The sequence below is a fragment of the uncultured Sphingomonas sp. genome (assembly GCF_964237335.1).
GTDB lineage: Bacteria > Pseudomonadota > Alphaproteobacteria > Sphingomonadales > Sphingomonadaceae > Sphingomonas.
In genome coordinates, this window is the sequence record NZ_CAXSHM010000004.1 from 114036 (window position 1) to 159716 (window position 45681).

At 69.0% G+C, this 45681-nt stretch carries 45 protein-coding genes and 1 pseudogene (1 of these 46 cut by a window edge); 13 read left to right on the top strand and 33 right to left on the bottom strand.

Annotation, left to right across the window (positions count from 1 at the left end):
• The 3 genes in view from ACFE65_RS03930 to petA are tightly spaced (at most 39 nt apart) and all read right to left on the bottom strand, a layout consistent with a single transcriptional unit that may run on beyond the window.
• A protein-coding gene (locus ACFE65_RS03930; RefSeq protein ID WP_375381035.1) for a cytochrome c1 crosses the window boundary here: on the bottom strand, positions 1 to 800 show its 5' portion. 70 nt of this gene lie to the left of the window's left edge; 800 of the gene's 870 nt are visible here — the first part of the coding sequence; it begins with the start codon at positions 798 to 800; its stop codon lies beyond the left edge, outside the window.
• Positions 801 to 839: 39 nt separating this feature from the next.
• Positions 840 to 2123 carry a cytochrome bc complex cytochrome b subunit gene (locus ACFE65_RS03935; protein WP_375381036.1) on the bottom strand — a complete coding sequence of 428 codons (1284 nt, stop codon included), beginning with the start codon at positions 2121 to 2123 and terminating at the stop codon, positions 840 to 842.
• Between the two features lie 5 nt (positions 2124 to 2128).
• Entirely contained in the window at positions 2129 to 2722 is a 594-nt protein-coding gene (petA, locus tag ACFE65_RS03940; protein ID WP_375381037.1) for a ubiquinol-cytochrome c reductase iron-sulfur subunit, read from the bottom strand.
• A 179-nt stretch (positions 2723 to 2901) separates the two neighbouring features.
• On the opposite strand from petA, the gene ACFE65_RS03945 reads away from it, so the two are divergent.
• The 3 genes from ACFE65_RS03945 to ACFE65_RS03955 all read left to right on the top strand — a co-directional run bounded on the left by ACFE65_RS03945 (position 2902) and on the right by ACFE65_RS03955 (position 4928).
• The gene (locus tag ACFE65_RS03945) at positions 2902 to 3357 is read left to right on the top strand and encodes a tRNA (cytidine(34)-2'-O)-methyltransferase (protein WP_375381081.1); all 456 of its coding nucleotides are present in this window, start codon (positions 2902 to 2904) and stop codon (positions 3355 to 3357) included.
• A 112-nt stretch (positions 3358 to 3469) separates the two neighbouring features.
• The gene (gene hemF, locus ACFE65_RS03950; protein ID WP_375381038.1) at positions 3470 to 4312 is read left to right on the top strand and encodes an oxygen-dependent coproporphyrinogen oxidase; all 843 of its coding nucleotides are present in this window, start codon (positions 3470 to 3472) and stop codon (positions 4310 to 4312) included.
• Positions 4313 to 4316: 4 nt separating this feature from the next.
• On the top strand, positions 4317 to 4928 hold the full coding sequence (locus ACFE65_RS03955; RefSeq protein ID WP_375381039.1) for a GNAT family N-acetyltransferase: 612 nt from the start codon (positions 4317 to 4319) through the stop codon (positions 4926 to 4928).
• Here the strand turns inward: ACFE65_RS03955 and ACFE65_RS03960 are convergent.
• Positions 4880 to 5614: a hypothetical protein gene (locus ACFE65_RS03960; protein WP_375381040.1), complete on the bottom strand. Its 735-nt coding sequence runs from the start codon at positions 5612 to 5614 to the stop codon at positions 4880 to 4882. The genes ACFE65_RS03955 and ACFE65_RS03960 overlap by 49 nt on opposite strands.
• A gap of 31 nt (positions 5615 to 5645) precedes the next feature.
• Positions 5646 to 6488, bottom strand: coding sequence for a glycerophosphoryl diester phosphodiesterase membrane domain-containing protein (locus ACFE65_RS03965; protein ID WP_375381041.1), 843 nt, complete (start codon positions 6486 to 6488; stop codon positions 5646 to 5648).
• Positions 6489 to 6601: 113 nt separating this feature from the next.
• On the opposite strand from ACFE65_RS03965, the gene lipB reads away from it, so the two are divergent.
• The 3 genes from lipB to ACFE65_RS03980 all read left to right on the top strand — a co-directional run bounded on the left by lipB (position 6602) and on the right by ACFE65_RS03980 (position 8590).
• Positions 6602 to 7258 carry a lipoyl(octanoyl) transferase LipB gene (lipB, locus tag ACFE65_RS03970; RefSeq protein WP_375381042.1) on the top strand — a complete coding sequence of 219 codons (657 nt, stop codon included), beginning with the start codon at positions 6602 to 6604 and terminating at the stop codon, positions 7256 to 7258.
• Between the two features lie 95 nt (positions 7259 to 7353).
• The gene (locus tag ACFE65_RS03975; protein WP_375381043.1) at positions 7354 to 7635 is read left to right on the top strand and encodes a hypothetical protein; all 282 of its coding nucleotides are present in this window, start codon (positions 7354 to 7356) and stop codon (positions 7633 to 7635) included.
• Positions 7636 to 7948: 313 nt separating this feature from the next.
• On the top strand, positions 7949 to 8590 hold the full coding sequence (locus ACFE65_RS03980) for a hypothetical protein (RefSeq protein WP_375381044.1): 642 nt from the start codon (positions 7949 to 7951) through the stop codon (positions 8588 to 8590).
• Positions 8591 to 8710: 120 nt separating this feature from the next.
• Here ACFE65_RS03980 and queE read toward each other — a convergent pair whose 3' ends face one another.
• From queE to ACFE65_RS04020, 8 genes are all read right to left on the bottom strand, one after another.
• A complete protein-coding gene (gene queE, locus ACFE65_RS03985) occupies positions 8711 to 9340 on the bottom strand; it encodes a 7-carboxy-7-deazaguanine synthase (protein WP_375381045.1) in 630 nt (209 codons plus the stop codon).
• A gap of 25 nt (positions 9341 to 9365) precedes the next feature.
• Positions 9366 to 10097: a 7-cyano-7-deazaguanine synthase QueC gene (gene queC, locus ACFE65_RS03990; RefSeq protein ID WP_375381046.1), complete on the bottom strand. Its 732-nt coding sequence runs from the start codon at positions 10095 to 10097 to the stop codon at positions 9366 to 9368.
• Between the two features lie 218 nt (positions 10098 to 10315).
• A complete protein-coding gene (locus ACFE65_RS03995) occupies positions 10316 to 11209 on the bottom strand; it encodes an Hsp33 family molecular chaperone HslO (RefSeq protein WP_375381047.1) in 894 nt (297 codons plus the stop codon).
• 172 nt (positions 11210 to 11381) lie between these two features.
• The gene (gene argF, locus ACFE65_RS04000; protein ID WP_375381048.1) at positions 11382 to 12302 is read right to left on the bottom strand and encodes an ornithine carbamoyltransferase; all 921 of its coding nucleotides are present in this window, start codon (positions 12300 to 12302) and stop codon (positions 11382 to 11384) included.
• Positions 12303 to 12323: 21 nt separating this feature from the next.
• The gene (locus ACFE65_RS04005; protein WP_375381049.1) at positions 12324 to 13514 is read right to left on the bottom strand and encodes an aspartate aminotransferase family protein; all 1191 of its coding nucleotides are present in this window, start codon (positions 13512 to 13514) and stop codon (positions 12324 to 12326) included.
• Between the two features lie 85 nt (positions 13515 to 13599).
• Positions 13600 to 14775 carry a hypothetical protein gene (locus ACFE65_RS04010; RefSeq protein WP_375381050.1) on the bottom strand — a complete coding sequence of 392 codons (1176 nt, stop codon included), beginning with the start codon at positions 14773 to 14775 and terminating at the stop codon, positions 13600 to 13602.
• A gap of 179 nt (positions 14776 to 14954) precedes the next feature.
• Positions 14955 to 16952: a DNA topoisomerase IV subunit B gene (parE, locus tag ACFE65_RS04015; protein ID WP_375381051.1), complete on the bottom strand. Its 1998-nt coding sequence runs from the start codon at positions 16950 to 16952 to the stop codon at positions 14955 to 14957.
• 172 nt (positions 16953 to 17124) lie between these two features.
• Positions 17125 to 17820, bottom strand: a complete 696-nt coding sequence (locus tag ACFE65_RS04020; RefSeq protein WP_375381052.1) for a GcrA family cell cycle regulator — start codon at positions 17818 to 17820, stop codon at positions 17125 to 17127.
• Between the two features lie 61 nt (positions 17821 to 17881).
• Here ACFE65_RS04020 and ACFE65_RS04025 point away from each other — a divergent pair, with 61 nt between their 5' ends.
• Both ACFE65_RS04025 and ACFE65_RS04030 read left to right on the top strand, forming a co-directional pair.
• Positions 17882 to 18730: an ABC transporter permease gene (locus ACFE65_RS04025; RefSeq protein ID WP_375381053.1), complete on the top strand. Its 849-nt coding sequence runs from the start codon at positions 17882 to 17884 to the stop codon at positions 18728 to 18730.
• A 7-nt stretch (positions 18731 to 18737) separates the two neighbouring features.
• Positions 18738 to 20054, top strand: coding sequence for a serine hydrolase (locus ACFE65_RS04030; RefSeq protein ID WP_375381054.1), 1317 nt, complete (start codon positions 18738 to 18740; stop codon positions 20052 to 20054).
• A gap of 155 nt (positions 20055 to 20209) precedes the next feature.
• Here the strand turns inward: ACFE65_RS04030 and ACFE65_RS04035 are convergent.
• From ACFE65_RS04035 to ACFE65_RS04045, 3 genes and pseudogenes are all read right to left on the bottom strand, one after another.
• Positions 20210 to 21071 (bottom strand): annotated as a pseudogene (locus ACFE65_RS04035) (LysR family transcriptional regulator).
• Between the two features lie 46 nt (positions 21072 to 21117).
• Positions 21118 to 21516 carry a Co2+/Mg2+ efflux protein ApaG gene (gene apaG / locus ACFE65_RS04040; protein ID WP_375381055.1) on the bottom strand — a complete coding sequence of 133 codons (399 nt, stop codon included), beginning with the start codon at positions 21514 to 21516 and terminating at the stop codon, positions 21118 to 21120.
• On the bottom strand, positions 21513 to 22718 hold the full coding sequence (locus ACFE65_RS04045) for a trans-sulfuration enzyme family protein (protein WP_375381056.1): 1206 nt from the start codon (positions 22716 to 22718) through the stop codon (positions 21513 to 21515). The genes apaG and ACFE65_RS04045 overlap by 4 nt, the downstream gene beginning before the upstream one ends.
• A gap of 82 nt (positions 22719 to 22800) precedes the next feature.
• Between ACFE65_RS04045 and ACFE65_RS04050 the strand changes: the two genes are divergently transcribed.
• On the top strand, positions 22801 to 24069 hold the full coding sequence (locus tag ACFE65_RS04050) for a phospholipid carrier-dependent glycosyltransferase (protein WP_375381057.1): 1269 nt from the start codon (positions 22801 to 22803) through the stop codon (positions 24067 to 24069).
• Positions 24070 to 24195: 126 nt separating this feature from the next.
• On the opposite strand, the gene ACFE65_RS04055 is transcribed toward ACFE65_RS04050, so the two are convergent.
• The 5 genes from ACFE65_RS04055 to uvrC form a co-directional block, all read right to left on the bottom strand.
• Entirely contained in the window at positions 24196 to 25296 is a 1101-nt protein-coding gene (locus tag ACFE65_RS04055; RefSeq protein ID WP_375381082.1) for a glycosyltransferase family 2 protein, read from the bottom strand.
• A 2-nt stretch (positions 25297 to 25298) separates the two neighbouring features.
• Positions 25299 to 26357, bottom strand: a complete 1059-nt coding sequence (leuB, locus tag ACFE65_RS04060; protein WP_375381058.1) for a 3-isopropylmalate dehydrogenase — start codon at positions 26355 to 26357, stop codon at positions 25299 to 25301.
• A gap of 67 nt (positions 26358 to 26424) precedes the next feature.
• Positions 26425 to 27156 carry a DNA repair protein RecO gene (gene recO / locus ACFE65_RS04065; protein WP_375381059.1) on the bottom strand — a complete coding sequence of 244 codons (732 nt, stop codon included), beginning with the start codon at positions 27154 to 27156 and terminating at the stop codon, positions 26425 to 26427.
• Between the two features lie 96 nt (positions 27157 to 27252).
• Entirely contained in the window at positions 27253 to 30048 is a 2796-nt protein-coding gene (locus ACFE65_RS04070; protein WP_375381060.1) for a DUF3857 domain-containing protein, read from the bottom strand.
• Positions 30049 to 30125: 77 nt separating this feature from the next.
• Positions 30126 to 32063 carry an excinuclease ABC subunit UvrC gene (gene uvrC, locus ACFE65_RS04075; RefSeq protein WP_375381061.1) on the bottom strand — a complete coding sequence of 646 codons (1938 nt, stop codon included), beginning with the start codon at positions 32061 to 32063 and terminating at the stop codon, positions 30126 to 30128.
• 358 nt (positions 32064 to 32421) lie between these two features.
• On the opposite strand from uvrC, the gene ACFE65_RS04080 reads away from it, so the two are divergent.
• Positions 32422 to 32892, top strand: a complete 471-nt coding sequence (locus ACFE65_RS04080; RefSeq protein WP_375381062.1) for a lysozyme inhibitor LprI family protein — start codon at positions 32422 to 32424, stop codon at positions 32890 to 32892.
• Positions 32893 to 32940: 48 nt separating this feature from the next.
• Here ACFE65_RS04080 and ACFE65_RS04085 read toward each other — a convergent pair whose 3' ends face one another.
• From ACFE65_RS04085 to ACFE65_RS04120, 8 genes are all read right to left on the bottom strand, one after another.
• Positions 32941 to 33276 carry a chorismate mutase gene (locus tag ACFE65_RS04085; protein ID WP_375381063.1) on the bottom strand — a complete coding sequence of 112 codons (336 nt, stop codon included), beginning with the start codon at positions 33274 to 33276 and terminating at the stop codon, positions 32941 to 32943.
• Between the two features lie 5 nt (positions 33277 to 33281).
• Positions 33282 to 33836, bottom strand: coding sequence for a hypothetical protein (locus ACFE65_RS04090; protein WP_375381064.1), 555 nt, complete (start codon positions 33834 to 33836; stop codon positions 33282 to 33284).
• Positions 33829 to 34323: an ATPase gene (locus ACFE65_RS04095; RefSeq protein ID WP_375381065.1), complete on the bottom strand. Its 495-nt coding sequence runs from the start codon at positions 34321 to 34323 to the stop codon at positions 33829 to 33831. Before ACFE65_RS04095 ends, ACFE65_RS04090 begins: the two co-directional genes overlap by 8 nt.
• Positions 34324 to 34358: 35 nt before the next feature.
• On the bottom strand, positions 34359 to 34571 hold the full coding sequence (locus ACFE65_RS04100; RefSeq protein ID WP_375381083.1) for a F0F1 ATP synthase subunit C: 213 nt from the start codon (positions 34569 to 34571) through the stop codon (positions 34359 to 34361).
• Between the two features lie 56 nt (positions 34572 to 34627).
• A complete protein-coding gene (locus tag ACFE65_RS04105) occupies positions 34628 to 35428 on the bottom strand; it encodes a F0F1 ATP synthase subunit A (protein ID WP_375381084.1) in 801 nt (266 codons plus the stop codon).
• A gap of 33 nt (positions 35429 to 35461) precedes the next feature.
• Complete coding sequence (locus ACFE65_RS04110) at positions 35462 to 35752, bottom strand: AtpZ/AtpI family protein (protein ID WP_375381066.1); 291 nt, start codon at positions 35750 to 35752, stop codon at positions 35462 to 35464.
• 176 nt (positions 35753 to 35928) lie between these two features.
• On the bottom strand, positions 35929 to 36300 hold the full coding sequence (locus ACFE65_RS04115) for a YdbL family protein (RefSeq protein WP_375381067.1): 372 nt from the start codon (positions 36298 to 36300) through the stop codon (positions 35929 to 35931).
• The gene (locus tag ACFE65_RS04120; RefSeq protein WP_375381068.1) at positions 36300 to 39737 is read right to left on the bottom strand and encodes a YnbE family lipoprotein; all 3438 of its coding nucleotides are present in this window, start codon (positions 39735 to 39737) and stop codon (positions 36300 to 36302) included. The genes ACFE65_RS04115 and ACFE65_RS04120 overlap by 1 nt, the downstream gene beginning before the upstream one ends.
• Before the next feature lie 13 nt (positions 39738 to 39750).
• Here ACFE65_RS04120 and ACFE65_RS04125 point away from each other — a divergent pair, with 13 nt between their 5' ends.
• From ACFE65_RS04125 to ACFE65_RS04135, 3 genes are all read left to right on the top strand, one after another.
• A complete protein-coding gene (locus ACFE65_RS04125) occupies positions 39751 to 40353 on the top strand; it encodes a RadC family protein (protein ID WP_375381069.1) in 603 nt (200 codons plus the stop codon).
• A 129-nt stretch (positions 40354 to 40482) separates the two neighbouring features.
• Positions 40483 to 41724: a tyrosine-type recombinase/integrase gene (locus tag ACFE65_RS04130; RefSeq protein WP_375381070.1), complete on the top strand. Its 1242-nt coding sequence runs from the start codon at positions 40483 to 40485 to the stop codon at positions 41722 to 41724.
• 342 nt (positions 41725 to 42066) lie between these two features.
• Entirely contained in the window at positions 42067 to 42882 is an 816-nt protein-coding gene (locus ACFE65_RS04135) for a hypothetical protein (protein ID WP_375381071.1), read from the top strand.
• A 12-nt stretch (positions 42883 to 42894) separates the two neighbouring features.
• Here the strand turns inward: ACFE65_RS04135 and ACFE65_RS04140 are convergent, their stop codons facing one another.
• From ACFE65_RS04140 to ACFE65_RS04155, 4 genes are all read right to left on the bottom strand, one after another.
• On the bottom strand, positions 42895 to 43476 hold the full coding sequence (locus ACFE65_RS04140) for a toll/interleukin-1 receptor domain-containing protein (protein WP_375381072.1): 582 nt from the start codon (positions 43474 to 43476) through the stop codon (positions 42895 to 42897).
• Complete coding sequence (locus ACFE65_RS04145; RefSeq protein ID WP_375381073.1) at positions 43476 to 44303, bottom strand: hypothetical protein; 828 nt, start codon at positions 44301 to 44303, stop codon at positions 43476 to 43478. The genes ACFE65_RS04140 and ACFE65_RS04145 overlap by 1 nt, the downstream gene beginning before the upstream one ends.
• Positions 44300 to 45490 (bottom strand): toll/interleukin-1 receptor domain-containing protein, encoded by a 1191-nt coding sequence (locus tag ACFE65_RS04150; protein WP_375381074.1) that lies wholly within the window; start codon positions 45488 to 45490, stop codon positions 44300 to 44302. The genes ACFE65_RS04145 and ACFE65_RS04150 overlap by 4 nt, the downstream gene beginning before the upstream one ends.
• A 3-nt stretch (positions 45491 to 45493) precedes the next feature.
• Positions 45494 to 45681, bottom strand: a 188-nt coding sequence (locus tag ACFE65_RS04155; protein WP_375381075.1) for a hypothetical protein, incomplete at its 5' end; no start/stop codon positions are given.

A 45681-nucleotide genomic window follows, 5' to 3' on the forward strand; every position in this document is an offset into this window, starting at 1 on the left:
ACCATCGCGGCTAAGCCCGCCGCGTGGCGGTTTTCCAGTTTGGGCTCGGCTGTCCAGGTCAGGAAGGCAGCGATGTCCTTTGCCATCTGGTCAACCGTCGGCTTGGTGCCGTCCGTATACTGGACCTGTCCGTCGCTCTTGAGTGGCGGCGGCATGCCGATGTTGAGCGATGCGAAATACTGGTTGTAGTACAACCCCTTGGGCGTCGCGATGTCGGGGAACTCCTTCAGGAGCTCGGCCGGCTGCTTCACATAGCCGTGACCGACCAGGGAGTAGACGTAGTTCGCCCCGCCGTGCCGCGCCTTGGTGATGTCCGACAGGTCGGGGGGTACCAGATTGTTGTTGGCTGCCTTCGCGGCGATGTCGTTGGCGAACACCAGCGGGAAATGGTCGGACGGCAGGTTCTTGCGCGTCGCCGCCTCGCCCGTGTCGGGATTGGGCGACGGCTGCTCGATCTGCCATTGGTTGGCGATCGCCTTCACCTCGGGCGGCTTGTAACCGAGGTCGGCGAGGTCGCGGAACGACACCAGCCGGATCGAGTGGCAGGCCGAGCAGACCTCCTTGTACACCTGGAACCCGCGCTGCAGCTGGCGCCGGTCGTATTTGCCGAGCACGCCAGCAGACGCGAGATCGGCGTTCAGCAGGTGGGTCCCGGTGGCCGCCTCGGTGCGGCCCTGCACCCACTCCGCCGCCGTTTCAGCCGGCGGCGTCTTGATGCGATCCGACACCGTGCCGAACAGCGCGAGCGCCAGCACGAAGACGAACGCGGCGCCCACCAGAGCTGCGATTGCACGAACCATTATCAATATGCCCCTTTTCGGCCCGTCTTCGTCTTTGTCTTACGCCAGCGCGGTCTGCACCGGGCTGGTGCCCGCATGGTTGTGGAGCACCGCCTCGGTGATCGAGTTGGGCAGCGGCCGTGGACGCTCCGACCGCGAGATGATCGGCAGGACGATCAGGAAGTGCGCGAAATAATAGGCCGCGGTGATCTGTCCCAGGATCGCATAGGTCGGCGTCGCCTCCGAACCACCGACCCAGCCGAGCACCAGCACGTCGGCGACGAGGATCCAAAAGGCGATCCGCGCCTTGGGACGGAAATTGTTCGAGCGCACCGGCGACGAGTCGAGCCACGGCAGGAAGAACAGCAGCAGGATCGAGCCGAACATCGCCAGCACGCCCCACAGCTTGGCCGGCAGGATGAAGTCCGCGGTGAACGAGCGCAGGATCGCGTAGAACGGCCAGAAATACCATTCAGGCACGATGTGCGCCGGCGTCGAGAGCGGGTTGGCCGGGATGTAGTTGTCCGGATGGCCAAGGTAATTGGGCGCGAAGAACAGCAGCCCCGCGAACACCAGCAGGAACACGCCGAGCCCGACCGCGTCCTTCGCGGTGTAATAGGGGTGGAACGGCACCGTGTCCTGCTCGCCCTTGACGTCGACGCCGGTCGGGTTGTTCGAGCCCGGGATGTGCAGCGCCCAGATGTGCAGCATGATGACCGCCGCGATCACGAACGGCAGCAGATAGTGGAGCGAGAAGAAGCGGTTGAGTGCCGCATCATCGGGCGCGAAGCCGCCCAGCAGCCACACGCGGATGCTCTCGCCGACCAGCGGGATCGCCGAGAAGAAACCGGTGATGACCTGCGCGCCCCAGAAGCTCATCTGGCCCCATGGCAGCACATAGCCCATGAAGGCAGTGGCCATCATCAGGAGGAAGATGACGACGCCGAGCAGCCACACCATCTCGCGCGGCGCCTTGTACGAGCCGTAGTACAGCCCGCGGAAGATGTGCGTGTAGACGACGATGAAGAACATCGACGCGCCGTTGGCATGGGCATAGCGCAGGAACCAGCCGGCGTTGACGTCGCGCATGATGTGCTCGACCGAGTCGAACGCGACGCCCGCGTTGGCGGCATAATGCATTGCCAGCACGATGCCGGTGATGATCTGGATGCCCAGCGCCGCGCCAGCGAGCACGCCGAAGTTCCAGAAATAATTGAGATTGCGCGGCACCGGATAGCCCGCGCCGACCGCGTTGTAGATCAGCCGCGGCACCGGCAGTTTCTCGTCCAGCCACCGCATCATCGGCTGCTGCGGCTGGTAATGCTTGGCCCAGGGAAAGCTCATGGCTGTTATCCTGCGACGCCGACGAGCACGGCCGTCGGTGAGGTGAAGTTATAGTCGGGAACGGCGAGGTTCTTGGGCGCGGGCCCCTGGCGGATGCGCGCGGCGGTGTCATATTGCGAGCCGTGGCACGGGCAGAAATAGCCGCCGTACTTGCCGCGGTTCTCACCCTCGTGAATGCCTAGCGGGATGCAGCCCAAATGGGTGCAGACACCCAGCGTGATGAGCCAGTTCTTGTGACCCGCCTTGGTCCGCTGCTCCAGCGTCTGCGGATCGCGCAGCTCGCTGATCTGCACTGCCTCCGCCTCGGTGATCTCCTTGGGCGTCAGGTTGCGCACGAACAGCGGCTGCTTGCGGAACGAGGTGACGATGCCCTGCCCCGCCTCGATCTTCGACAGGTCGATCGCCGTGGTGGACTGGGCGAGCACGTCGGCGGATGGCGCCATCTGGTTGATGAGCGGGAACACGATCGCGAGCGCGCCAACGCCGACGAAGGCAACCGCAGCGATGTTGAGGAAGTCGCGGCGGCGCGGATCGTTCACGTCCTCGTGGAACGGCTCCGGCGACTCACCGGGAGGAACAATGTCTTGGACAGTCGCCATCAACTCAGGCCCTCGGAATGCTGTTCTCGACCGGAGCGGCGATCCCGGCAGGCCGGTCGCGCGGCACCCCGCCGGACCGTCCGTCCCCACGGAAGGCCAGTTCCCTCCTAGCGGCCGGGGCAGCGCTTTGCCAACCTACATTTTGCGGAGCCGGCAGGCCGGGTTAACGCTCGCGCATGATCCGGCTCGCGCTCCACCAACCCGATATCGCCGGCAACGTCGGCACGCTGATCCGGCTGGGCGCCTGCCTGGGCGTGGGAGTCGACCTGATCGAGCCGATGGGCTTCCCGTTCGGCGACCGCTCGCTAGCGCGCGCCGGCATGGACTATCGCGATGCCGCCGACGTGGAGCGGCATGTTGACTGGAGCGCGTTCGTCGCGGCGGCATCCGGGCGGATCGTGCTGCTGACGACGCGGCCGGGCGCGACGCCGCTGCCGGACGCGCTGTTCCGGGCGGACGACACGCTGCTGCTCGGATCCGAAGGCGCGGGCGTGCCCGAACAGGTGCATGCGCAGGCGGACCTGGCGGTGCGAATCCCGATGCGGCCGGGCATGCGATCGCTCAACGTCGCGGTGGCGGGCGCGATCGCAGTGGCGGAGGCGCTGCGCCAGACCGGCGGCTGGCCGGGGGAATGACCCGTCACCCCAGCGAACGCTGGGGTCTCTTTGGAACGTGGTACGCCACTCGACGAGACCCCAGCGTTCGCTGGGGTGACGGGCACGGCTCGCCTGCGCTAGGGCCGCGCCCATGCCACCGCTCGACGCCGACCAAGCCGCCGCCCGTTCCTGGTTCGAGGAGCTGCGGACGCGGATTTGCGCCGCGTTCGAGGGACTCGAGGCGGAGGCCGGCTCCGACGCGCGGTTCGATTATATTACATGGGACCGCGTCGACCCGTCGGGCGAGCCCGGTGGCGGTGGTGTCCGGGGCGTCATGAAGGGCCGCGTGTTCGAGAAGGTGGGCGTCAACGTCTCGACGGTCGGCGGGACGTTCGAGGGCGAGTTCGCGCGATCGATCCGCGGGGCGGGCGAGGACCCGCGCTTCTTCGCCACCGGCATCAGCCTCGTCGCGCACATGGCCAACCCGCATGTGCCCGCCGTCCACATGAACACGCGTTTCCTCGTCACCACCAAGCGCTGGTTCGGCGGCGGCGCGGACCTCAACCCTCCGCTGCCGCGCGACGACGACACGGCCGCGTTCCACGCGGCGATGAAGGCCGCCTGCGACGCGCACGATCCGGGCTTCTACCCCCGCTACAAGGCGTGGGCGGACGAGTATTTCTACATCCCCCACCGCCAGGTCCACCGCGGCGTTGGCGGCATCTTCTACGATCACCTGGAGCGCGACTTCGCCGCCGATTTCGCCTTCACACAGGACGTCGGGCGCGCGTTCCTCGACGTCTATCCCGCCATCGTGCGGGCGCGGATGGACGAGCCGTTCACCCCCGCCGACATGGCGGCGCGCGACGCGTGGCGGGGCCGCTATGCCGAGTTCAACCTGGTCTACGACCGCGGCACCTCGTTCGGGCTCAAGACCGGCGGCAACGTCGATGCGATCCTGATGAGCCTGCCGCCGGTCGCGACATGGGGCTGACGCGGTGGGGCTGACCCCCGTCCCCGCCGATCAGCTCGCGACGGTGGTGACGACGCTGGAGATGCGCGAGCGGCCGCCGCCGCGCCCGATCCCGCCCTCGCGGTTCCGGCTCCAGCGCTGGCCGGCTCCCGCCCCGGACCGCTATCGCGGGCTGTTCCGCCGGGTGGGCGCGCCCTGGCTGTGGTATTCGCGGCTGGCGATGGCCGACGCCGCGCTGACGGCGATCGTCCACGATGCAGATGTGGAGGTGTATGCCGCCGTCGATCCGACCGGGAGCGAGATCGGGATGCTGGAGCTCGATCTGCGTCACACCGGCGCATGCGAGCTGTCCTATGTCGGACTGGTGCCGGCGCTCGCCGGGCACAGCCATGGCCGCTGGCTGATGGCGGAGGCGCTGGTCCGTGCCTGGCGGCCGGGGATCACGCGCGTCTGGGTCCACACCTGCACGCTCGACCATCCCCGCGCGCTCGGCTTCTACCGTGCGCAGGGGTTCGTCGCGGTGCGCCGCACGCTGGAGACGTTTCCCGATCCGCGCGTGGCAGGGCTGTTGCCCCCAACTTGCGCGCCTCACGTCCCGATGCTGGCGCCGCCCTCCTCGCTCGACAGCGCGCGGTAGAGCACCACCGCGATCAGCACGCCCGCAATGGTGACGAGCATCGTCACGCCGGCACCCGCGGCATCGACGATCGCCAACGCCACCGGGTTGGGGGCGTTGAGCGCGCGCAGCCAGCCGTCCATCCCCGCGAACGGCCACAGCAGCAGCAGGCGCGCCGCGATAAGCCCGGCGGCGAGTGCGCTGGTCGTCAACGTCTCCCCCGCCGTCAGCCGCAACGCGCGCCGCGCAGCGCCGATCGTGCCGCGTCGCGGGGCCGCGATCAGCGCCGCGCCAGCTGGCAGCAACCGCCCGGCAACGAAGAACAGGATGCCGCCCAGCGTCACGAACTCGATCACGATGCCCAGCAGCACGAACCGCGGCCAGGCGATCGCCGCCCGCCCGAGCAGGCCGCGCATGTCGGTCGCGCGCGGATCGACGTAGAAGGCGACAAGCGCCGCATGGCCATATTCGATCATCGCCGCGGCGAGCAGATAGGCGCCGGCATGCTCGCCGGCGAATTGCGACTGGAGCCGGAACGCGTCCGCCAGGCCGGTGCCGACCGGCACCGCGAGCGGCGGCGGCACGAGCAGCTGCAGCGCGAGCGACGGGAGCAGGATGAAGGGCAGCGCGATCCGGACCAGAAGATCGCGATCGCGTCGCCACAGTGCCCGGGCCTCGGCCAGGGTGCGCGAGACGGACAGCATCATGAAAGGGAGGAGGTCATTGAAAAGGAGGGGGTCATGCGAAGGCGTACGCCGCTTCCCGCCCGCTGACGACGCGATAGAGTTGCGCGACGAAGGTCGAGCTGACGACGGTCGCGCCTGCCGTCACCGCCGCGCCCGCCACCGCGCCGACGAACTGCGCGGTGGAGACGCCGCCCGCACCGAGCAGGAGCCGCGCGATGACGGTGAAGACGAACTGCGCCGCACTCAGCGCCACGAGCAGCAGGATCAGGGCCAGCAGGATGACGCCGATGATTCGCCACGTCAGCCTGCGGGTCAGCTCGAACGAGCGGGCGACGCTGCGGAGGCCCCGCCGCTCGTTCACGAGCACCGGCAAGGACAGCGCCAGGCGCGCGCCGAGCCAGAAGACGGCCAAGGCGAACAGGAACAGGTAAAGCGAACCTGCCAGGATCAGTCCCGGTGACGCGCCGGCGGCAAGCGTGGCCGCGCCATCCACCGTAAGCGTGGTCAGCCGCGATGCGCTCGGCCCCAGTCCGATGCCTAGCATGGCGAGCCCCGGTACCGCCGCCAGCATCACGACGAGGCCGACCAGCACCGTCAGTCCGATCGCGGGCCCCAATCGCCTTGCGGCGACGGCGAACGCGGCCTGACGGTCGATCGGCGGTTCGCCCGCCGCGGCGACCAGCGCCAGATTGCCCCAGATCGCCATCAGAACCACCACGATCCCGACCAGGCCGGCAAGGCCGAGCGCCGCCGGCGTGGTTCCGACATGGGCGGACACCGCATCCTGAACGACCGCGGGAAGGAACAGCAGCAGCGCCGCGATCCCCGCGAGCATCGACCCGCGCCCGCGCAGCACCTCGGCGGTGCGATCCCAGATCGCGCTCATCGTCACCATGCGCAGGCCTCCCGGTTCGTCCATCGGTTCCGCGCACCGACCGGGCGCCGGGCGACTGTAGCCGATCCCCGCCGGCTTGCCAGCCCGCACGCGAACCGCCACCTGACCTAGCGATGACAGGCGACACCTCTATCGAGTGGCGGGTGACGCCGGGCCTGACGTCCTATGCCGATGCGCTGGCGGCGATGGAGGCGCGCGCCGCCGCCGTCGCCACGGGCACGGAGCGCGAACTGGTGTGGCTGCTCGAGCATCCGCCGGTCTACACCGCGGGCACCAGTGCCGATCCCGCCGAGCTCATCGAGCCCCGGTTCCCGGTGATCGCGGCGGGTCGCGGCGGGCGCTACACCTATCATGGGCCCGGCCAGCGCGTCGGCTATCTGGTGCTCGACCTCAATCGACGCGGGCGCGACGTCCGCTGCTTCGTCCACGCGGTCGAGGGTTGGGTCATCGCCGCGCTTGCCGGGATCGGCATCGGCGCGCATCGCTCGCCGGGACGGGTCGGCATCTGGACGCTCCTGCCTGACGGGCGCGAGGCGAAGATCGGCGCGATCGGCGTGCGCGTGCGTCGCTGGGTGACGCTGCACGGCTTCGCGGTGAACCTCGCGCCCGACCTGTCGCACTTCGGCGGCATCGTGCCGTGCGGCCTGCCCGATCCCGTCACCAGCGCCGCCGCGCTGGGCCGGTCAGCCGACTTCGCAACTTTTGACGCGGCTCTCGCGTTGCGGAAGGTGGAGTTTCTTGAAACTCTTTCTTGTCCGGTCGAAAACTAGGCTTGAGAGCAGGGTGTTTAGCGTCTAATATCCAGTGAGATTTGGGTGATAGGGGCCGACGCACCGTCCAAATCCTTATCCAAGGGAGCTTATCAATGCGTGCACTCTTCACGAAGGCAGTCGCCGGCTCGATGATCGCCGGCGCGGCGCTGATGGTCTCGGCTTGCGGCAGCAAGACCACCGAGAACGCCACCGACAACACGACGGTCACGGACATGAACGCGACCGAGGGCATGGACACGATGACCGACAACATGACGACGACAGACGGCTCGACCGGCAACGGCGGCATGATGGCCAACGACTCGTCGATGTCCAACTCGGGCATGATGTCGAACTCGTCGATGATGACGAACAGCACCGGCAACGCGATGTAATCGCACCCGTTCGGGTTGTTATACGGCAAGGGGCCGTCCGGATCGCCGGACGGCCCCTTTTTCGTAGCATCGGCATCAGCGCCCGCCGGCCACGCTTCACGCAGCGCCGATCGTTTCGTTCCAGTCTCTGTCACGTTCCGGACTCGGTTCGGCGCAAATACCGGTAAGTCCGTCCAAACATGATGAATCATGCTTGGGCGAGCCGCGGCCATCGCGTACGGCCGATGCGCAGGGTCCGATGAGGGGTTTGACGATGCGAGTAGTGCGTGGGGCGGCTGGTCTGGTCGCTGCGGGAATGCTGGCAGGTGGGGCGATGCCCGCATCGGCGCAATTCTACGTGAAGTCGCGCGATCTTGCCGGAGCGCCCGTGCAAGGTGACGAACCCGGCATCACGCAGCCGCTGCCCGGCGCGACGCCGGCGGAAGTGCGCGCGGGCCTCGTCTGGACGATGCGCGCCGCGCTCAACCTGGCGGCGCTGCAGTGCGACTTTCAGCCGACGTTGACGACGGTGGCCAACTACAATGCGGTGTTGCGGGACCATAAAGCCGAGCTCGGCGCCTCCTGGGAGACGCTCGGCAAGTATTTCACGCGCGTCAACGGCAAGTCCAAGCGGGTGGGCGACGCAGCACTCGAACATTATCAGACTCAAACCTGGTCAAGCTTTTCCACCGTCGCGGCACAGTTTACTTTCTGCCAGACGGCGAGCTCAATCGGGCGCGACGCGCTGTTCACGCCGCGCGGAAAATTCGCTGCGTTGGCCGAGGAGCGGATGCGCGAGATCCGCAACAGCCTGACGCCGTGGGGCGAACAGGCGCTGCTCCGCTATGTCTATGCCGATCGGTCGGCGCTGCCGCGGTTCGACCCGATCTGCTGGAACAAGAAGGGCGAGTGGGTGACCAAGAAGTGCGGCGCGCAGAACTGGCCCCCCGCCGGCACCGGCATGGCTGCGCGCTGAGGTACGCTCGTGCGTCACACGACCTGACCCGTTCGCCCTGAGCCTGTCGAAGGGGCATGTCGCAGGTGCTTCGACGAGCTCAGCACGAACGGAACTAGTTGGATCAGCCCGTAAGCCGCTCTAGCGCAGGCCCAGCAGCTTGTGCGTCTGGAGCGACAGTCGCCAGCGCGGCCGCTCCATCGCGAGCGCGAGCGCAGCGGCCTGACCCGGCGCGGCGGGATCGTCGAGCGGTTGGACGAGGTGATGGGTGAACGCCCATGTCTCCAGCGCGGCGGGGTCGATCCCCGACTGCGGCCAGACGAGCTTTAGTTCGTCGCCCGTCCGCTGCACCACTATGCTGCCCGCCTTTGGGCTGACGCACACCCAGTCGAGATCGGGATGCGCGCGCAACGTGCCGTTGGTCTCGATCGCGACCCGGAAGCCGGCGGCATGCAGCGCCGCGACCAGCGCGCCGTCGACCTGGAGCATCGGCTCACCGCCGGTCAGCACGGCAAAGCGGCGCTCGACGCCTTCGCCCCAATGCTCAACCGCCGCCGCGACGAGCGCGCCGGCATCGGCGAAGCGGCCCCCGCCAATGCCGTCGGTGCCGACGAAATCCGTATCGCAGAAGCGGCAGACCGCAGTCGCCCGATCGGCTTCGCGCCCCGACCACAGGTTGCAGCCAGTAAAGCGCACGAACACGGCGCGCGCGCCCGCGTTCACCCCCTCGCCCTGGAGCGTCAGGAACATCTCCTTGACCGCATAACTCATGCGCCGGCGCTCACTCGGGCCACGCTCAAAGGGGCTCTGCGGCGTAGCGGGTCGGATCGGGCAGTGCCGCGTCCCGGAACCCGCGGTGCCGCAGTCGGCAACTGTCGCATTGCCCGCAATGCAGTCCGCCCGGTGCCGGATCGTAGCATGACCAGCTCAGCCCCGCGTCCAACCCGAGCCGCGCCGCCTCGCGCACGATATCGGCCTTGGTCATGTGCTGGAGCGGCGCCCGGATGCGGAAAGGCTCGCCCTCCACGCCCGCCTTGGTGGCGAGCGCCGCGAGATGCTCGAAGCCTGCGACGAACTCGGGCCGGCAATCGGGATAGCCCGAATAGTCGAGCGCATTGACGCCGATGTACAGGTCATGCGCGCCCGCCGCCTCCGCCCAGCCCAGCGCCAGCGACAGGAAGATCGTGTTGCGCGCCGGCACATAGGTGACGGGGATGCCGCCGCCTTCCTCGGCCGTCAGCGTCCCCGCGCCGTCCTTGGGCACCGCGATGTCCGCCGTCAGCGCGGAGCCGCCGAACGCCGAGAGGTCGAGATCGATCACCACATGCCGCTCGGCGCCCAGCGCGGCGGCGATGCGGCGCGCGGCCTCCAGCTCGATCGCATGGCGCTGGTGATAGTCGATCGACAGGGCCAGCAACCGGTGCCCGTCCTCCCGCGCACGCGCCGCCGACACCATCGAGTCGAGCCCACCCGACACGAGCACCACCGCGGCCGTTGCTGTTGCTTGCCCAAATGTCTGTGCCGTCATGATCGCCGGCGCGCTACGCGCATCGTCAGGCCGGGGCAATCGACGCCCCCGAAGGAACGGCCGCCCCCGCTGCGTCTAGCGGAAGGCGGCCGAAGGAAGCTCGCAAGAGCGATCGGGAGAAAGCGTGCCCGCAAAGGAACACGACGATCGCTGTAGCTGGAAGGACTTAAGAGCTCGTTAATGCAGATCACGCTGACTTGATTTTGAAACATTCCAGATCAATCCGCTACCGCGCTGACCGGAAACGGAAAGGACGTCGCGCAGAATGCGCAATCGACGCGGATCAGTCCGTCCGCTTCCGCCATCGCGCGCTGTTCCTCGACCGGGAACCTGGCGAGCACGCTGGCAATGTGCTCGGGCGTACAGCGGCAACCGCGCGCGATCGGCATCGAGGCGAGCAGGCGCACGTCCTCCTCCTCGTTGAACAGCCGCCATACGAGCGTCTCGAGCGGCAGGCCCTCGGCCGTCAGTTCGTCCGCGCCCATCGTCGCGCCGAGCGCGGCGACATGCTCCCATTCAGGGTGATCGAGCCGGGTATGCAGCCGCTCCCGCCCCTCCTCGCCCTCGGGCAGATGCTGGAGGAACAAGCCGCCGGCGACCGTGCGCCCTTCTGCCTTGCGGACGCCGATGCGGACGAGGCTGGGGATCTGTTCGGACTGGACGAAATAGCTCTGCGCCGCCTCGGCGAGCGAGTCGCCGTCGAGCGGCACGATCCCCTGGTAGCGCTCACGCGTCGAGGCGAGGTCGAAGGTGATCGCAAGATAACCGGCGCCGAACAGCGCGAACAGCGACGGCGTCTCCGGCCCCCCCGCCAGCCGATCGGCGTCATAGTCGACATAGCCGCGCACTTGCCCGCCGCGATAGTCGCACACCAGCAGCCGGACGATGCCGCCGTCGGTCTGCGCCTGCATCGTGAGCTGGCCGTCCGCGTCCTTAAGCGTCGAGCCGAGCAGCGCGGCCACCGTCAGCGCCTCCGCAAGCAGCGCCTCGATCGCGGGAGGGTAGGCATGCGCCGCCAGCACCGCGTCGAGCGCAGGGCCAAGCCGGACGACCCGTCCCCGCGCGCTGCGGGACGGAATCGCAAAGCCGAGCGCGCGGTCGAGGTCGGTCACCAGTTGTTCGTCCACACCATCACCGTTCAGGCCGCGCTTCCTACCACCGTTCAGGCTGAGCTTGTCGAAGCCCTGCCCTTCTTCTCCCGCGGCCGAGGAAGGCAGCCCTTCGACTGGCTCAGGGTAGACGGCTTCTAGCTGACGCCTTGAAATGGGAACCGCGAGCCTTTGTTCAACCAATCTGCCCGAAGCACCAGCGCAGGATCGACTTCTGTGCGTGCAGCCGGTTCGCCGCCTCCGGCCAGATCAGCGACTGCGGCCCGTCGATGACCGCAGCCGCCACCTCCTCGCCTCGGTGCGCGGGCAGGCAGTGGAGGAACACCGCATCGGCCTTGGCCGCCGCCATCAGCGCCGGAGTCACCTGATAAGGGGCGAGCGCGGCGAGCTTGGTCGCGGCCTCGTCCTGCCCCATACTGATCCACGTATCGGTCATGACCACGTCCGCGCCTGCCACCGCCTCCCGTGGATCGGCCACCACGCGCGCGCGGCCGGACGCGGCGACGATCGCCTGTTCCTCGGGCTGGAACCCCTGCGGGCAGGCGGCGACGACGTCGAACTTCATCAACCCCGCCGCCTCCACGATCGAGGCGAGCACGTTGTTGCCGTCCCCCAGCCACGCGACCTTCAGCCCCGGCAACGCCTTGCCCGCCTCCAGCAGCGTCAGCAGGTCCGCCATGATCTGGCAGGGGTGCGACCGGTCGGTGAGGCCGTTGACGACGGGCACGCTGGCATGGGCGGCCATCTCCAGCAGCTTGGTGTGATCGTCGGTGCGCAGCATGATCGCATCGCAATAGCCCGACAGGATGCGCGCGGTGTCCGCCACCGTCTCGCCGCGGCCGAGCTGCGTCGTCGCGGCGTCCAGCACCAGCGCCGACCCGCCGAGCTGGCGGATCGCCATGTCGAAGCTGACGCGCGTGCGGGTGGACGACTTCTCGAACACCATTGCCAGCGTGTGACCGGCGAGCGGCGCGTCGGCGTCGGGCGCGCCCTTGGGCAGGCCCGCGCGCGCGGCCTTACGGTCGAGCGCGTCGACCAAGATCGCGGCGACCCCGTCCGCACCGGCATCGGAGAGCGAGAGGAAGTGGCGGGTCATGCCAAGGTTTCCGCCGCGCCCTCAGTCATCCGCCGCATCGACATACACCCGCGCCGCCGCGCTCAGCGTCTCGACGAACTCGGCGATATGGTGTTCCTCCACCACCAGCGGCGGCAGGATGCGGACGACGTTCTCGCCCGCCGACACGGTCAGCACATGGTGCTCGTCGCGCAGGAAGGCGACGAAGCGGCGCGCATCGACTTTCATCTTCAGGCCGACCATCAGCCCGGCGCCGCGGACATGGTCGAACAGATGGTCGTGGTTGGGGATCATCTGTTCGAGCGAGGCGCGCAACCGGTCGCCCATCTTGGCGACGTGCGGCAGGAAACCGGGATCGCCCATCACGTCGAGCACCGCCGTGCCCGCCGCCATCGCCAGCGGGTTACCGCCATAGGTGGAGCCGTGCGTGCCCGCGACCATGCCCTTGGCCGCGCGTTCGGTGGCGAGGCACGCACCGAGCGGAAAGCCGGCGCCGATCCCCTTGGCCACCGCCATGACGTCCGGCGTGATGCCCACCTGCTCGTGATAGAACATCGTGCCTGTCCGGCCATAGCCGCACTGAACCTCGTCCAGCACTAGCAGGAGCCCGTGCTCGTCGCACGCGGCGCGCAGGCCGTGGAGGAACGCCGGCGTCCCGACCGACACGCCGCCCTCGCCCTGGATCGGCTCGACCAGGAAGCCGGCGGTGTGCTCGTCCACCAGCGCCAGCGCGGCGTCCAGGTCGTTGAACGGCGCCTGGACGAAGCCGGGCAGCAGCGGCTCGAACCCGTCGCGCATCTTGGGCTGGTTGGTCGCGCTGATCGTGCCGAGCGTCCGGCCGTGGAACGCCTGGTTGAAGGTGATGAGCGTGTGCCGCTCGGGATGGCTGTCGGCATAGTGGAACCGGCGCGCGGTCTTGATCGCGCACTCCACCGCCTCGGCGCCCGAGTTGGTGAAGAACACCGTGTCGGCGAACGTCAGGTCCACCAGCCGCTGCGCCAGCGCCTCGCCCTGTGGGCTACCGTAGAGGTTGGAGACGTGCATCAACGTCGCGGCCTGATCCGCGATCGCCTTCACCAGCGCGGGGTGACCATGGCCGAGCGCGTTGACGGCGATGCCGCTTGCGAAATCGAGGTAGCGCTCGCCAGCCTCGCCGAACAGGTAGCAGCCCTCGCCTCGCACCGGACGCACCGCGCACCGTGGGTAGACGGGCATCAGGGCGGTGGTGGGCACGGGACTTCTCCTTCTCTCCGCAACGAGAAAGGGCGGCCCGATGCGGACCGCCCGATTATCGCCCTTAGCGTCGCGCCCGCCGTCGTCAACCGGTCGTAGGGGTCCCGGAGGCGGAGGCGGGCGGCGCAGCCGCCGGCGACGTGCCCGGCGCGGCGCCGGCCGGCTCGTCCGACAGGTCGAGCATCTCGACCCGCGGCTGGCCGTCGCGGGTCGGGATGCGGGACTCCGACGCGGTGCGATCAAAGAACGACGTGTAGGTATAACGCTCGACGCGCAGCAGGCCGGGATCGCCCGCGCGGAGCTTGAGCGGCGCGTACCGTCGGCTGCGGACCGACGTGAGCACCGGCTTGTCCCAATAACTCACCGTCGGCTTGCTCTCACGCAACACCCCGACGTCGTCGACGCTGCCGTCAGGCTTGATCCAGAACGACACGTCGACCCACTGGCCCTCGAAGCTGCCGACGGGCAGGCGAGTGAGCGAGTCGCGTGTTGGAGCTGAATCATCGATGGTCACCGCCTCCGGCCGGCCAGGCATCCTGATCGGGTCGGCTTGGATCAGCACCGGCCGCGTGCCGGACAGGCGCGTCCGCATCTCCGCCATCACCACCTCCAGCGGCTGCGGGCGGCCATGCTTCGCATCGTATTGCGCCCGGATCACACGGGCGACGAACGCATAGGACGCCAGTTGCGGATCGGGATCGTGCGCGAGCGCATCCACCTCCGCCACGGCTTCGTGCTCCGCGCCCGTGCCCAGCGCATCCGCCGCGACACGCAGGTCGGCCGACACCGTGCGCAGCCGCGCAGTTCCTTCCAGCACCGGCAGGTTCAGCGCCTTCGCCTCGCGTGCCACCTTACGATAGATGTCCAGCGCCTGGTCGAAGTCGCCGACCTGCGCGAACATGTCCGCCACCTCCAGCCGTTCGGCGAGGACGCGCGGGTCGGTCGCGGGCAGCCCGGCCTTCAGCGCGTCGAGCGAGCCCAGCGTCGTCCGGCGATAATCCTCCACCTCGCCCAGATGGACGTCGACGCGCGAACTCGCGCGCAGCAGGTCGGACACCGGCACCGGATAGTGTTTCGCGAACTTGCGATTGCGGCCGGCGGAGTCCTGCAGCGTTACGCGCGCCTGTTTGTAGTCGCCCGCAACGAACTGGTTCTCGGCGTGCGCCAGTGTCGTGCGGATGTCCTCGTCGGGCGGACAATGGCGAGCGATGCACGCCTTCAGTGCGGCGCCGGTGTCCGACAGGCGTCGGCCGGTAACCACGACATCCTTCGTCTGTGCCGTCGTCGTGGGGGGCGTGGCAGCTTGAGCAAGAACGCTCGCGGGCGCGGATGCAAGAACAAGGGCGACGAGCCGGGCAGAAACGTTGATCATGGCGACGATCTCCACTTGCGGGGGAACATCGTGGTTCCACCGCAACTGTCAAGACGGCCGCTCCCCCATCACGCGTCGATCGCCTCCTCGTCCAGCCGTGCCGCGTTCTCCTGGATGAACGCGAAGCGGTGCGCCGGGTTATTGCCCATCAACCGCTCGACCAGATCCTTCACCCCCGCCCGTTCCTCATATTCCTGCGGCAGGGTGATGCGGAGCATGCCGCGGGTCGCGGGGTCCATCGTCGTCTCGCGCAGCTGCATCGGATTCATCTCGCCCAGCCCCTTGAAGCGTGCGACCTCGACCTTCTTGCCCCTGAATTGCGTCCGCTCGATCTCGGCGCGGTGCGCGTCGTCGCGGGCGTAGAGGCTCTTGGCGCCCACGGTCAGCCGGTACAGCGGCGGTTGTGCCAGATGCAGGTGCCCGCGCCGGACGAGCTCGGGCATCTCCTGGAAGAAATAGGTCATCAGCAGCGTCGCGATATGCGCGCCGTCGACGTCCGCATCCGTCATGATGACGATCCGCTCGTAGCGGAGCAGCTCGGGCCGGCAGTCTTTCCGCGTGCCGCAGCCGAGTGCCAGCGTCAGGTCCGCGATCTCCTGGTTGCCCATGATCTTGGCGGCGGTGGCCGACGCGACGTTCAGGATCTTGCCGCGGATCGGCAGGATCGCCTGCGTCTTCCTGTCGCGCGCCTGTTTGGCGCTGCCGCCAGCCGAGTCGCCCTCGACGATGAACAGCTCGGTGCCGCGAGGATCGTCCGCCGAGCAATCCGTCAGCTTGCCGGGCAGCCGCAGCTTGCGCGCAGACGTCGCCGTCTTGCGCTTGACCTCGCGCTCCGCCTTGCGCCGCAGCCGCTCGTCCATTCGCTCCAGCACATAGCCGAGGAGCGCCTTGCCGCGGTCCATGTTGTGGCCGAGCCAATGGTCGAAATGATCGCGCATTGCCTTCTCGACCAGCCCCGCGGCCTCCGGGCTGGTGAGCCGGTCCTTGGTCTGGCTCTGGAACTGCGGCTCGCGGATGAAGACGGACAGCATCGTCTCGCACCCGACCATCAGGTCGTCGGCGGTGATCTCCTTGGCCTTCTTGTTGCCGACGAGGTCGCCGAAGCCGCGCAGCCCCCGCACCAGCGCCTGGCGCAGGCCCTGTTCGTGGGTACCGCCGTCGGGCGTCGGGATGGTGTTGCAATACCAGCTCGCCGAGCCGTCGCTCCACAGCGGCCAGGCGACCGCCCATTCCGCCCGCCCCTGCCCGACGCCGTCCGCCTTGACGGGGAAATCCTGCGTGCCCGCGAACATCTCGGCGGTGGCGCACTCGCGGTCGCCGATCTGGTCCTTCAGGTGATCGGCGAGGCCACCCGGGAACTGGAACACCGCCTCCGCTGGCGTCGTGTCGCCGTCCGCGATCAGCGACGGCGCGCAATGCCAGCGGATCTCGACGCCCGCGAACAGATAGGCCTTCGACCGCGCGAGCTGGCACAGGCGCGCGGGCTTGAACTGCATCTCGGGCCCGAAGATCTCGGTGTCGGGGACGAACGCGACGGACGTGCCGCGCCGGTTGGGCGTGCCGCCCAGCGTCTCCAGCGGACCCAGCGTCTGTCCGCGCGAGAACCGCTGGCGATAGAGCTGCTTGCCACGCGCGACCTCCACGATCGTCTCGCTGGACAGCGCGTTGACGACGCTGATGCCGACGCCGTGCAGCCCGCCACTGGTGGCATAGGCCTTGCCGGCGAACTTGCCGCCCGAGTGCAGCGTCGACAGGATCACCTCCAGCGCTGACTTGTCGGGAAACTTGGGGTGCGGGTCGACCGGAATGCCGCGGCCGTTGTCGGTGATGGTCAGCCGGTTGCCCGGCTCCAGCGTCACCTCGATCCGCGATGCATGGCCCGCGACCGCCTCGTCCATCGCATTGTCGAGCACCTCGGCGGCAAGGTGATGCAGCGCCCGCTCGTCGGTGCCGCCGACGTACATGCCCGGCCGGCGGCGGACGGGCTCCAGCCCCTCGAGCACCTCGATCGACGAGGCGTCGTAGCTTGAGGAGGGTTGATCCGGCGCAGCGAACAGGTCGGTCATGCGAACACTATAGGAACACTGGCCGGGATGCCAAGCGACTCCCTCGGCTGGAACCGTGAACTGATAGTTGATGGTCGGCCGGTCACGGGCAAAGCCCGTGACGTCGGACGGGTTCGCTGGCGCGACCCACCGGCCGGGCGGTCCAAGGGCGCGATCGCCCGGCTTCGCTGGCTCAACGCGCCCTTGGGCCGCCGAACGGCAGCGGCGGCGGCGGCGGGCGGCGGTCGCGACGCGGCAGCTGCGCCTGGTACGCGTGGCCGCAATGCTGGATGCAATAGGGAAAGCCCGGGTTCACCTTGTCGCCGCAGAAGTGGAAGTCGGGCTCGCCCGGATGGCCCAGCGGCCATTTGCAGATCTTGTCGTTAAGATCGAGCAGGCTGGTCTTGCCCGCGATCTCGGCCGACGGCTTGGCCGGCACCAGACGGCGCGGCGGCGCGGGAGCGATCGGCGGCTGTTGCTCGCCGGGCGTCTGGCGCACGAAACCGCCCGGCCCGACGGAGCGCATGATCGGCTGGGGCGCGGGCGCCGGAATGGACGGCGCCGCCACCGGCTCGTCCGCATCGTCGTCGGCCTCGACCGGTGCGGCGGTCACCGCCTCTTCGGCAGCCGCCACCGGCGTCTCGTCTTCGGTTCCCGCCGCTACTTCGGGGGACACTTCCTCGATCACGTTCAATTCCTCTGTCGCCGGCGCTGCTGCCGGCTCGTTTGTCTTCACCGGCGACGGGCGCGGCTGAAGGTTCAGGCGATGCGCCTTGCCGATCACCGCGTTCCGGCTGACGCCACCCAGCGCTTCGGCGATCTGGCTCGCCGTCTGGCCGGCCTCCCACATCGCCTTCAACTGCTCGATCCGCTCGTCGGTCCAGGTCATCATTGCGCACGGCTCCAAATCGTCTGGCCAATCCCACCGGCAACGCGTACCCCGGCCGGCGATGAGCAGCCAGCCCCCGATCGGACACCTTTCGGCGATCAGAAACGACCCCGGCGTACCGGTGATCCGGAATGTCAACTGGGGCGGCCTGCGTACGCTCTATGTGAAGGAGGTGCGCCGGTTCTTCAAGGTGCAGCTCCAGACGGTCTGGGCGCCCGCGATCCAGACGTTGCTGTACCTCGTCGTGTTCACCACCGCGCTCGGCGGCCGCGGCGCGGTGCGGGTGGGCGGCGGCACCGTCGCCTTCGCCGATTTCGTCGGGCCGGGCCTGATCGTCATGGGCATGATGACCAGCGCGTTCGCCAACGCCAGCTTCTCGCTGCTGGTCGGCAAGATGCAGGGCACGATCGTCGATTACCTGATGCCGCCGCTCTCGGTTCCCGAGCTGATGACGGCGCTGGTCGGCAGTTCCGTCACCCGTGCGGCGTGCGTCGGCGGCGCGGTGTGGCTGGCGATGCTGGTCACGCCGGGCATCCACGTCGTGCCGCTGCATCCGCTCGTGGCGCTCGGCTTCGGGCTGTTGGGATCGGTGTTCCTCGCGTTCCTGGGACTGCTGACGTCGATCTGGGCGGACAAGTTCGACCATTCCGCCGCGGTCAGCAATTTCGTCGTCGGGCCGCTGACGTTGCTGTCGGGCACCTTCTATTCGGTCGACCGGCTGGCGCCGGCGTTCCGGGTCGCTAGCCACTTCAACCCGTTCTTCTACGTCATCTCCGGCTTCCGCTATGGATTCCTCGGCATCGCGGACTCGCCGGTAGGGATCGGCGCGGCGGTCGTGCTGGGGGTGGACGTCGTGCTGGGCGTCGCCTGCTATGTGGCGCTCAGCCGCGGCTGGAAGCTGAAGAACTGATCGCGCGGTGCGGCGTGCCGGAGCTCGGCTGCTGATCGCGGCCTGTGCGGCCCTGGTTACGGCGGGGATCGCGCCGCCCGGCGCGACCCAGATGACCGATCCGACGCTCGACAGCCGCAGCCACCAGCTCGTCGCCCTGCTCGCCGGCCAGGACACGCCGGACTTCCTCGCCCCGAGCTTCACCGCGCAGGTGAGCCCGCAGCAGCTCGCCGCCGTGACGGCGCAGTTGCGCGATGCGCTGGGCGAGCCGACCGGGATCGCCGCCGCCAGCCCCGAGTCGAGCTGGAACACGACGCTGACGGTCAGCTATCAGCGCGGCACCGCCACCGTGCGGCTGGCGCTCGACCCGGCGTCGCCGCACCGGGTGATCGGCCTGCTCGTCACGGGCACCACGCGTGCGGGCGACACGCTGGCGGCGCTGAGCGCGGACATCGCGGCGCTGCCGGGCGAGGCGGGGTTCGGCGTGTGGGAGCTTGGGGGCCAAGCAGGAGGGGGCTCGCCGCGCCGAATCGCGGGGCTGCACGACACGGTCGTCGCGCCGCTCGGCTCGGCGTTCAAGCTGTGGCTGCTGGCGGAGGCGTCGCGGCAGGTGACGGCGGGCAAGCGCCGCTGGGACGACGTCGTGTCGCTCGGGCTGCCGTCGCTGCCGTCGGGCATCACGCAGAGCTGGCCGGTCGGAACCCCGATGACGCTGCAGAGCCTCGCGACGCTGGCGATCTCGATCAGCGACAACACCGCCGCCGACACGCTGCTGACGACGCTCGGGCGCGACCGGGTGAACGCGATGGTGCGGCTGGCCGGCGCGGCGGAACCGGCCCGCACGCTGCCGCTGCTGTCGACGCGCGAGGCGTTCGTGCTGAAGGCCGACCCTGCGCTCGCCGCCCGGTGGGCGACCGCGACGCCGGCCGAGCGCCGCCGCATCCTCGCCGCGGAGGCGCCGCGTATCGCCGCCGCGCCGCTGTCGGCCGCACTATTCGCCGACAAGCCGGTTGCGACCGACGAAGTGGAATGGTTCGCCAGCCCCGCCGACATGGCCCGGCTGCTCGACTGGCTGCGCCTCCACGCCGACGCGCCCGCCCGCGCGATCATGGCCACGAACCCCGGCACCGACGCCGCCACGCGCGCGCCGTTCGACTATCTGGGGTTCAAGGGCGGGTCGGAACCGGGAGTCGTCACGCTCAACTGGCTGGCGCATACGAAGGACGGGCGCTGGCTAGCGGTGACGGGCCACTGGCACCGCACCGACGCGGCGGTGTCGACACTGACCTTCGCGACGCTGATGAACCGCGCGCTGGCTTTGGCGGCGCAAGCGCCCCCGCGATGATCCCCGACTGACAACAACCGTTCATCCTGAGCTTGTCGAAGGACATGTCGCGGGCGTAGCGCATGGTTCATGTGCTTCGACAAGCTCAGCACGAACGGATCGGGTGGGGTGCGGTAGACGAGCAGGTTCCCTAGGTCCGTTGCCCCCACCCCCGCTCACCCCGTCAGCGCATCCACCAGCGCGCGCACCTTCTTCTGGCGCCATTGCGGCAGCGGCGCGATCAGCCAATAGCCCAGCCGCGACGGCGTCGGCTCGCCCAGCGCCACCACCCGCCCTTCGGCGAGCGGTCCGCGCGCGAGCAGCTCGGGCACCGTCGCGCGGCCCAGCCCCTGCGCCGCCGCGTCGATCGCCAGCCCCGCGTCGGCGACCCGGACCGGCGGCGGCCGGCGATCCCGGCCAGCCGATCGCCACCACCTCCGCCCCCGCACCCGGCGCCGCCACCGCGACCAGTCCCTCGGACTCCAGCGCCTCGCCCTCCAGTCCGCCCGGCCCCTCGCCCCAGCGGATCGCCAGATCGAGGTTCGCCTCGGTAAAATCAGGGGGCTCGTCCGCGGCGATCAGCACGAAGCGCAACTCCCGGTCGGTCCGCGCGATGGCGGCGAGGCGCGGCATCAGCCACTTCTCCGTCAGGTCGCGCGGCGCGGCGATCGTCAGCGACTTGGACGATTGTCCCGCCTGCATCGCGCGCACCGCCTCCTCGAACTGGAGGAACCCGTCGCGCAGTGCCGCCAGGCCGTTCTCCGCCTCCGGCGTCAGCTCCAGCCCGCGGGTGGTGCGACGGAACAGGACGACGCCCAGCGTATCCTCCAGCGCGCGCACCTGCTGGCCGACCGCGGCCGGCGTCACCGCCAGCTCGTCCGCCGCGCGGGTGAACGACAGGTGCCGCGCGGCGGCGTCGAGCACACGGAGGCCGGTGAGGGGGAGATGGGTCCGCTTCAAGCCCGGCGCTCCGTCCCGGAGCGCCGGGCGCAGCCCTCGCGCAGGCGGGGGCCGCTGTCCGCTGGGCGCACGCTGCATGGCGAGAGGCCCCAGCGTTCGCTGGGGCGACGGCAAGGCCAGAGACTCACCGCGCCGTCGCGGGCGCCACGAGCGCGAACTTGGGGATCGCGACGTCGAAGCCCGTCCCGTCCTCGCCCACCATCCGGTAGCTGCCCTGCATGTGCCCGGTCGGCGTCGACAGCGGGCAGCCCGAGACATAGTCGAAGCTCTCGCCCGGCAGGATCATCGGCTGCTCGCCGACCACGCCCTCACCCTCCACCGTGTGGCGCGCGCCGCGGCCGTCGGTGATGACCCAGTGACGCGTCATCAACTGCACCGCCTGGCCGCCGCCGTTCTCGATGCGGATATGATAGGACCAGAACCAGCGCCCGCGCGCTGGCTCCGACTGGTCGGGCAGATAGCCGACCGACACGCGCACCACGACGCCCTGCGTCTCCTCGGCATGAGGGAACAGCGCCTTCACAGGCCCGCGCCCGCCAGCGCGCGGTCGAGGTCCTCGATCACGTCGGCGGGGTCCTCCAGCCCGACGTTGAGGCGCAGCATCCCTTCCGTCACGCCCATCTCCGCGCGCTTTTCGGCGGTTACGCCGGAATGGGTGGTGGAGGCGGGATGCGTCATCAGCGAGCGCGAGTCGCCGATGTTGTTCGAGATGTCGACCAGCGCCAGCCCGTCGAGCAGCGCATGCGCCTGGTCGCGGCCCTCCACCTCGAACGCGAAGATCGGCCCACAGGCGTCCATCTGCCGCATCGCGAGATTGTGCTGCGGATGGCTCGGCAGGCCCGGGTGCAGCATGCGCGAGACCCGTCCCTCAAGGAAGCGGCCGACCGTAAGCGCGTTCTCCGACTGGCGGCGGATGCGCAGGTCCAGCGTCTCCAGCCCTTTCAGCACCACCCAGGCGTTGAACGCGGACAACGTCGGCCCGGTGTTGCGGTGGAACGGCAGCAGCGTGCTGGTGATGAAGTCCTCGCTCCCGCACACCGCGCCGGCCAGCACGCGGCCCTGCCCGTCCATCATCTTGGTGGCGGAATAGGCGACGATGTCCGCCCCCCACTCCATCGGCCGCTGCAGCGCAGGGGTCGCGAAGGCATTGTCCACCACCGTGCGGATGCCCCGCTCGCGCGCGATCGCGCACACCGCGGTCAGGTCGACGATGTCCATCGTCGGGTTGGCGGGCGTTTCGAAGAAGAACAGCTTGGTCTCGGGGCGAACCGCATCCTCGAACTGCTGAGGGTCCCGCGCGTCGACGATCGTCACGCCGATGCCGAACTTGGGGAGCAGCGTATCGGTCAGCCAGCGGCACGATCCGAACGCCGCGCGGCCGGCGACGATATGGTCGCCGGTCTCGAGCTGGCACAACAGCGCCGCCGTCATCGCCGCCATGCCGCTGGCGGTTGCGCGGCAGGCCTCCGCGCCCTCCAACAGCGCGATCCGCTGTTCCAGCATTTCGACGGTCGGGTTCTGGAGGCGGGAATAGGTCATCCCCGCCTGCTCGCCCGCGAAGCGCGCGGCGGCGTCGCCTGCGCAGTCATAGGCATAGCCGGAGGTGAGGAACAGCGCCTCGCTGGTCTCGCCATATTCGGTGCGCGCGGTGCCGCCACGCACCGCGCGGGTCGCGGGGCGCCAATGGGCGGTGACGGAGCGGTCCTGGCCGGTGGTGCGCTTCATGGCCGTCGCCTTGCCGTTTTGCCCTCCATTGGGCAAGGGAGCGGCGCTTGTGGTGTGCCAAGCGAGGCGTCACACCCGGCGCGTGACTCGCTTCAGCCGCCCGATCCCGCTCGTCCTGCTGTTCTTCCTGGTGGCGGAGGCGCTGTTCGCGTTCCGTGTGCAGGTGCCGCACCGGCTGGTGTTCGACGAGACGCATTACGTGCCCGCCGCGCGTGCGCTGCTGGCCATGCAGGGCCCGCGCAACATCGAGCATCCGCTGCTCGCCAAGGTGCTGATCGCGCTGTCGATCCGGCTGTTCGGCGACGACAGTTTCGGTTGGCGCGCGCTGTCGACGCTGGCGGGGGCAGGCGTGGTGGCGGGCAGCGTCGCGATCGCCTGGCTGATCTGGCGGCGGCCGCGGCCGGCGGCGTTCGTCGGCATCACCGTGCTGGCTAACTTCACCGTCTTCGTCCAGGCGCGGATCGCGATGCTGGACGGGTTCATGGCCGCGTTCGTGATCGCCGCCATCGCCGCGCTGCTGTGGTCGATGCGCGCGGACGATCCGGCGCGCGCCTGGCGCCGGTGGCTCGCGGGCGCGGTGCTGCTGGGGCTGGCGATCGGATGCAAGTGGACCGCGCTGCCGTATCTGGGGTTTGCGGGTTTGGGCTTCCTCTGGGTGCGGTGGCGGGACGGACGCGGGCTGTTGACCGGACGAGGTCGGTCGCATTGGCCGGGACTGCCTGCCATCCCGGCACTCGCCGCGATGGGGCTGGTCGCGGCGGCGGTGTATCTGCTGACCTTCGCGCCGGCGTTCTTCTACGCCGACGAGCCGCTGACGCTGTCGACGCTGCTGCCGTTCCAGGCGCGCATGTTCCACGCGCAGACGCAGGTCCTGCCGCCGCACCCCTATCAATCGAGCTGGTGGACGTGGCCGCTGATGATCCGGCCGATCTGGTATCTGTACGAACAGGCGGACGGCGCGCAGCGCGGCATCCTGATGCTGGGCAACCCGGCGGTGCTGTGGAGCGGGCTGATCGCGGTGCCGCTCTGCCTGTGGGCGGGGCTGAAGCGCGGCGGCGATCCCCGGCTGACGGCGGTGGCGGGGCTGTGGCTCGCCTCGATGCTGATGTGGGCGGCGATCCCCAAGTCGCTGGGGTTCTTCTATTATTCGTACCTGTCGACCATCCTCGTCGCGCTGCCGATCGCGGGGGCGTGGGACCGGTTCGGGCGCGGGCGACTGGCCGGGTGGGACGAGGCCTGGGCGACGTGCGTGCTGGGGCTGTTCATGTACTTCCTGCCGATCCTCGCCGCCTTCCCGCTCGCGGGGGCCCGCTCGTTCGAGCATTGGATGTGGCTGAGGACTTGGCCGTAAGTACGGGATCCTGACCCTTTTTCCGTCTATCCTGAGCTTGTCGAAGGACTGTCCTTTCTTCCGAAGAAGGGCAGAGCTTCGACAAGCTCAGCCTGAACGGGAGGGGACGTGGACCGACGATCGGCCCTAATACCGCCCCCACACGAAGCGCGACGACAGCGCGTAGTTCCACACCGCGCCCACCGCGATGCCGGCCAGTGCGGGCAGCACCCAGGCGTCGGTGTGCGGGTTGAACAGGAAGATCGCGACGCCGACGTCGGCGATCGCGCCCACCGAGCAGACGAGGCAGAAACTGACCCAGCCGTCCAGCAGCGCGCGCCACCCCTTCAGCCGCGAATCGCGATAGGTGAGCGCGTTGTTGAGGAAGAAGTTGAAGGTCATCGCGACCAGCGTCGCCGCAATCGTCGCGGTCCGAAAGCCACCGCGCGTGTCGTGCGGCAACGGCGCCAGCACCACGAAATGCACCAGCGCTCCCAGCAGCCCGATGCCGGCGAACATGGCGAAGCGCACCGGCACCAGCCTGCCGACCATCCGATCGTACAGCGCGATCAGGAACTCCATCGCTACGACGTAATCGAGCTTGCTCTCGCCCGCCTCGCGGGTGCGGAACTGGTAGCCGAGCTCGGCGAAGGCGAGCGGGCGGCGGCTCGTCGTCATGATGTCGAGCAGGATCTTGAATCCGATCGCCGACAGCTTCGGGACGATCGCGCGCACCACGTCGGTCCGGATCGCGAAGAAGCCGCTCATCGGGTCCGACAGGTCGGCATCGAGCACCCGGCGCGACAGCCGGGTCGCCAGCGCGGACTTGGCGACCCGGTCCCGGTCCCAGTCGCCCAGCCCGCCGCCCTCCACAAAGCGCGAGCCGATGACGAGGTCGAGGCCCGGCTCCGCCTGCAGCCGGTCGAGCATCCGCGGCAACAGCGCTTCGTCGTGCTGCAGGTCGCCGTCGATCACCGCCACCACCGGAGCGGCGGTCGCGCACATGCCCTCGATGCAGGCCGACGACAGCCCGCGCCGGCCGATCCGCTGGACCACGCGGACGCGCGGATCGGTCCGGCCGAGCAGGCGGGCGGCGTCGGCGGTGCCGTCCGGGCTGTCGTCGTCGACGAACACCACCTCCCAGCCCCGCCCCGCAAGCGCCTGCTCCAACAACGCCACCAGCCGGGGCACGTTCGCCGCCTCGTTGAACGTCGGCACCACCACCGCGAGTTCGAGGGGGGCGACCAGCGTCACAGCGCGGCGAGCACCGCGTCGCCCATCGCGCCCGTCGACAGCGTCCCGCCCAGATCGGGCGTCCGCGCGCCGCCGGCGATCGCCGCCTCCACCGCCGCCTCGATCCGCTGCGCCGGAGCCTCCAGATCGAGCGAATGGCGCAGCAGCATCGCCGCCGACAGGATCGCCGCGCACGGATTGGCGCGGCCCTGCCCGGCGATATCGGGCGCGGACCCGTGGATCGGCTCATACAAACCATTGTCCCCGTTCCACGCCCGGAGCGAGGCGGACGGCAGCATGCCGATCGAGCCCGCGCACATGCTCGCCTGGTCCGACAATATGTCGCCGAACAGATTGCCCGTCACGATCACGTCGAACTGGCCCGGCGCGCGCACCAACTGCATCGCGGCATTGTCGGCGTACATGTGGACGAGGCGGACGTCCGCGTAGTCACGCGCGACCTCGTTGACGATCTCGCGCCACAATTGCGACGTTTCGAGCACGTTGGCCTTGTCGACCGAGTGGAGGATTCGCTTGCGCCGCGCCGCCATTTCGAAGCCGACGCGGGCGATGCGCGCCACCTCGACCTCGTCGTAGCGCATCAGGTCGTGGCCCTCGCGCAGGCCGGTGTGGGTATGGCCGCGGCCTTTCTCGCCGAAATACACGTCGCCGGTCAGCTCTCGCAGGATGACGAGGTCGATCTGCCGCGCGACCTCCGGCCTGAGCGCGGAGGCGTCCTCCAGCCCGGGGAACAGCCGCGCCGGGCGCAGGTTGGCGAACAGTTGCAGTTGATGGCGGAGGCCCAGTATCGCCTGCTCGGGGCGCAGCGCGCGCTCCAGCCCGTCGAATTGCGGGTCCCCCACCGCGCCGAACAGGATCGCGTCGGCGCGCGCGGCCAGCGCCAGCGTCTCGGCCGGCAGCGGATGGCCGGCGGCGAGATAGGCCGCGCCGCCCACCGGCGCCTCCTCGAACGCGACGTCCAGCGACAACGCTTCCAGGACGCGGCGCGCCTCGCGGGTCACTTCCGGCCCGATGCCATCGCCGGCGAGCACGGCGATCGTCTTGGTCCTGGTCACGCGGGCGTCCTTCGGCTTGGGCGCCGGTCCTTCGACAAGCGGCGGCCAAGGCGTCAAGCGCAAAGCGTCAGCCGCCCGCCATCCGCATCCGGTCGACCAGCCGCTCGCGCGCGGCGAGCGGCGCGGCGCGGCGGTCGGTCAGCACGTCGCGGGCGAGGAAATGCCCGGTGACGCGAAGACCCGCGATGACGTCCGGCCAGTCCGTCGCGCGCCCATCGCGCAGCAGCGGCGGCAGCGCGAACAGCCGGTCCTCATAGCCTGCCGCCGCCGCCCGGCTCACCGCGCCGCCGCTGCGTGGGCTAACGAAGGCGAGATCGTCGGTGCCGCCGGTGACGATACAGGTCGCAAGATCGAGCCCGAAGCCCAGCTCGGCGAGTAGCAGCAGCTCGTACCGCACCAGGCTGCCCGCCCAGCCGCGCGCGGCGGGTGCCGCCTCGATCGCGTCGAGCACGCCGCCCAACCCGCCGTACAGCGCCGGATAGGGCTGCGCTTCGGGCAGCGCCGCGGCGGTCAGCGCGCAGACCCATTCGATCGCGGCGGCGGGCAGCGGTTGGTCGAACAGCGCGGCGCGGCTGTGGATCGGCTCCACGGTCAACGCGGGCAACTGGTCGTCGGTGCGCGCGCGCCACTCGGCGGCGATGCTGTTGCCCGGCTGGATCACCGGGCCGAGCCGCCGCGATCGGCCGCCGCGCAGATAGCCCGGCCGCATCCCGTCATGCTCGGTCAGCGCCCGCACCACCGCGCCATGCTCGCCGTGCGGGCGCGCGGCCAGGACGATGGCAGGGGCGACGAGGTGCATGGATTCGATGTAAGCCCGCAGGTTCCCGCCGCCTACCGCCGCGACGCACCGCTCCACCGGGAGCAGACGCACGCGGACAACCGCTCGCGGCGTCCGTCAGGGAGCCGTGATGCCGTACCGCTTGTACTGAACGTCGATCCGGGGATTGAGCGCGCGGGCGGCGGCCAGGTCGACGGACGCGTCCGCCGGCTTGCCGGTCTTCGCCCGGATCACGCCGCGCAGGAACAGGCTGCCCGCGCTGTCCGGCGCCGTGTCCAATGCCGCGTCGAGATCGGTCATCGCGTCGTCGAGCCGGTTCAGCCGGAAGTAGACCATCGCGCGGCTGTCGAGCGCGTTGGCCGGCCCGTCGCTGAGCTCGATCGAGCGGGTGCAATCCTTGAGCGCCGTATCGAGTGCGGTGTCGAGCGTTCCCTTCAGCCAGCAGCGCGTGTTCAGCAGTGCCGGGTTCCCCGGCGTCGCCGCCACCGCCGCATCGATCGTTGCGAGCGCCGCGTCCCTGTCGCCGGCGAGCCCGAGCAGCTCCGCCTTGAGCGACAGCATCTGCGGCTTGTCGTGTCCTCCCTCGTCGATCCGCTCCTGCGCGAGCGCCAACGCCGCGTCCTTGTCGCCGCGGTCCGACTCCAGCACCGCCATCTGCCACACGGGGCCGGTCTCGGCGGGATCGAGCTTGCGCGCGGTGGCGAGGTCGACCAGCGCCTTGTCGGTCGCGCCGCCGTCCGCGAACAGCCGGGCTCGCCAGCTATAGGTCTGCGCTTCGCCCTTGATCGCGATCGCCCGGCCGAGATCGGCGATCGCGGAAGACCGGTCGCCGGTCCGCTCCTCGAACCGCGCCCGGGCGAGGTACCCCTCGGCCTCGTCGGGCTGTTCCGCGATGGCCTGCGCATAGACGGCGAGCTGTCGGCCGAAGCCACCGGCGCGCTTCGCCGCCTGCACCTGCTGCCACGGCGTCGGATAGTCGCGCGGCGCATCGATCTCGATCAATCGCGCCTTGGCCAGCGCCAGCCGCTGACGAACGGCGGGAATATCGGCTGGGGCGATCTCGCCGCCGGGCGACAGCACGCGGTCCTCGATCGTCAGCGATCCGCCCTGCAGCGTCGTGACGCGTTCGACCTTCACGCCGGCGATGGTGTCGTCCAGTTTCTGGTCCCCGACCAACGTGAAGCCCCTGCCGCCGGCCGGCAGCGTGATGTGCGTGCGATAGTGATAGTTCGCCGGCCCGGCGATCACCGCCGGGATCGCCGCCCAACTCGATCGCGTACGATCGGGATCGAACTTGATCTCGGCGATCGCATGGTCAAGGCCACGTTCGTAATGCTCGTCCTGACGCCTCCAGTCGGGGAAGACGAGCCCGCTCGCGACGATCGTCGCGGTGCCCGCGGCGTCGTCGAAGCTGATCTTGCGCGAGGTAACGAGGACCCGGCCGCCCACCGCCGGACCGACGATCCCCGTCACGAACTTGCGCAGGTCCTCCTTCCCGGCCTGAGCCTCGATCGTGCGGACGAACCCGGCGAGCGGCCCCCGCGACGTGAGCGTCGCCGTCATCGGCGCGGGCAGGCTGATCCCGGCGCTCTGGTCGATGTCGACGCTGGTCTCCGCCAGCGGCCGCGCGCTCGCATGGGTCACCACCGGCATCAGCGCGGCGCCGCCAGGGCGGACCGGGAGAACGGTGTGCAGGGGATAGGTGTCGTGGATGTCGGCCAGCTTCGTGCCGCTGCCGGTCCCGTCCAGCCACAAGGTCTCGCCCTTGACGGTCGCGCGCACCAATATGTGGTTGAAGGCACCGGCGGCCGGCAACTGATCGGGCACCAGATCGCCCGCGGTGGTATGGGCGAGGACCGGCTCGGCCTCCACGTCGAGCGCCCGGAGGAGCGCGAGCAACAGCAGCGTCTTGGCCTTGCAGTCGCCGTAGCGCAGCGTCCAGGTCTGGTCCGGCGACTGGGGCACGTAATTGCCCGTGTCCATGCCGTTGAACAGATAGCGTACCTTGTCCTGCACCAGCGCGAGCGCGAGCGCGGCCCGTTTCACCGGATCGCTCTCGGCGCCGGCGATGCGCGCGACCTCCGCGGCGAGCGGGCTGCCCGGCTTGATCGTGCCTTGCGTGACATAGAGCGGCGCCATCAGCTTCGAGACCGACGCCCAGTCGGTGAAGCTGGACGCCTCCAGCATCGGCGGCGCATGATAGCGTACCGGCGCGTCCCTGGGCATCTCGGGCTGCTTGGCCAGGGGCAGCGCGATCTCCAGCTGCCGATAGCCATCGGCGGTGGTCAGGACCGGCTTCACCCCCGATCCGAGCGTCTTCCACCGCACGTCTGCGCCCTGCGGCCACAGGAAGCGCGTCCGCGCGAAGCCGATCCGCGCGGGCTCCGCGGGCAGCGGCACATAGGCCTGGAGATTGCCCTTGAGCGTCGGATCCTTGTTGGTGCGCGAATAGGCGACGTGGAGGATGTCTCCCACCGCAAGCCCCTGGATCGCGAGCGTCGCGGTCAGTTCACCGTCGAGCTGGCGTTTCTCCAGTTGCTGCTCGCGGCGGATCACGGTGAACTGGCCTGCCGCCAGCGCGTCGATCCGCTGAGTGCCGCGCAGGATCTCGACGCGGTGGATGATAAGATCGCCGCGCGCGGGCTGCCAGTTCAGGCTCAGCGTTCCGAGCTGCCCCAGCACCTCGGTCGAGGCGACGCGGCGGGCGGCGTCGTAATAGGACCAGACCTCTCCGTCCTTCAGCCGCTGCTGGTTGTCCGAGACGAGTATCACCGGCGCCGTCTCCGGCACCTTGGCGGCGTCGAGCGGCGGCGCGGGCTTCACCCAGGCGGGCGCCGGCTGATACAGCACCTTGTCCGCCGCGTGCGCCGCGCCGCTGACGCTCGCCAACCCCAGAATCACCCACCGCCGCATCGCTGGTCCCCTTCGCTTCGGCCCAGTCTAGCAAGGCGGCGGCCCGGTTCAATCGGCCAGAAGTGCGGGCGTGCCGATCAGCGCGCGTGGTAGAAATCATACACCTGCTGCGCGACGCTCGTCGACACGCCGGGCGCCTGTTGCAGATCCTCCAGGCTCGCGTTGCGCACCGCGCGGCCGGTGCCGAAGTGCATCAGCAGCGCCTTCTTGCGGGCGGGGCCGATGCCGGGCACCTCGTCGAGCGGGCTCGCGCCGATCGCCTTGGCGCGCTTCTCGCGGTGCGCGCCGATCGCGAAGCGGTGGACCTCGTCGCGCAGCCGCTGGAGGTAGAACAGAACGGGCGCGTTGACCGGCAGGGTGATCTCGCGGCCGTCCATCAGGTGGAACACCTCGCGCCCCTCGCGGCCGTGATGCGGGCCCTTGGCGACGCCGACCATGCAGACGTCCTCGATCCCCAGGTCCTCCAGGATCGCGCGGGCCGCGTTCAACTGCCCGCGCCCGCCGTCGATCAGGACCAGGTCGGGCCAGGTCGGATCATCCCGATCGGGCGCCTCCTCGACCTGTCGAGCGAAGCGGCGGCGGAACACCTCGCGCATCATGCCGAAATCGTCGTCGGTTCGCGCCTCGTTCCCCTTGATGTTGAACTTGCGATACTGGCCCTTGCGGAAGCCCTCGGGGCCCGCGACCACCATCGCACCGAGCGCGTTGGTGCCCTGAATGTGGCTATTGTCGTACACCTCGATGCGGTCGGGCGGCTCGGCGAGGTCGAACAGCTCGGCGACCTCGCGCAGCAGCTTGGCCTGCGTCGTCGACTCTGCCAGCCGGCGCTCCAGCGCCTCCTCCGCGTTGCGTTTCGCCTGGTCGAGCAGCCGGCGGCGCGTGCCGCGCTGCGGCACCGACAGGTCCACCTTGCGGCCGGCCTGCGACGCGAACGCCTCGGCCAGCGCCACGCGGTCGGGCAGCTCGCGGTCGACGAACACGGTGCGCGCGGGCGGCACCTCCTCGTAGAATTGCGTCAGGAAGCTGGTGAGCACCTCGTCCTCGGGCACTTCGGCGGTGTGGGTCGGGAAGAAGCTGCGATGCCCCCAATTCTGCCCGCCGCGGATGAAGAACGCCTGGATGCCGATCACGCCGTCCTTGCACGCCATCGCGAAGATGTCGGCGTCGCCCACGCCCTCCGCGTTGATGAACTGCGTCCCCTGGATGAAGGTCAGCGCCTTCAGTCGGTCGCGCAGCACGGTCGCGCGCTCAAAATCCATCGCCTCGGCCGCCGCCTGCATCTCGGCGCCGAGCTTCGCCTGCACGTCCGTCGCCTTGCCGGCGAGGAAGTTCTTGGCGTCGCCGACCAGCTCGGCGTAGCCGGGCTCATCGATCCGGCCGACGCAGGGCGCGGAGCAGCGCTTGATCTGGTGCAGCAGGCACGGCCGATCGCGCGTCTTGAAATAGCCGTCGGTGCAGGATCGCAGCAGGAACAGTTTCTGCAACGCGTTCAACGTGTTGTTGACGCTGCCGGCACTCGCGAAGGGGCCGTAGTAATCCCCCTTCGCCCGGCGCGCGCCGCGGTGCTTCTGGATGCGCGGGAACTGCTGGTCGCCGCGCAACAGGATGAACGGGAAGGATTTGTCGTCGCGCAGCAGCACGTTGTACGCCGGGCGATAGCGCTTGATGAGCTGCGCCTCCAGCAGCAGCGCCTCCGCCTCGTTGTTGGTGGTGACGATCGTCATCGACCGCGTCTGCGTCACCATGCGCCGGATGCGGTTGGTCAGCCGGTCGACTTGGAGATAGTTGGAGACGCGGTTCTTCAGCGCGCGCGCCTTGCCGACGTACAGCACGTCGCCCTTGGCATCGTGCATCCGGTACACGCCGGGCTTCAGCGGCAGCGTCTGCACCACGTTGCGGATCGCCGCAGTGCCGGCGGCGAGATCGGGCACGTCGGCGCCCCGCACCGCATAGGTCGCGCTGTCCTCGTTGAAGCGGGTCTCGCTGGCATGGGCGGGCGGGCCGTAGTCGGGCATGCTGGCGACTTAGGAGTCGAGGCCCGTGGCGGCAACGGTTCCGCGAGGGTCAATCCGGCTGCACGCGTTACGACGGCGCGTTGAATGCGAATTGGTACGCGAGCCCGTCACCGTTGGTGGACAGATGCGTCACATCGGCGTGGGCAGCGCAAGGATCGCGCCTTTGGTGCCTTTCAGGCGGTTGGGGTCGGATCGACAGGCAGGCGATGCCTTGCGTTGACGTCGTTCATGGCGATAAGCTCGTCCTTAGCGGTCCCCGCGCGGTCGATCGTGCGGAAAATGGCGTCGTCTTCCTCTACGATGCCGTCCAAATTGAGCAATGCTCAAGGTCGCCGAACACATAACGTGATTGCCGCTGATGGAGAGTAAAATGCTTGTTGCAGTATTATCTCTCATGGCGGCGACACCCGCGGTTGCACAGTCGAATATGAAGAGTCCATGCTCTGGGTACACGACACCAGAGGCTGACGCTTGCGCCGAACAACATCTCGAAGCAGCCAATGCAGACCTAATGCGATACACCGCAGCCGCTCGTAAACACGCGCAAGCTGTTGCATCGAATAATGCGAATGCCGGCGAAGCCGGTGCCTTGATTTATTTTGATAAGTCGGTTGCCGCCTGGGAGGCTTATCGAGATGCAGAACGCACGGCTGTTGCGAGCGAGTATGCCGGCGGTACAATCAGTGGTTATGAAGGTACGGAGTGTGCAGTTCGAATAACTCAACTACGAACTCATACCATCTGGGAAGAGTGGTTAGTTGCTTTGGATGGATCAACCAACATGGCTGAACCTCCGCTGCCAAAGCCGATCCGCGTTCGCCCAAGATGATCTGCGCCGGAGAAACTACCTCCCTCGCGACAGGCCTTGGGTAGACGATCAGCGGGCGTCGAAGCGTGAGAGTTCGTAGCCGATCGAGGACTCAACTAATTGCTCGTACAGCACCGCGATCAGGTCGGCCGGCGCGCCTTCACGCTCCGCCACCGATCGCGCGTGGGCGACCACCGCGGCCTTGCGCGGCTCGTCGCGCACCTGGCCGCGTTCGGGCTTGATCCGGGCGGCGGCGTCCATGAAGCGGAAGCGGCGGGCGAGCAATGTGACGATCGCCCTGTCCAGCACATCGACGCCGGCGCGCACCTCCGCCATCGTGGAGCAGCCGGCGGGATCGCCCGTCAGGCCGGCGGTGAGCGCAGCCGCCAGCGTCTCCGCCGCCATCGGCATCAATGCGGGCGGCCGAGGCTCGATATCGTGCGATCCACGATCGCGCGGTCGGCGGTCGCGTCATGCTCGCGGGCGATAGTCGCGCCGGCGGCGCGGGTGGCGGCGTCGGCGGCGCGGGCGCGCACCTCGGCGATCGCGGAGCGCTCGGCGGCGCCAATCTTGTCCTCCGCCATCTGGCCGCGGCGGGCGACCAACTCCCGCGCGTCGGCTTCTGCCTTCATCAGCATCGCCGCCGCTTCGGCGCGGGCGTGATCGACGATCGTCGCGGCATCGGCGACCAACGTCGAGGTCCGCTGCTGCGCCGCGAGCAGCAGCGCCTCCGCCTCGGCGCGCAGCCTCGACGCCTCGTCCAGATCGTGCCGGATGGTGGCGATCCGCTTGTCGAGGATGCCGCCGACGAGCGCCGGCACCTTCTTCCAGATCATGATCGCGATCACGACCAGCATCGACAGCGCGACGAAGCCGGCCGCCGTGACGCCCAGCGCCGATGGTTCGGTGTGCAATTCGGTCGCTCCCCGCGTGGCGGCGAGCGACACCGGCTTCACATCAGCCATGCGCCAGTTCCGCCCTTACCTGCGCCGCCGCCGCCGCGCGGTCGACGCGGACGCCCGACAGCTTGGCGACGATCGCCTCGACCGCATCGACTGTCGTCGCCTCGATCTCGCCGAGCGCCGCCTGCTTGGCCGCATGGATCCGCACAGTGGCGGCCTCGATGCGCAGCGCCATGTCGGCGTCGCCCGCCTTCACCTTCGCCTCGGCATCGGACGTCGCGGTCGCCTTCGCTTCGCCGAGCGCGCGGGTGGCCCGCTCGCGGGCGATCGTCAGCCCGGCCTGATAACCCTCGTCGGCCCGCGCGGCAGTCGCGCGCGCGCCCTCCGCGGCGGCGAGATCACCCGCGACGCGCGCGGCACGATCGTCGATCGTCCGCTCGACGCGGGGGACCATCGCCTTGCCGATCCCAAAATAGATCAGCGCGAACACGATCGCGAGCCAGAAGAACTGGGACGCGTAGATCGCACCGATCTGGGATAGCTGCGGCATGACGGAGGACTCGGCCTATCGTTGCGTCGAACGGATCAGCGGACGACGAACAGGATCAGGATCGCGACTACGAACGCGATCAGGCCCAAAAGCTCGGCACCGGCGAAGCCGATGAACAGGCGGCCCTGCTGGCTGTCAGCCGCGCCCGGATTGCGCAGCGCGCCCTCCAGATATTTCGCGAACACGTTGCCGACGCCGAGCGCCGCGATGCCGCAGCCGATGGCGGCCAGGCCGGCGCCCAGGTACATTGCACCAAGATCAGTCATGAGAAACTCCTGTGGGGTATTTGAACGGGAAGGGGCGACTAGTGCAGGTGCACCGCGTCGTGGAGGTAGAGCGAGGTCAGCAGCGCGAAGACATAGGCCTGGATCGCGCACACCAGCAGTTCGAGCGCGGACACGCCGATCAGCATCAGGAAGCTGGCGATCCACACGACGAAGCCGATCGGGCTGCCGCCGTGGATGCCGCTGCTCAGCCCTTGCACCGCGAAGCTGCCGAACACTTCGAGCAGGATGTGCCCCGCGGTCATCGCGACGAACAGCCGCAGCCCGAGGCTGAACGGGCGCACCATGAACGACAACAGCTCGACTGGCGGGATCAGCCACAACAGCCACCACGGCGTGCCGTGCGGCACGAACAGCGAGAAGAACTTCAGGCCGTGGCGCGCGAAGCCGACCACCAGCACGATCGCGAACGACATGAACGCCAGCACCGCGGTGACGGTGATGTGGCTCGTCACCGCGAAGGTGTGCAGATGCGGCAGGATCGCGAGCGGCAGGACGCCGATCAGATTGGCGAAGAGGATGAAGAAGAACAGCGAGAAGATGTAGGGTGCGAACTTGCGTCCCTCCGGCCCCACATTGGTGCGCAACATGCCGTCGATGAAGCCGACCGCACCCTCGACGGCGACCTGCCAGCGGCCGGGAATCAGCTCGCGCTTCAACCCGCCGGACACGAACACCGCCAGCAGCACGCCGACGACGACCATGAACAATGCCGAATTGGTGAAGGAGAGATCGAACCCGCCCACCACGATGTGATGCCCGAGCACGGGCGACACGGTGAACTGCTCCATGGGGTCGATCTTACCGGCCATGGCGGGAATCCTTCGGGGTAGCGGCGGCAGTGCGGGAGGGGGTCACTCGGCGCGCTCCTGCCCGATGCGATAGATGTTGCGGAACGCGACCACGAAGCCGAGCACCAGCAGGATCAGCAGCAGCCAGGGCGTGGTGTGGAGCCAGCGGTCGAGCACCCAGCCCAGGATCGCGCCCCCGGTCGGCGCGCCGATCAGCTCCGCCATCACGCGCGACCCCTGCGCCATGCCCTTCGCCGGCGGCTTCGCGGCCCCGGCGCCGACCCGAGCCGCCTCGGCCGCACGCGCACGCGCGATCCGGTCGTCCAGGTCATGGTGGGGGCGAAGATCGGGCAACGACGTCGTGTTCCTGATATGGAAACGTCGCCGAACGTGAACGCCGGCGACGCCAGAACAGAGCAGGAGTGCGAGCCCCCGCCACCGCCGCCGTTTAGGAACCGATGGTCCTCAAGTCAACCGCACGGGCGCCCCCGCTTTGCCGGCGACCCATGGTGCTGGCCCGCCACCGGCGATCAGACGCAGCGCGGATCGCGTTCCGGTGCGGCCGCGGTGCGCGTCTTCCAGACGCCTTCGGGGTTGCGGTATTTCTCCCCCGGCTCGGTCCGCGCGATCAGGGTGCAGCCGGAGGTGAAGGCCATCTGCTCGACGGTGGCGCCGTTCTCGGCGGCCTGGGTGTATTTGGCCTTGCGCTGGATGTTGATCGCGCTGACCGTCTGGCGCAGCGCAGGGGTCGCGGCGCCGACGAGGCCCAGGTAACCGTCCGGCTGCTCCCCAACCTCGCCCGCCGCCCGCGCGGCCGCATAGGCGGGATCGCGCTGCGCGACGGCGGCGGTGGCCAGCGAGGCCAGCAGCGCGGCGGCAATGAGGTGGGTGGACGTTTTCATCAAAAGATCCCCGGGTTCTGCTGGATCAACGACTTGGCCTGGTTGTCGAGGCGATAGACCACCTCCTGCGTCACCGAGATGGTCAGGTTGATCTGGATCGGCTTGTCCGGCGCATTGACGGTGACGCAGCCACCCGTCAGCAGGACCAGTCCGATCGTCGCAAGCCCCATAATCGTCGGCATCATCATCGGCCTCACCGTCGGTCCGTCATGCCCGGTCGTCAAGGTCGTTTCCCTGGTGCCACGGGCGCTTTCGCCCCCCTGAACGGGAGGAGGCTGAACGGGCGACGCCGCGCTCGCGGGCACGCCCAGCAGCGCGGGCAGGTTGCGCTCGATCAGCAGCCTTGGATCGTAAAAGCTCTGTGCCGAGTCGATCAGGCCGCGGAACGGCGCCTTGATCTGGACGTCGAACACGAACGGCAGCCGCTCCAGCCGGCGGATCAGGAAATTGCTCCTGGCGCCCTGCCCTTCCGAAATGCCGGCGAAGCGCACCTGCGTCACCAGTTCGCCCGCCAGCGGCCCGTCCATCGCGATCGACAGGCGGCGGTAGCGCAGCGATTTAAGCGCCTGGAACGCGAGGTTGGGCCAGAAGCCCAGGTCCTTGCGCGACAGCTCGCCGACATAGGCGATCGATCCGCCGCCGGCCCGGACGGTCAGGTCGCCGCCCTCGATCCGGCCGCCGCTCGCGTCGAACCGGATCGGCAGCACGCCGTCGAAAATGCCGGTCGCATCGAGGTTCTTGAACCCGAACTGCGCGAGGAACCGGCGCGCGTCGACGCCGGTGACGCGGAACGTCAGCGACCGCTCCCCCACCGCGTCGAAGTCGAGCAACGTCGGCGCCAGCGCGAGCCCTCCCCCTGCGAACGGCCAGTCCGCGCCCGCCACCCTGATCGCGGAGCCGCCCGGCAGCTCGAAGCGTACGACGCCGTCGTCGATCGGCACGCCCGGGTTGACCTCGCGCACCGTCAACCGCTGGTCGGGCGCGCTCCGCAGGCCGAGCAGGTCGACGAAGCGGATCTCGCCCGCGATGCCCGCCACCGGCCCGAACGCCGCGGCGAGATCGAGCCCAGCGGTGCGGAACGCGCCCGTGCTGGAGAGCCCGCCATCGCCGGTCCAGGCGATGTGCCCCTCCCCCGTCACCGTGCCCGCGACGTCGGCGACCACGCCCAGCGTGACGGGGGTGAGCGCCTCGGGCTGGAGCGTCCTGTCGAACGCGAGGCCGGGCACGGCCAGCTCGGCATGGCCCGCGCCGGTGGCGAGGTCATGCGCCAGCGTCACGGCGGCGACGGTGCGGCCGCTCGCGCCGGGCGCGACGAGCGTACCCGCCGCCATGATCCGGCCGTCGGCGAGCCGGAACGTCACGTCGTGCGCCGGCAGCGGGCGGAAACGCGGCGACGCGGTGTCGGTGTCGGCGACGGTCAGCCCGCCCGACAGCGCGAGCGCGCCGCCCGCGAACGACCAGCTTCCCGCGGCCTCCGATAGCAGCAGCGGCACCGCGCCGATCCGCCCGCCCGCGCCCTGGAAACTCCCCGCGACGCCACCGCCCCGAATCGTGCCGTCGAGCGCGGCGACATCGAGCAGCGTCGGCTGGTCCGCCGCGCCCAACCGCACGGCGAGGTCGCGCACCGCGAGGGCGCGCGTCCCGAAGCCGACGGATGCGCCGGCGGCGGTGATCGCGAGGTCGCCCGACCCCAGTCTGCCCGCAAGCCGCACCGGCCCGGTCCGCGCGCCGCCGCCGACGCGGCCGCGATCGAGCGTCACCAGCGCCGGTCCGATCGGACACAGCGTCAGCCGCACCCCCGCCAGCATCAGCCCGCCGGTGCGCAGCCGATCGACCGCGAGCGGCGTGCAGGCCGGGTCGATCGCCAGCCGTCCGGCCCGGTCCCGTCGCACGACGATCGGCAGGCTCGCGCCAACGATCCGTCCACCCGCCAGTGGACCGGACAGGATCGCCCGTGTGGCAACGCTCGCCGTTCCGGCCGCGTCGACCCGGAAGCGGACGGGGTCGAGCCGCAGCGATGCGCCGGATGCTTGATAGGGGCGCAACATCGCGGTCCCCGCCAGGACGCCTCCCGTGCGCGCGATGCGGACGGACCCTGCCGGCAACCCGCCGCCGTCGAGCGTCGCCGTCCCGTCGAACGCGTCTGGACCGGTCGCGGTCCCGCGCCACGCAGCGCTCGCGCCCGATCGGCTATGCAGGACGGCATCGCTCAGCCGCAGCGCAGGACCGTCGCCGCCCAGCGTCGCGCCGCCGTGCGCGGTCACATCGATCGACCGCGCGGCCGCATCCACCGCGCCCGCCATCCGGGCGAGCAGCGGCGCGACCGGCGTTCCCGCCGCCGCCCTCGCCCAACCGGCAATCCGCGCGCTTGGCGCGGCGCCCGTCCAGCGCAGGCCGGTCGCGCTCACCTGCGCGCCGTCGGCGAGCGCCAGCGCCGACCCGCGCCACGCATAGCGGCCCGCCAGCCCCGCGCCCGCTCCGCGCACCGGCCCCGCCGCGAAAACGCCGGTCGTCACCGCGACGCTGCCGGCCAGATCGCGACCGCCGCCCGCGAAGCCGACGCTTCCGGTCATCCCGACTACCCGGGCGTTCCCGTCGGCGATCGACCGGAGCGATAGGGTCGCATCGCCCGTCCACCGCGCCAGCGCCGCGTCGCCCGTCGCGGCGATGCGCACGGCGGCGGCGGCGACGGCAACACCCCGGCAGACGATCCGGCTCGCGCGCACTGGTCCGGCCAGCGTCGGACGGCCGCCCTCGACCCGAACCGCCAACGCCGCGCTCGGCATTTCGGCGATACATCCACCTTCCGCTAACCGCGTCGCCGCCGCGCCGAGCCGCCCACGAAAGCCGCCATCCAGCCGCCCGGCTCCCGTCAACACGATGCCGATCACCCCGGCCGGCGTCTCCACCCGCGCCCGCGCATCGCCGACGTCGAGGTCGATCGCCGGCAACCGCGTCGCACCGCCGGTGGAGGCGGGAAGCAGCCGGTCGAGGCTGCCCAGCGACAGCCGCCCATCCACCCACCGCGCCCGCACCCGCACATGGCCGGCGCGCACCCCCGTCACCCGCGCGCCGTCGAGGCCCAGGCGCGTGCTCGTATCGATCCAGTCGGCGACCAGATCGGGCGCGGCCGGATCGCCGACGCTCACGTCCACCAGCCGCTGCCGCCCGGCCCCCAGGTCCGCGATGCGATACCGCGCCGCCAGCCCACGCGCCGCCAGATACCGGTCGATCGCATCGGCGGCGATCGGGCGACGCTCCACCCACAGCCCGACCAGCCCGACGAGCAGCACCGACGCCGCCCCGATTGCGATCCCCCGCGCCCGGCCGATCCGCCGGCGCGGGGGCGCATCCTCGTCCGTGGTCACGCGCGCCTGCTCACGGCGGACGACATAGTCGCCGCGCTTCGCCGCTGGCAAATCGTCGCAGGCCGCCATAGCATCGTCGTCGATGGCCGACGCCGATGCTCCTCCCGATCCTGGCCAGGACACCAAGGGCCACCGCGCCCGGCTGCGCGCGCGCCTGCTGGCGAAGCACGGCGGCGATGCGCTGCTGGAGCATGAGCTGGTCGAATATCTGCTGATGCTCGCGATCCCGCGCATCGACACCAAGCCGATCGCCAAGGCGCTGCTGCGCGAGTTCGGCGGGCTGGGCGGGCTGTTCGCGGCCGACCCCGAGTCGCTCGCCCGCGTTCCCGGCATGGGCGATGCAGGCGCGGCGGCGATCCGGATCGTCGCGGCGGCGACCACCCGTGTGCTGCGCGCGGAGGTGGCGCAGCGTCCGGTGCTGGCGAGCTGGCAGGCGCTGCTCGACTATCTGCGCGCCGACATGGCGCATGCGGGCGTGGAACGGGTGCGGGTGCTGCACCTCAACACGCGCAACATGCTGATCCGCGACGAGCTGCTGTCGGAAGGCACGATCGACGAGGCAGCGGTTCACGTCCGCGAGGTGATCCGCCGCGCGCTGGACCTGGGGTCGGCGTCGCTGATCCTCGTCCACAACCATCCCACTGCACCCGCCCGAGTCACTTTCGATCACGCTCAGGCACACTGAAACACAACGCTTTTCTGGCTTGTCATGCCACCGCAAACTGGGGCAAGTTGGGGTCGCTAATTAGGGGATCGGCACACGTTCCGACCTCAATTACCGGTCGACTACCGACCTCAGTCTTGGGAGACGCGCATGGGCAGCCTGACCGATGGAGCGATCCGGCGCAGCATCAAAGAGGTCGAGCTGGCCGGGAAGCAGAAGTCCCTCGCCGACGGCGAGGGTCGCGGCGTTGGCCGTCTCGTTCTCGCGCTGCGGCCGATGCCCACCCGCGTGCTGTCGGAGTGGATGGCCCAACAGTGGCGCGACGGTAAGCGGATCAAGGCGAAGCTCGGCGACTATCCGTCGATGTCGCTTGCAGCCGCTCGCGAGGTCTTCAAGCGCGACTATGCCGATGCGATCCAGAGGGGGCGTAGCATCAAGGTCGCGACGGACACGCGGCCCGGGACGGTTACCGACCTGTTCGAGGGCTATGTTGCCGCTCTCAAGGACGCTGGTAAGCCCTCCTGGAAGGAAACCGAGAAGGGGCTGGAGAAGGTCGCGGACACGCTCGGCCGCAACCGGCTGGCGCGGGAGATCGAGCCGGAAGAAGTCACGGAAGTCCTCCGGCCCATCTTCGATCGCGGGTCTCGCGCAATGGCGGACCACGTCCGGTGCTACATTCGCGCGGCTTACAGCTGGGGCATGAAGTCGGAGCTCGACTACCGCAACACGTCGCCGCGCCGCTTCCGGCTCCTGTACAATCCGGCCGCCGGTATACCGACCGAGCCCAAGGTGCAGGGCACCCGCTGGCTGGAGGAGGACGAGTATGTTCGGCTCTATCGCTGGCTCGACTGCCCCGACGTTCCAGTCCACCCCTCCTACCCGCGCGCCGTCCAGCTCATCATGCTGACCGGTCAGCGGGTGGAAGAACTCGCGCGCTTGCACATCGATCAATGGGACGCGGCGGAGCGGATCATCGATTGGTCGAAGACGAAGAATTTGCAGCCGCACGCGGTGCCGGTGCCCTCGATCGCGGCAGAGCTGATCGAGTCGATCACGCCCAACGAACATGGCTGGTTCTTCCCGTCCGCGAAGGACCCGTCGAAGCCGGTCAGCCACGGCACCCTCTACAGCTTCGTGTGGCGCCAGCGAGATCGCGGCGTGATCCCGTCCGTCACGAACCGTGATCTGCGGCGGACGTGGAAGACGCTTGCCGGTAAGGCCGGAGTGTCGAAAGAGATCCGCGACCGCATCCAGAACCACGCGCTTCAGGATGTCAGCTCGAAGAGCTACGACCGGTGGAACTACATGCCTGAGAAGCGCGCCGGCATGGCTCGATGGGACAAGTTCGTGCGGGGCGTGCTCGCGCGCAAAGGGCTGAGACAGGCAGCCTGACGCTGAAGGAGACCTCAGCTGCGGTCCTCCGACGGTGCCCGGCGCATTGCCGCAAACAGGCACACTGGAGGATTTTTGTAGCCGCTTTCAGAACAGGACGTTCTGCAACAGAGTGTTGCACGATTGCTCCGACATCATGCTTCATTGGCAAGAACGAGTGGCACTGGCATTCCGGCTAGGCGATGCGTTCGCTCCGCGCGGGAGGAGTCAAACGATGTTCAATTTGGGATTTTCCGACCTGATGCCGGGCGACTTCGGCAACGGGTCGAGTGTGCTCGACGATTTACTGCGACGTCGCTCGCCAGCGTCGAAGCTCCGCGTCGCTCTCAACACCCTCTTACGATGTTGCGCCTCCCCGCCGGAAACGTGATTGCCAGCGTCTCCGCGCTCGGAGGTAGCTGCAAGTTTCTCCAGCTCGGTCGAACCGAAATGCGCAGCAACGGCGGTGCGCTTGTCCTCGGCCCTGACCAGACGAAGGTGATCTTCGAGGCCGCGACCCTGCTAAGAGCGGCGGCCGAGCAGCTTAGCATGGTCGCCTGCGTGGCGGCTGCACGCGATCTTGGAGACTGCTTCACGCGTCTGCCGCCCCCGGGCTCGCGAGGGCTGATCCTGACCGAGCGTCACCTTGACGATTTGATCAGCGGCCTCGAGTACCTCCTGCGCACTTTCCGCGATGAGATCGACGCACGCCCGCTATTCGCGATGAGCGCCGGAAGCGCTGATCTCTACGACCAGCCCGCGCCGTTGTTCGGCAGCGCAGTGGATGACAGCTTTCCATCAAGCGCAGAGGATGTGTCCGAAGCTGGTCGCTGCTTGGCGCTCGGTCGCTGGACGGCGGCCGTCATGCACCTCATGCGGTCGCTGGAAACACCCCTGACTTTGCTCGCCACGCATGTCGGAGTGACCGGCGGGGTAAACTGGAACAAGTCACTGAACGAAATCGAAGCCAAGCTGCGCACCTTCAACAAGCGGGAACACGGGGGTCAAGAGGAGCAGTGGGCAGCCGAAGCCGCGTCGCACTTCCGCGCCATCAAGAACTCGTGGCGAAACCACGTCATGCACGGACGCAGCTTCTACGACGAAGAACGCGCGACCGAGATCATGGAGGCGGTGCGCGCGCTCATGCGGCATCTCGCGGGAAAACTATCCGAGCACTAGGCTCGGATCCGTTCAGGAGGCGCGCTTCACGATGTTCTCCTTGCCGTATACCCATTCCGAGTACCTCGCGTACTCCTGCGAGCCGCGATTAATCCAGAGCGCCGAGGTGCTCCGCCCGCTGATCGTCGCGCGGTCGAGATAGGGATAAAGGCCGAGGTATTGCTCACCCTCGAAGGCGTTCTGCGCAGTTTGCATCACCGGCGCGACCCTGATCCGGCCTCCCGCACCATCCATGAAACCGAGCTCCCACGGCATCCAGCGCGAGAGCTTGGAGTGGCGACTGTACACGTACAGCAATGTACGAGACGCGCGAAGTCGGCCTCGCAAGACCTCCGCTGTTTCCGGCGTTACCTCGTCCGGCGAAAGCTGAGGATCGGTGTACTTGTCGACGTAGACGCTCAGCCCGGCATCTTCGAGAAAGCCCTTAATCCCAAGCAGGATGTCCTCGGGTTCGTTTGACGAGTGGCTCAGGAAGACGTCAAAGATCGCATCGGCGGCCGCAGTCTCAGTTAGGCTTTCGAGCGCCGTACTTTTGCGCAGCGTTGTTGTACGAGCCGCCCGAGCGCGGACCTCCGTCTCGGTCAGCAGCGCCATCAGGCGGTTCCGGCTACCGACTTCGCCAGGCGAAGGAGACCACGCAGGATCAACGCGACAGCCTCGTCGACGTGCACCGTTTTCGCCAGCGTGGCGTTCTCCACGGCCGTAAGCCCATTGCGGAGCGAGGCTTCGTTGAACTTCTGAAACGCTTGTCGCTCGGCCCATGCCGCGCCGATGCGTGGGCCAGGTAGGAGCGCCATCTCAACCGCGATGTCGCGCGCGCATCCACCGAAACCGCCAAGCAGGTAGAGCGGTTGGCTCGCCTCGAGCGCGGTCAACGCCTCCTCAGCAATTCCGGGCATACGGCCCTTGTACCCCTCGGTTCGCCCACCCAGGACAACACGCGCGTCGCTGACGCGGGTCAGGACCGCTCGCATGGCGGTCAGGGCTTCCGCCCAGTCCGCGTCAGTGACCACTCGACCGGGGGTGTCGTCCAGCGTTACTGGAGGCAGATCGGCGCCTTGTTGGTCGAGAAAATGGAGCTCCGCCAGCCCGGCGAGCTCATCCGCGAGGCCGCGCAGCTCGGCCGAGGGCTTCGATGTCACGATTGGCCAAGCGAGGTAGTTGATGACGGCGGGCCGGGCATCGCCCACGTCCGCGTCCCGCCGATGGCGGGCGACGAGCTCGAAGAGCAGTTCGGTGAAGCCGTTCGCGCGCAGGTCACCGCCATAGACGAGCCGCGCGCCCATCGCGAGCAGGTGACGCGCAATCTCCGCCATCGCGTCGCGCAGATGCTCGGGCGCGAGCCCAAGTGCTCCCATGTCGGCGCTCTCCGAGATCGCGATCGCGACCGTTTTCTGGCTCAGCGGCTCCTGGTAAGTCATGTTGCGACCGCCTCCGCTTCGGCCACCCACTCCGTCAGGCTGCGAAGCCGCAGGGTCGGCGCGATCTCCTCGAACAACCGCTGCTCCTCGGCACCGAGCGGCGGATCAGGGTAAACGAGAATTGTCTCACCGTCCGCCGCCCGCTCCAAGCCGACCAGCGAGATGAGCTCCGGCGGACGAGGCAGAAACCGAACCTCTTGCCCCGCTTCGTTGCTGACAAGCTCAACGCGGCAGCGCCATAAGAAATCCTTGAGCACCTCGTCGAGCAAGCGTCCGATCACATCCTCGATGCGGTCGACATGCGCAGGGTCCATCCGAACTACTGGCACATTGCCCATGTAGGGGAAGCCGCGCTCGTCCGTATCGACCAGGCAGTTCGCGACAACCAGAGGTACGCTCGCCCGCTTTGCTTCGATGATTTCGCGCCGGCACCATTCCCGGGACGAGAAGCTGTCGGTGTGAATGGCGACAACGGCGCTCACGCGCACCTGGTTCAAGATAGCCTTGTCGAACCGCACGCCCGGTACGATGTCGTGAACATCGAAGAAGCTCGACAACCCGTCGCCGTCGAAGAGCGCTTGGCGGATCGTCTTGGCAATGCGCTCGCCATCGTCGTCGCGCTTCGAGTGGCTCAGGAAGACCTGCACCTTCTTGAGATAGCGTTCGAGCGCCTCATCGGCGTCCGAAGGATGGCGCAGCCGCTCAAGGTAGGACCGCAACATCCGGGCGAACTGATAAGTGAGCCCGGAAACGAGGCGGCGGATACGAGGCTTCTCTTCGAGGTCGCCCCAGCGGTCCCACCGGATCGCTTGCTCGGCCATGCCTGACCGGGTCAGCGCGCTGTCGATGGCGATCGGGGAAACGCGCGTGCCGAGCCCCTTGGCGTCCGCGCGCTCGGCCGTTTCCTTCAGCCACGCCAGATACGCGTTATCGCCCGCGAACGCCTCATCAAACAGGACGACAACCGCCGCCGTCTCGCCTTCCTCGAAATCGATCGGAAGCGGCGCGGCGGTGCCCTTGGGCGGCTCCGACCGGTAGATGACGCTCAGGCCGGTGCCCCCGGCGACGTTCTCGAACAGCTTGCGACGGAAGTGGTCGTAGAGAGCCGAGGCGATCGTCGGCCCAGCGGCGAAGCCGGGGTGCCACGCGATGGTGACGACGAGGAAGGGACGGGTCGGGAGCGCCACGGATCAACCGTTACGAAGCCGGCGCGCGCGCGCATTGTCGATCAGGCGCTTGTCCTTCGCGTTCGCGATTTCGATGTAGCGCTGGCAGGCCTGCGCGCTCGCGGTGATGTCGGCCCAAGATACCCAGAGCGCGTAGCCGGGTAACTGCTCACGGGGTTGGCGCATGACGGCTTGATCAGGCGACTGCGAAG

What these genes read in the sequence shown, in the direction of transcription:
- ACFE65_RS03935 (WP_375381036.1), bottom strand. Translation starts at nt 2,123, where the DNA reads ATGAGCTTTCCCTGGGCCAAGCATTACCAGCCGCAGCAGCCGATGATG.
- petA (WP_375381037.1), bottom strand. Translation starts at nt 2,722, where the DNA reads ATGGCGACTGTCCAAGACATTGTTCCTCCCGGTGAGTCGCCGGAGCCG.
- hemF (WP_375381038.1), top strand. Translation starts at nt 3,470, where the DNA reads ATGCCACCGCTCGACGCCGACCAAGCCGCCGCCCGTTCCTGGTTCGAG.
- ACFE65_RS03960 (WP_375381040.1), bottom strand. Translation starts at nt 5,614, where the DNA reads ATGATGCTGTCCGTCTCGCGCACCCTGGCCGAGGCCCGGGCACTGTGG.
- ACFE65_RS03965 (WP_375381041.1), bottom strand. Translation starts at nt 6,488, where the DNA reads ATGGTGACGATGAGCGCGATCTGGGATCGCACCGCCGAGGTGCTGCGC.
- lipB (WP_375381042.1), top strand. Translation starts at nt 6,602, where the DNA reads ATGACAGGCGACACCTCTATCGAGTGGCGGGTGACGCCGGGCCTGACG.
- ACFE65_RS03975 (WP_375381043.1), top strand. Translation starts at nt 7,354, where the DNA reads ATGCGTGCACTCTTCACGAAGGCAGTCGCCGGCTCGATGATCGCCGGC.
- ACFE65_RS03980 (WP_375381044.1), top strand. Translation starts at nt 7,949, where the DNA reads ATGCCCGCATCGGCGCAATTCTACGTGAAGTCGCGCGATCTTGCCGGA.
- queE (WP_375381045.1), bottom strand. Translation starts at nt 9,340, where the DNA reads ATGAGTTATGCGGTCAAGGAGATGTTCCTGACGCTCCAGGGCGAGGGG.
- queC (WP_375381046.1), bottom strand. Translation starts at nt 10,097, where the DNA reads ATGACGGCACAGACATTTGGGCAAGCAACAGCAACGGCCGCGGTGGTG.
- argF (WP_375381048.1), bottom strand. Translation starts at nt 12,302, where the DNA reads ATGACCCGCCACTTCCTCTCGCTCTCCGATGCCGGTGCGGACGGGGTC.
- parE (WP_375381051.1), bottom strand. Translation starts at nt 16,952, where the DNA reads ATGACCGACCTGTTCGCTGCGCCGGATCAACCCTCCTCAAGCTACGAC.
- ACFE65_RS04020 (WP_375381052.1), bottom strand. Translation starts at nt 17,820, where the DNA reads ATGACCTGGACCGACGAGCGGATCGAGCAGTTGAAGGCGATGTGGGAG.
- ACFE65_RS04025 (WP_375381053.1), top strand. Translation starts at nt 17,882, where the DNA reads ATGAGCAGCCAGCCCCCGATCGGACACCTTTCGGCGATCAGAAACGAC.
- ACFE65_RS04045 (WP_375381056.1), bottom strand. Translation starts at nt 22,718, where the DNA reads ATGAAGCGCACCACCGGCCAGGACCGCTCCGTCACCGCCCATTGGCGC.
- recO (WP_375381059.1), bottom strand. Translation starts at nt 27,156, where the DNA reads ATGCACCTCGTCGCCCCTGCCATCGTCCTGGCCGCGCGCCCGCACGGC.
- ACFE65_RS04070 (WP_375381060.1), bottom strand. Translation starts at nt 30,048, where the DNA reads ATGCGGCGGTGGGTGATTCTGGGGTTGGCGAGCGTCAGCGGCGCGGCG.
- uvrC (WP_375381061.1), bottom strand. Translation starts at nt 32,063, where the DNA reads ATGCCCGACTACGGCCCGCCCGCCCATGCCAGCGAGACCCGCTTCAAC.
- ACFE65_RS04080 (WP_375381062.1), top strand. Translation starts at nt 32,422, where the DNA reads ATGGAGAGTAAAATGCTTGTTGCAGTATTATCTCTCATGGCGGCGACA.
- ACFE65_RS04085 (WP_375381063.1), bottom strand. Translation starts at nt 33,276, where the DNA reads ATGGCGGCGGAGACGCTGGCGGCTGCGCTCACCGCCGGCCTGACGGGC.
- ACFE65_RS04090 (WP_375381064.1), bottom strand. Translation starts at nt 33,836, where the DNA reads ATGGCTGATGTGAAGCCGGTGTCGCTCGCCGCCACGCGGGGAGCGACC.
- ACFE65_RS04095 (WP_375381065.1), bottom strand. Translation starts at nt 34,323, where the DNA reads ATGCCGCAGCTATCCCAGATCGGTGCGATCTACGCGTCCCAGTTCTTC.
- ACFE65_RS04100 (WP_375381083.1), bottom strand. Translation starts at nt 34,571, where the DNA reads ATGTACCTGGGCGCCGGCCTGGCCGCCATCGGCTGCGGCATCGCGGCG.
- ACFE65_RS04115 (WP_375381067.1), bottom strand. Translation starts at nt 36,300, where the DNA reads ATGAAAACGTCCACCCACCTCATTGCCGCCGCGCTGCTGGCCTCGCTG.
- ACFE65_RS04120 (WP_375381068.1), bottom strand. Translation starts at nt 39,737, where the DNA reads ATGGCGGCCTGCGACGATTTGCCAGCGGCGAAGCGCGGCGACTATGTC.
- ACFE65_RS04125 (WP_375381069.1), top strand. Translation starts at nt 39,751, where the DNA reads ATGGCCGACGCCGATGCTCCTCCCGATCCTGGCCAGGACACCAAGGGC.
- ACFE65_RS04130 (WP_375381070.1), top strand. Translation starts at nt 40,483, where the DNA reads ATGGGCAGCCTGACCGATGGAGCGATCCGGCGCAGCATCAAAGAGGTC.
- ACFE65_RS04135 (WP_375381071.1), top strand. Translation starts at nt 42,067, where the DNA reads ATGTTGCGCCTCCCCGCCGGAAACGTGATTGCCAGCGTCTCCGCGCTC.
- ACFE65_RS04140 (WP_375381072.1), bottom strand. Translation starts at nt 43,476, where the DNA reads ATGGCGCTGCTGACCGAGACGGAGGTCCGCGCTCGGGCGGCTCGTACA.
- ACFE65_RS04145 (WP_375381073.1), bottom strand. Translation starts at nt 44,303, where the DNA reads ATGACTTACCAGGAGCCGCTGAGCCAGAAAACGGTCGCGATCGCGATC.